This window comes from Shewanella abyssi (assembly GCF_023284025.1).
Classification (GTDB): Bacteria; Pseudomonadota; Gammaproteobacteria; order Enterobacterales; family Shewanellaceae; genus Shewanella; species Shewanella abyssi.
In genome coordinates this window covers 1-57671 of sequence record NZ_JAKIKR010000015.1, presented here as the reverse complement: position 1 = coordinate 57671, position 57671 = coordinate 1, and the positions used below count along the sequence as shown (strand labels likewise).

Annotated in this window: 52 protein-coding genes (1 of these 52 running past the window's edge); 25 read left to right on the top strand and 27 right to left on the bottom strand. The window is 44.6% G+C overall.

Annotation, left to right across the window (positions count from 1 at the left end):
* The 7 genes from L2755_RS08845 to L2755_RS08815 form a co-directional block, all read left to right on the top strand.
* Nucleotides 1-691, top strand: partial view of a heme lyase CcmF/NrfE family subunit gene (locus L2755_RS08845; RefSeq protein ID WP_248980324.1) — the 3' portion only. Its footprint begins 1304 nt before the window's first position; 691 of the gene's 1995 nt are visible here — the last part of the coding sequence; the start codon falls outside the window, past its left edge; its stop codon occupies nucleotides 689-691.
* Complete coding sequence (locus L2755_RS08840) at nucleotides 678-1166, top strand: cytochrome c-type biogenesis protein (protein ID WP_248980323.1); 489 nt, start codon at nucleotides 678-680, stop codon at nucleotides 1164-1166. The genes L2755_RS08845 and L2755_RS08840 overlap by 14 nt, the downstream gene beginning before the upstream one ends.
* Nucleotides 1159-1779, top strand: coding sequence for a TlpA family protein disulfide reductase (locus L2755_RS08835; protein ID WP_248980322.1), 621 nt, complete (start codon nucleotides 1159-1161; stop codon nucleotides 1777-1779). Before L2755_RS08840 ends, L2755_RS08835 begins: the two co-directional genes overlap by 8 nt.
* 176 nt (nucleotides 1780-1955) lie before the next feature.
* A complete protein-coding gene (locus L2755_RS08830) occupies nucleotides 1956-2228 on the top strand; it encodes a hypothetical protein (RefSeq protein WP_248980321.1) in 273 nt (90 codons plus the stop codon).
* Nucleotides 2229-2231: 3 nt separating this feature from the next.
* Complete coding sequence (locus L2755_RS08825) at nucleotides 2232-2495, top strand: hypothetical protein (RefSeq protein ID WP_248980320.1); 264 nt, start codon at nucleotides 2232-2234, stop codon at nucleotides 2493-2495.
* A gap of 132 nt (nucleotides 2496-2627) precedes the next feature.
* Complete coding sequence (locus L2755_RS08820; protein ID WP_248980319.1) at nucleotides 2628-3206, top strand: nucleoside triphosphate pyrophosphohydrolase family protein; 579 nt, start codon at nucleotides 2628-2630, stop codon at nucleotides 3204-3206.
* A 974-nt stretch (nucleotides 3207-4180) separates the two neighbouring features.
* The gene (locus L2755_RS08815) at nucleotides 4181-4669 is read left to right on the top strand and encodes a hypothetical protein (protein WP_248980318.1); all 489 of its coding nucleotides are present in this window, start codon (nucleotides 4181-4183) and stop codon (nucleotides 4667-4669) included.
* 142 nt (nucleotides 4670-4811) lie between these two features.
* Here L2755_RS08815 and L2755_RS08810 read toward each other — a convergent pair whose 3' ends face one another.
* On the bottom strand, nucleotides 4812-5879 hold the full coding sequence (locus L2755_RS08810; protein ID WP_248980317.1) for a hypothetical protein: 1068 nt from the start codon (nucleotides 5877-5879) through the stop codon (nucleotides 4812-4814).
* A 176-nt stretch (nucleotides 5880-6055) separates the two neighbouring features.
* Between L2755_RS08810 and L2755_RS08805 the strand changes: the two genes are divergently transcribed.
* Nucleotides 6056-7012 carry an alpha/beta hydrolase gene (locus L2755_RS08805; RefSeq protein ID WP_248980316.1) on the top strand — a complete coding sequence of 319 codons (957 nt, stop codon included), beginning with the start codon at nucleotides 6056-6058 and terminating at the stop codon, nucleotides 7010-7012.
* Here L2755_RS08805 and L2755_RS08800 read toward each other — a convergent pair.
* From L2755_RS08800 to L2755_RS08785, 4 genes are all read right to left on the bottom strand, one after another.
* Entirely contained in the window at nucleotides 7009-7545 is a 537-nt protein-coding gene (locus L2755_RS08800) for a hypothetical protein (protein WP_248980315.1), read from the bottom strand. The genes L2755_RS08805 and L2755_RS08800 overlap by 4 nt on opposite strands.
* A gap of 286 nt (nucleotides 7546-7831) precedes the next feature.
* Nucleotides 7832-8695: a 4-hydroxybenzoate octaprenyltransferase gene (gene ubiA / locus L2755_RS08795; protein WP_248980314.1), complete on the bottom strand. Its 864-nt coding sequence runs from the start codon at nucleotides 8693-8695 to the stop codon at nucleotides 7832-7834.
* Nucleotides 8696-8804: 109 nt separating this feature from the next.
* The gene (gene uvrD / locus L2755_RS08790; protein WP_248980313.1) at nucleotides 8805-10970 is read right to left on the bottom strand and encodes a DNA helicase II; all 2166 of its coding nucleotides are present in this window, start codon (nucleotides 10968-10970) and stop codon (nucleotides 8805-8807) included.
* A 169-nt stretch (nucleotides 10971-11139) separates the two neighbouring features.
* Complete coding sequence (locus L2755_RS08785; protein WP_248980312.1) at nucleotides 11140-11493, bottom strand: RidA family protein; 354 nt, start codon at nucleotides 11491-11493, stop codon at nucleotides 11140-11142.
* 509 nt (nucleotides 11494-12002) lie between these two features.
* On the opposite strand from L2755_RS08785, the gene L2755_RS08780 reads away from it, so the two are divergent.
* Nucleotides 12003-14138, top strand: coding sequence for a putative bifunctional diguanylate cyclase/phosphodiesterase (locus L2755_RS08780; protein WP_248980311.1), 2136 nt, complete (start codon nucleotides 12003-12005; stop codon nucleotides 14136-14138).
* On the opposite strand, the gene L2755_RS08775 is transcribed toward L2755_RS08780, so the two are convergent.
* The 4 genes from L2755_RS08775 to L2755_RS08760 form a co-directional block, all read right to left on the bottom strand.
* The gene (locus L2755_RS08775; RefSeq protein WP_248980310.1) at nucleotides 14122-14535 is read right to left on the bottom strand and encodes an NUDIX hydrolase; all 414 of its coding nucleotides are present in this window, start codon (nucleotides 14533-14535) and stop codon (nucleotides 14122-14124) included. The genes L2755_RS08780 and L2755_RS08775 overlap by 17 nt on opposite strands.
* 226 nt (nucleotides 14536-14761) lie before the next feature.
* Nucleotides 14762-15703, bottom strand: coding sequence for an SPFH domain-containing protein (locus L2755_RS08770; protein WP_248980309.1), 942 nt, complete (start codon nucleotides 15701-15703; stop codon nucleotides 14762-14764).
* Nucleotides 15703-16632, bottom strand: coding sequence for an SPFH domain-containing protein (locus tag L2755_RS08765; RefSeq protein ID WP_248980308.1), 930 nt, complete (start codon nucleotides 16630-16632; stop codon nucleotides 15703-15705). Before L2755_RS08765 ends, L2755_RS08770 begins: the two co-directional genes overlap by 1 nt.
* 41 nt (nucleotides 16633-16673) lie before the next feature.
* Nucleotides 16674-17150: an NfeD family protein gene (locus L2755_RS08760; protein ID WP_248980307.1), complete on the bottom strand. Its 477-nt coding sequence runs from the start codon at nucleotides 17148-17150 to the stop codon at nucleotides 16674-16676.
* A gap of 231 nt (nucleotides 17151-17381) precedes the next feature.
* On the opposite strand from L2755_RS08760, the gene L2755_RS22380 reads away from it, so the two are divergent.
* Nucleotides 17382-17441, top strand: a complete 60-nt coding sequence (locus L2755_RS22380) for a hypothetical protein (RefSeq protein WP_428847785.1) — start codon at nucleotides 17382-17384, stop codon at nucleotides 17439-17441.
* Nucleotides 17442-17863: 422 nt separating this feature from the next.
* Entirely contained in the window at nucleotides 17864-18616 is a 753-nt protein-coding gene (locus tag L2755_RS08755; RefSeq protein WP_248980306.1) for an outer membrane protein OmpK, read from the top strand.
* 96 nt (nucleotides 18617-18712) lie between these two features.
* Here L2755_RS08755 and udp read toward each other — a convergent pair whose 3' ends face one another.
* Nucleotides 18713-19471 (bottom strand): uridine phosphorylase, encoded by a 759-nt coding sequence (gene udp, locus L2755_RS08750; protein ID WP_248980305.1) that lies wholly within the window; start codon nucleotides 19469-19471, stop codon nucleotides 18713-18715.
* 375 nt (nucleotides 19472-19846) lie between these two features.
* Between udp and L2755_RS08745 the strand changes: the two genes are divergently transcribed.
* Nucleotides 19847-20062, top strand: coding sequence for an HP1242/YdcH family protein (locus L2755_RS08745; RefSeq protein WP_248980304.1), 216 nt, complete (start codon nucleotides 19847-19849; stop codon nucleotides 20060-20062).
* Nucleotides 20063-20108: 46 nt separating this feature from the next.
* On the opposite strand, the gene L2755_RS08740 is transcribed toward L2755_RS08745, so the two are convergent.
* Nucleotides 20109-20567, bottom strand: a complete 459-nt coding sequence (locus L2755_RS08740; protein ID WP_248980303.1) for a hypothetical protein — start codon at nucleotides 20565-20567, stop codon at nucleotides 20109-20111.
* A 211-nt stretch (nucleotides 20568-20778) separates the two neighbouring features.
* On the opposite strand from L2755_RS08740, the gene L2755_RS08735 reads away from it, so the two are divergent.
* A complete protein-coding gene (locus tag L2755_RS08735; protein ID WP_248980302.1) occupies nucleotides 20779-21615 on the top strand; it encodes a mechanosensitive ion channel family protein in 837 nt (278 codons plus the stop codon).
* 355 nt (nucleotides 21616-21970) lie between these two features.
* Here the strand turns inward: L2755_RS08735 and L2755_RS08730 are convergent, their stop codons facing one another.
* From L2755_RS08730 to L2755_RS08715, 4 genes are all read right to left on the bottom strand, one after another.
* Nucleotides 21971-22321, bottom strand: coding sequence for a cytochrome c3 family protein (locus L2755_RS08730; RefSeq protein WP_248980301.1), 351 nt, complete (start codon nucleotides 22319-22321; stop codon nucleotides 21971-21973).
* The gene (locus L2755_RS08725; protein WP_248980300.1) at nucleotides 22321-23826 is read right to left on the bottom strand and encodes a flavocytochrome c; all 1506 of its coding nucleotides are present in this window, start codon (nucleotides 23824-23826) and stop codon (nucleotides 22321-22323) included. Before L2755_RS08725 ends, L2755_RS08730 begins: the two co-directional genes overlap by 1 nt.
* A 1033-nt stretch (nucleotides 23827-24859) precedes the next feature.
* Nucleotides 24860-25969, bottom strand: a complete 1110-nt coding sequence (locus tag L2755_RS08720) for a hypothetical protein (RefSeq protein WP_428847784.1) — start codon at nucleotides 25967-25969, stop codon at nucleotides 24860-24862.
* A 76-nt stretch (nucleotides 25970-26045) separates the two neighbouring features.
* Nucleotides 26046-27740: an aromatic amino acid lyase gene (locus tag L2755_RS08715; RefSeq protein WP_248980298.1), complete on the bottom strand. Its 1695-nt coding sequence runs from the start codon at nucleotides 27738-27740 to the stop codon at nucleotides 26046-26048.
* 284 nt (nucleotides 27741-28024) lie between these two features.
* On the opposite strand from L2755_RS08715, the gene L2755_RS08710 reads away from it, so the two are divergent.
* Nucleotides 28025-28858 (top strand): LysR family transcriptional regulator, encoded by an 834-nt coding sequence (locus L2755_RS08710; RefSeq protein WP_248980297.1) that lies wholly within the window; start codon nucleotides 28025-28027, stop codon nucleotides 28856-28858.
* Nucleotides 28859-28886: 28 nt separating this feature from the next.
* Here L2755_RS08710 and L2755_RS08705 read toward each other — a convergent pair whose 3' ends face one another.
* The 3 genes from L2755_RS08705 to L2755_RS08695 form a co-directional block, all read right to left on the bottom strand.
* Nucleotides 28887-29342 carry a GNAT family N-acetyltransferase gene (locus L2755_RS08705; protein ID WP_248980296.1) on the bottom strand — a complete coding sequence of 152 codons (456 nt, stop codon included), beginning with the start codon at nucleotides 29340-29342 and terminating at the stop codon, nucleotides 28887-28889.
* 90 nt (nucleotides 29343-29432) lie between these two features.
* Nucleotides 29433-31019 carry a DHA2 family efflux MFS transporter permease subunit gene (locus L2755_RS08700; RefSeq protein WP_248980295.1) on the bottom strand — a complete coding sequence of 529 codons (1587 nt, stop codon included), beginning with the start codon at nucleotides 31017-31019 and terminating at the stop codon, nucleotides 29433-29435.
* Nucleotides 31019-32092 carry an HlyD family secretion protein gene (locus L2755_RS08695; RefSeq protein WP_248980294.1) on the bottom strand — a complete coding sequence of 358 codons (1074 nt, stop codon included), beginning with the start codon at nucleotides 32090-32092 and terminating at the stop codon, nucleotides 31019-31021. The genes L2755_RS08700 and L2755_RS08695 overlap by 1 nt, the downstream gene beginning before the upstream one ends.
* 126 nt (nucleotides 32093-32218) lie before the next feature.
* On the opposite strand from L2755_RS08695, the gene L2755_RS08690 reads away from it, so the two are divergent.
* From L2755_RS08690 to L2755_RS08680, 3 genes are all read left to right on the top strand, one after another.
* Nucleotides 32219-33160, top strand: a complete 942-nt coding sequence (locus L2755_RS08690) for a LysR family transcriptional regulator (RefSeq protein WP_248980293.1) — start codon at nucleotides 32219-32221, stop codon at nucleotides 33158-33160.
* 186 nt (nucleotides 33161-33346) lie between these two features.
* Nucleotides 33347-33874, top strand: coding sequence for a carboxymuconolactone decarboxylase family protein (locus tag L2755_RS08685; RefSeq protein WP_248980292.1), 528 nt, complete (start codon nucleotides 33347-33349; stop codon nucleotides 33872-33874).
* A 135-nt stretch (nucleotides 33875-34009) separates the two neighbouring features.
* The gene (locus L2755_RS08680) at nucleotides 34010-34744 is read left to right on the top strand and encodes a YebC/PmpR family DNA-binding transcriptional regulator (RefSeq protein WP_248980291.1); all 735 of its coding nucleotides are present in this window, start codon (nucleotides 34010-34012) and stop codon (nucleotides 34742-34744) included.
* 65 nt (nucleotides 34745-34809) lie between these two features.
* On the opposite strand, the gene L2755_RS08675 is transcribed toward L2755_RS08680, so the two are convergent.
* The 4 genes from L2755_RS08675 to zntR form a co-directional block, all read right to left on the bottom strand.
* Nucleotides 34810-35235 (bottom strand): thiol-disulfide oxidoreductase DCC family protein, encoded by a 426-nt coding sequence (locus L2755_RS08675; protein WP_248980290.1) that lies wholly within the window; start codon nucleotides 35233-35235, stop codon nucleotides 34810-34812.
* A gap of 12 nt (nucleotides 35236-35247) precedes the next feature.
* Nucleotides 35248-35904 (bottom strand): thiol:disulfide interchange protein DsbA/DsbL, encoded by a 657-nt coding sequence (locus L2755_RS08670; RefSeq protein WP_248980289.1) that lies wholly within the window; start codon nucleotides 35902-35904, stop codon nucleotides 35248-35250.
* Between the two features lie 201 nt (nucleotides 35905-36105).
* Nucleotides 36106-37452, bottom strand: a complete 1347-nt coding sequence (locus L2755_RS08665; protein WP_248980288.1) for an SO_0444 family Cu/Zn efflux transporter — start codon at nucleotides 37450-37452, stop codon at nucleotides 36106-36108.
* Between the two features lie 2 nt (nucleotides 37453-37454).
* Complete coding sequence (zntR, locus tag L2755_RS08660) at nucleotides 37455-37970, bottom strand: Zn(2+)-responsive transcriptional regulator (protein ID WP_248980287.1); 516 nt, start codon at nucleotides 37968-37970, stop codon at nucleotides 37455-37457.
* A 329-nt stretch (nucleotides 37971-38299) separates the two neighbouring features.
* Between zntR and purH the strand changes: the two genes are divergently transcribed.
* Together purH and purD are read left to right on the top strand one after the other, a co-directional pair.
* Nucleotides 38300-39889, top strand: a complete 1590-nt coding sequence (purH, locus tag L2755_RS08655) for a bifunctional phosphoribosylaminoimidazolecarboxamide formyltransferase/IMP cyclohydrolase (RefSeq protein ID WP_248980286.1) — start codon at nucleotides 38300-38302, stop codon at nucleotides 39887-39889.
* A gap of 256 nt (nucleotides 39890-40145) precedes the next feature.
* A complete protein-coding gene (purD, locus tag L2755_RS08650; RefSeq protein WP_248980285.1) occupies nucleotides 40146-41441 on the top strand; it encodes a phosphoribosylamine--glycine ligase in 1296 nt (431 codons plus the stop codon).
* Nucleotides 41442-41536: 95 nt separating this feature from the next.
* Here the strand turns inward: purD and L2755_RS08645 are convergent, their stop codons facing one another.
* Together L2755_RS08645 and L2755_RS08640 are read right to left on the bottom strand one after the other, a co-directional pair.
* A complete protein-coding gene (locus tag L2755_RS08645) occupies nucleotides 41537-42340 on the bottom strand; it encodes an SDR family oxidoreductase (RefSeq protein ID WP_248980284.1) in 804 nt (267 codons plus the stop codon).
* Nucleotides 42341-42404: 64 nt separating this feature from the next.
* On the bottom strand, nucleotides 42405-44969 hold the full coding sequence (locus L2755_RS08640; RefSeq protein ID WP_248980352.1) for a putative bifunctional diguanylate cyclase/phosphodiesterase: 2565 nt from the start codon (nucleotides 44967-44969) through the stop codon (nucleotides 42405-42407).
* Between the two features lie 306 nt (nucleotides 44970-45275).
* Here L2755_RS08640 and L2755_RS08635 point away from each other — a divergent pair, with 306 nt between their 5' ends.
* The 4 genes from L2755_RS08635 to L2755_RS08620 all read left to right on the top strand — a co-directional run bounded on the left by L2755_RS08635 (nucleotide 45276) and on the right by L2755_RS08620 (nucleotide 49070).
* Nucleotides 45276-45977 (top strand): spondin domain-containing protein, encoded by a 702-nt coding sequence (locus tag L2755_RS08635; protein WP_248980283.1) that lies wholly within the window; start codon nucleotides 45276-45278, stop codon nucleotides 45975-45977.
* Nucleotides 45978-45988: 11 nt separating this feature from the next.
* Nucleotides 45989-46714 carry a spondin domain-containing protein gene (locus L2755_RS08630; RefSeq protein WP_248980282.1) on the top strand — a complete coding sequence of 242 codons (726 nt, stop codon included), beginning with the start codon at nucleotides 45989-45991 and terminating at the stop codon, nucleotides 46712-46714.
* A gap of 90 nt (nucleotides 46715-46804) precedes the next feature.
* A complete protein-coding gene (locus L2755_RS08625; RefSeq protein ID WP_248980281.1) occupies nucleotides 46805-47542 on the top strand; it encodes a response regulator transcription factor in 738 nt (245 codons plus the stop codon).
* 61 nt (nucleotides 47543-47603) lie between these two features.
* Nucleotides 47604-49070 carry a sensor histidine kinase gene (locus tag L2755_RS08620; protein ID WP_248980280.1) on the top strand — a complete coding sequence of 489 codons (1467 nt, stop codon included), beginning with the start codon at nucleotides 47604-47606 and terminating at the stop codon, nucleotides 49068-49070.
* 25 nt (nucleotides 49071-49095) lie between these two features.
* Here the strand turns inward: L2755_RS08620 and L2755_RS08615 are convergent, their stop codons facing one another.
* Nucleotides 49096-49974, bottom strand: coding sequence for an alpha/beta hydrolase (locus tag L2755_RS08615; RefSeq protein ID WP_248980279.1), 879 nt, complete (start codon nucleotides 49972-49974; stop codon nucleotides 49096-49098).
* Between the two features lie 406 nt (nucleotides 49975-50380).
* Nucleotides 50381-51445: a uroporphyrinogen decarboxylase gene (gene hemE / locus L2755_RS08610; RefSeq protein ID WP_248980278.1), complete on the bottom strand. Its 1065-nt coding sequence runs from the start codon at nucleotides 51443-51445 to the stop codon at nucleotides 50381-50383.
* 526 nt (nucleotides 51446-51971) lie between these two features.
* On the opposite strand from hemE, the gene rsd reads away from it, so the two are divergent.
* Nucleotides 51972-52439 (top strand): sigma D regulator, encoded by a 468-nt coding sequence (gene rsd / locus L2755_RS08605; protein WP_248980277.1) that lies wholly within the window; start codon nucleotides 51972-51974, stop codon nucleotides 52437-52439.
* Between the two features lie 162 nt (nucleotides 52440-52601).
* On the opposite strand, the gene acnB is transcribed toward rsd, so the two are convergent.
* Nucleotides 52602-55199: a bifunctional aconitate hydratase 2/2-methylisocitrate dehydratase gene (gene acnB / locus L2755_RS08600; RefSeq protein ID WP_248980276.1), complete on the bottom strand. Its 2598-nt coding sequence runs from the start codon at nucleotides 55197-55199 to the stop codon at nucleotides 52602-52604.
* Nucleotides 55200-55589: 390 nt separating this feature from the next.
* Here acnB and hxpB point away from each other — a divergent pair, with 390 nt between their 5' ends.
* On the top strand, nucleotides 55590-56261 hold the full coding sequence (gene hxpB, locus L2755_RS08595) for a hexitol phosphatase HxpB (RefSeq protein WP_248980275.1): 672 nt from the start codon (nucleotides 55590-55592) through the stop codon (nucleotides 56259-56261).
* Nucleotides 56262-57671 lie beyond the last annotated feature (1410 nt).

Here is a 57671-nt window from a genome sequence, read left to right as displayed (position 1 = left end):
GACCACCACCTGGATGACAAAAGAGTCGTTTAGCGTTTGGCTACTACTGGGCTTGTTCTCTTCTCTATGGATCATCAGTGCAACCGGGCTTGCATTAGTGCAACGAGCCGCCATTAAAAACGATGAGAACAGCACAGATAATGGCTCGTCATCATTGCGTTTTTACGGGATGTGTTTCGCTCACATCGGCGTGGCAATATCCGTTTTAGGGGCTACGTTAGTGTCCAACTTTGAGACTGAAGAGCTACTGCGTATGGGGCCAGGTCAAGGTAAGACACTTAGCGGCTACAGCTTTATCTATGATGAGACACAAGCCGTTGAAACTGGCAGCTACAGCGCTATTCAAGCTCAAATAAGAGTAATGGATAGCCAAAACCAGTTTGTGACCTACCTCTATCCCCAAAGGCAAACCTTTAAAACCAATGGCATGGAGATGTCAGCTGCAGGTATCCATAGCGGCCTCCTAGGGGATTTATATGTTTCTATGGGACAAAAGCTAACGAATAATCCTGGCCTTAATGACAATGAATACCTTATCAGGATCAGCTACAAGCCGTTAGTCAACTGGATATGGTTAGGCGCACTTTTCATGATGATTAGCGGAGTTGTTATTGTCTTTGCTAGCAAAAAAAGTATCGCGCGGATCCATTCGCCAACAACACAGCGGGAGTACTGCAATGAATTGGCATAGCGGAAAAATGGCTGCTAGAACCCACTTTACTCAGGCGACACAAGGCGTACTATCCACAGTATTGATTCTGTTGTCAGCACTGTTTTGTATCACTGCCTTTGCCCAAGATAGCCTAGTAGCGACCCATTATACCGATACACAAAAGCGGGATATGGGCTTTGAAATTGCGCGCGAACTGCGCTGCCCAATGGCGGTAAATCAAAACCTATTTGATTCACAGAGCAAGATTGCCAGTGAACTTAAAGGGCAGATATTTTTAATGCTGGACGAAGGGCAATCTAAAGCTGCCATTATTGATTTTATGGTCGTCCGTTACGGCGAGAAGATCCGCTACATGCCAGCGCTCAGTAGTCATACCTTTATGCTGTGGTTAATCCCCATCATCTTGGTGCTACTCGCCATAGTCGGTCTGTTTTTCTTCGTGCAACCAACATTGAAAGCTCAAAAACTTGAGCAGGATACTCTCCATGAATAATTTAGTTCCTCGCCCACGCTCTTATGCTAAAGCGTTAGCGTCTTTGCTCGCCATCGCCGGAGTCAGTTTTACCTTGATGTTTCCAGTACAGGCAGCCGTTCCCACCCAAAAGGTTTACGACACCGGACAGCCGATAGAAAAGCCGATGATAATGTCACGCTTTATTGAGATGAGTTCCGCAAGAAAAGTGCCTGACGTCAGTTTCACCGACACTAACGGCGACTCAATTAATTTAAAACAGTTCGATGGTAAAGTGGTATTGATAAGTTTGTGGGCAACATGGTGTGCTCCGTGCATTAGTGAGATCCCACAGATGGAAGCGATCAGACAGGCAAACATCAACAACGATTTAGTGGTGCTGCCCGTCTCCATTGATGAAGAGAGCGATAAGGTCGCTGCTTTCTTAGCCCGTCATGATCTAGCCTACTATCAGACATGGTTAGACCCTGAAATGAATATAGATAACATCATGCCTGCCGATGTCGTACCAGCCACTTATGTATTTGACGGTTCAGGTAACCTTATTGGATTTCTGCGTGGTTACCTCGACTGGAGTGACAAGGATATCCAACCTTACCTAGAGAAACTCATTAGCAAATACGCAAAACGCTAAGCCAATATTCTCGCTTTGCTCTAGCGCAAAATAGTATTATCGCGCTGCCCTTTTGATTATTGTCAAAAGGGCTTTTTTTTGGCTGAAAATCAGTTCAGAACGGTAATGATCGATATTTAACGCTGTATTTAATGTAACGCGTTCAACGATGCTTTTATTAGCTCTGGTATTGTTTTATGGTGATGTTCCGCTTAGGTTCAAAGACGAGTCAACATATGGAAGTGTTTAACATTAGTCGTATTACCACAGCCGAAGGCATTTTTAAGATCTCTGGAGAGGCGTCGATAAGCAAGCCCAGCACCACAGACGACCAGTCAATTTCCATCACAGCTTTAGAGATAATGAGCACCGATGGCTGGCAAGCGTTGGATGTCAGCGCAGACTCCGTGCAAGCGCTCATCGTTAAGCTTAATTCTCCAATCCTTTGCCACCTAAAAGTCGAGGTCTAACTCATGCCTAAAGTGATGACAAACATTACACCTATAAGTCTGCTTATTACTCTTTTCTTGGTCATGTCACCATTAACCGCCTGCAGCGTGCAACAAACCCAATCAGTGGCTGAGCCCTTTATCACGGGTGCAGACCGCTCACGCGAAGCTAGAGAAGAGCAAGAGGCGCACAATATTAATGACCAGAAAACCACTAATAGAGATGTTGAAGTGGGTATTTTAAGTACCATCATGGCATTTTTATTTTCAGGCATAGCTGGGGATTAACCCGTAACTCCAAGCAGCTAACATAACAAAATGCTGTTGGGCCTATTCGGTCACATGAGCAACCTTTCATTTTAAAGCTCATTTCTTTATTATGACGGCAATTTTTGAATATTAGCGCCAAGGGTATTACTTATGAAACTATCAGCCTTAGATCAGCCACTCTACGACCATCTTTATCGAGATATTCACCAGTTTCGAGCGACATTTGATCTGCCGATTGAAGATGAAGCGTCACTGGATGATAAAGCCGATACTCTGCATACCTCACTGGCAATTGAGGAGCTAACTGAGCTTGCAGAAGCTGACAGCCGTGTTGAGCAAGCAGACGCAATCGTGGATTCGGTTTATGTATTGATGGGACGTTTAGTGCATTTAGGCGCGAAAAAACTGACTGACCGCCTTGAAATAAGCTACGTTATTGACCTGCTTTTACATGTCGCTAAAAACCGTGAAATTGACTTTGTTACTTGCTGGGATGAGGTGCATTCGAGCAACATGAGTAAAGTATGCCGCACAGAGCAAGAGCTGACCGAAACCATCGCTTTTTATGCTAAACAAGGCGTAGAAATTGTGGGTAGCACTAAAGGTGATTTCATCATAGCTAAGTGCGCTAAAGATGTAGACATGGCAGGTAAAATTGTTCGTCAAGGCAAGGTACTTAAGTCAGTTTACTATCGTCCAGCAGATCTAGAGAAGCTCGTTAAAGCTTAATCTTTTAATGGTTTGGTTGGGGTATGACGGGTTTAAGCCCCAAAGGGTTAGCGGCTAAATCAGCTATTTTTGTACAAAATCCAAATCAACGTCGTAGTGCTTCGTCCACACCTGAGGTTGAGATCATCAAACTCCGTTTGATAAAGGTCGTGGGATTCCATCCCACACCCGGCCAAAAGGGGATCAACAGCAATCCCCTCTTGGATCGCCCCTGCCGCCCCGACGAAGTTACATGCATTTGATACGGCCTCATACTCCAATAAAAATCGCCTAACGGCTCAGATGGGACATCCATGTCCCCCCGAGCCTGAACCATCGTCCAAGATGGTTCTACGACATTTTTATATGCGTACTTCGGCAACTTCGATGGGGAGTTGGTGTTTTCTGCTGCTCTGAATTTATAGTTGTGCTTTGTAGTCTTAAACTGAAAACTCAAATGCTAAACGATTGTGCTTTTATAACTCAGTGTAGATGCGGCTGAGGCCTTCGGAAACAGGCCAATTATGTTCCAGACATAATTTGGCATTCCCTCCGTCCATGGAGGTCAGACGTTTTCGTTGAGTTCACAGGGACCCTTTCTTTTATAAAGAGTTGCGGCGAGCCTCAGTTGCGTCTGCACATAAGGTCGTTCACTCACATCTGACCCATAGGGATATGGGAAATGTCATGATGATGTCGGGAACATCATCGACCATGTGATCACGACATTCGGACATCCTGTCCAGCACCTGCCGCAGGTAATTGGAACCACCTTTGCCGAAAGGTAACTCTCTTTTCCCAGAGATTATTAGCTATACATTCGATTCAAGAACCAAGTTAGGCTCTCTTTATTCTTCCAAAACAGTGCTTTTCATGAGCCCCTCCTTAGAAAGAATCCATTTACAGCAACTCGTTAGCAGTGATAGCGTGAAGCAAAATCACTTCGTCGCCAAGAACGTTATCAAGCGACTATTGCATGGGCTGTTAGTGTATATATGAAAATAATCACATTTATAATTACTCTCTTATTATCTAGCGCAGTAAATTCAGCTGCATTAGTGCATCCTACGATAATGAAAATCGAACATTCTGGCCTTATTGGCGAGAAAGGAACACTGAAATCTATCCCATACAACCTGGCTGTTGAGTATGTTAATAAGACTTCAGTTTGGCCATCAAACAAACAGCAGCTCAGTAAACTGTCTGTGGCGGTTGATGGTATTGACATGAAGATATCAAATAAGCTCTATAGTAATTTAACTGGTGTTTCTATTTCAGATATTCGGATTTCGTATATTCAGCGATGGGGAGAGATGAACAGCATTGATGTGTTTATACCTTACGGAAAGTCGCAACCGTGTAAAAATCATGACAACGGCAATACGAATTACTTAAAGTCTAAGAAGATACTGGTATTTTCAGTTTCAGGAGACTTTCGTAAGACAATAGAGATGCACGCATGCGAACACTCACAATCAAAGTAACATGACTAAATACTCGCTACTCGATCGCATTCAGCGTGTTCTTTAGGCATTAGGTGCATCAAATGATCGTATATCAGAGTTAACTGAAAAATGATTAACTGAAGGTTGTACACCAGAGAGTTTGATTTATTTCAACTCTAACTCACCCTGCTTTGGCGACTTCAATAGTTGTCATTTCAACATATTCTATACGCAATAGCTCAAGCTCATCAGCTAGCTTTTGAGGTTCGTTAACCACCAGCTTAAGCTCGCTGAGCTGCTCTGGTAATTGTCCAAGTGCGCCAAAGTAAGTTTGCGGCTGACTAAATTTGAGCTGTAGATTGGCTTGCTTACCTCGACCGAAACATAGCTGTTCAGCCTCTTTTTCACTCTCCTCAGTAGTACTTATTTTATCCCAACACCCCACCTCGACTCGCTCAATATCGGCAATATCTATCGCTAAAAAACCCCACATACTATTATTGATAACTAACTTATCTTGTTGAATATAGATTGAGTAATGCTTCGATACTCGATAGTTAGCCGTCACAAACACCACACCGTAAGCGATAATACTCGACAGGATAATAGCGACTAACTCGCTCCAGGAGCTAAGCAGTATATAAACGCCAACAGCAGCACTTAACGTCCCCAGCAACATTGCTAACCACGCCCAAGGCTTTCCCGACAGTAAGTCAATCGAGTAATCACTGCTGACATGCTGACGACTAAACCAAGGGATAGCGTAATACCAACTTGCAGGCTCCGACGCTAACACCAGTGCTAAAGAGCGCTTCTTATCATCTTCATCTTGATATTTATCGACGATATGGACCCTGGGATCGCCTTTCATGCTGCGAGCTTGCCATAAGCCCTTAATGATACTGTACATAAGGTAGAATTCTATCAGTAGCAATATCGCGATAATGGGATACCTTAACCACATGATAAATTCGAAGTAGCTGGCAATTTCTGCGGGAAAACTCAGCCGTGCCATTAAGCCGCTAAGGCTGAAAATCAGCAGTAACTTCCACGGTTTTTGCTTACCCGCTTTAATTATCCAAAACCAATATAGGATGGGGAGAAAGACAAAATAGAGACCTGCAACCACGACCAATTTTGACATATCGTCATCACTGGTCAGTGACTCTGGTAGAAAATTAAACCCAATCACATAACTGATGATAGCGAGTGCTAAAAAGCTGACTCTAAGTTTTACGCTGCGCCGCATACTGGCTCCCTGCAATTAAACAGCCTAACTTACGCAAAAAAGGCAAAGATAGATAGTGTTAGCAAAAGGTTAATTCTTGCCAGAGCGGCAACTAACTTTAACAACCAACAAGCTGTTCATTGCACTTAGTTGCAGGTATGTTTGTTGACCCATTTTTATCTTCAGGACGAAGTATTGTGTTTAAAGTCATACCGTTCACCTTGCCTAGACCACTACTAATCTCTCTATTGGGGTTATTCATCTGTAGTATGACGATAGCACCTGTGAAGGCCGCAGAGAGCACTACACCTTTTAATATTCCTCGCACGCAAACAATCCAGATCAACGATGCAGACAGAGCCTACGAGCTGTTTGTTAAACTGCCGAAGGGCTATGACACAGACACCAATAAGCACCATCGTTACCCGGTTATCTATATCACCGATGCCATGTACGCTTTTCAGATTGTCTCCGGTGCAACACGATTCCCGATGAATTCAAATGCGATGCAGCAGGCTATTTTGGTGGGTGTATCTTGGCAAAAAGGCCTTAGGGGTGACAAAAGCCGGGTGCGCAATTACACCCCTTCTGTAGATAAAAGCTGGAAAAAACAGACTGGAGACGCTGCTCGACACGTTGCCTTCTTGCAAGAAAAAGTGCTGCCCTATGTTCAACAACATTTTAGAACAGATCCGAGCCAACGCACTTATGTTGGTAACTCATTAGGGGGACTATTTGGTGCCTACATTCTGTTAGAACAGCCTGAAATGTTCCGTAACTACGTGTTGGGCAGTCCATCGTTTTGGTGGCATAAACAGATGATTTTTGATCTTTTACAGCAACGTAAAAGGTCACTTTCTAAGCTTAAGGTTAATGTCTTTATCGGCATTGGCGAGCTTGAACATAATGGCAGTAATGGTTATTCCAACTTTGACATGGTGGGCGATGCCCAAGCGTTTAAGGCTGCTCTCGACAAGGTGAATATCAGCCAAGAACCCTCCAAGCACATCGGTAGTCCCCTAAGTAAGACAATAACCACTAAGCTACTTGTCATCGATGATGCCAGCCATGAAACCGCCTTTCCCACCAGCGCAATACAAGGGCTGTACTGGCTTTTCAATGTCAAGGATGGTGTGAGTAACAATGGGGCTTAAACTGCCTCGTCACCACGCTGTTCAATACGTAAAATGCAGGGTGTTTTTAGTTTGATGACATCATTTTTATACACAAACTCATGTTCATACCAATGTATGTACAAACGTAATTTGGCGTTTTCAGTAAACTCATTAGTGTTATAAAAATTACGGTAGCAACGCGGGTGCTGAAGATAGCCAGAGTGGTAAAGTTTTAGTATGCGAGCACCGATGTGGATCTCTCGAAAGTCGACCCCATGAGCTGAATTATGCGGGAAGTGATAACGGCCATAACGGTAGCTGCCGTCGAGTACTTCTATATTTTGGCCCTTGCTCAATAATGTACTGAGTTGCAACGCGTCCACCCGGCTTGTCAGGCATAAGCCACTTATAATAACGCAGCTACATACTGCAATGATCCAACGCATCACCCCTTGGGGCTTAAGCAAACATAGCGGTAGCCAAATAACCAAAATGAGAATGGCCACCATCAGCAGTGCCAACTCATAATCAGCCCACTGGCTAGCATCGAATGTGGTTACCCAATATGACATAAGCTCTCCTCCATCCAAACAACTCCTTTTGTTTGTTACGATTAGGTCGAGCCACCTGTGTAATATGCCTTGTTCTTGAAAGCAGAGCTTATAGCGACCTTAAACTGTAGATAATTCATCGACTATCGGTAAGTATAGACAGGAATAGTGACCGTCTAATGGCATTTACCTAGAAACCTATCGCAATGAAGAATAAAAGCCGCATATAAAAAAACGCCTTCAGGAGAAGACGTTTTTTTGATGGTATTAACCTTGCCGAAGCAAGGTTAGATCGGGTTCAGCTAAGCTAAAGAACTAAGTAATCTAGCCCTAGCGCGACAAAAAGCACCATTCCTGCCCAGTTATTATTTAAGAAAGCCTTGAAGCAAGGTGCTCTCTCGCGGCCATAAATCAGTTTTTGCTGGTAAAGCGCAAAACCGATAAATGCCAAAATACCTAAGCCAAAAATTTCACCTCGTCCGGCGATAGCCCCGGCAATAATAAAACAGGTAAGCGCTGCCATCTGAAATCCAGCAATGATTTGTCGATCATATCGGCCAAATAAAATAGCCGTCGACTTGATACCCACCCTGAGATCATCATCACGATCAACCATGGCATACATGGTGTCGTAAGCGATCGTCCAGCACCAATTGGCTGCAAATAACCACCATGCTTCAACCGGAACAGAGCCTGTTTGTGCTGCATAAGCCATCGGGATAGACCAGCTCCAGACTGTGCCCAAAAACATCTGTGGCATATTGGTGTAACGCTTGGTAAAGGGGTAGATAATGGTAAGAATAATACCGACAACTGAAAGCTTGACCACCAGCGGGTTTAACAACAACACCAGACTGAATGCAAATAGCGCCATAACGACAAACAACAACAGTGCTTCTTTACTGCTAATTTCGCCACTGGCTAAGGGTCTAGATTGTGTGCGTTCAACGTGTGCATCGAGGTTTCTGTCAGCGTAGTCATTGATCACACAGCCACAAGCGCGCATCACAACGACACCAACGATAAAGATAATCAGCACTTTAATGTCTGGCATGCCTCCTGCTGCAAACATCAACGCCATCAAGCAGGGCCACAATAGTAGCAAGGTGCCAATGGGACGGTCTATGCGAGTAAGTCGCAGGTAGACATCCAATTTATCCCTTAAATTCATTTTATTAGGCTCTCCTAAAACGTGTCTTCGGCCTGTAATTTATACCCGCATTATGACTGAGCTGAAACAGTATTCAACCGCTATCGTCAATCCGGTGACAATAGCGTTATTACACCTTCTCTAAGCGTGCATAGGCAATGACTAACCACTTGCTGCCAACATCTAAGAAGTTAACCTGAATTCGAGCTTGAGCGCCGCTACCTTCGTAGTTAGTCACCGCGCCTTCGCCAAATTTAGGATGACTGACTTTTTGGCCAATCTTAAAGCCTGATTCATTAAACGAACTATCTTGCTTACTAAAGCGAGTACTGACCGCAGGCGCCGACACTTGGGTGCGCATACGGATCTCTTGTACATATTTTTCTGGGATCTCTTTTACAAATCGAGATGGCCGTGCAAAGCTTTCTCGACCATAAATACGCCGAGATTCAGCATAGGTGATGTAGAGTTTTTGCATTGCACGGGTCATGCCGACATAACAGAGGCGCCGCTCTTCATCGAGTCGGTCACCTTCATCAATTGCCATTTGACTAGGGAATAACCCCTCCTCTACGCCCGCCATAAACACCATTGGGAACTCAAGACCTTTGGCAGAGTGCAACGTCATTAACTGCACCGCATCGGTGAACTCATCAGCTTGTCCTTCGCCCGCTTCAAGTGCAGCGTGAGATAAAAAGGCACTAAGCTCACCCATATCTTCAAGCTCTTCAGGTACCATAAAGCTGCGCGCTGCAGTCACTAGCTCCTCTAAGTTCTCTACTCGAGCTCTCGCTTTTTCGCCTTTTTCAGTCTCATACATCAACTTAAGGCCAGACTCTTGGATCACATGATCTGTGCGTCGGTGCAGCGACAACTCTTCGGTGTCGACTCGCAAAGCAACAATCAAGTCCATAAAACCACGTACTGCATTAGCCGCGCGTCCGCTGAGGACTTTTTCTTCAAGTAAGCGCAGGCAAGTGTCCCACATGGTGAGCTCTTGTTGGCGAGCAGTGGTACGCATTATGTCTAACGTTCGGCCACCGATACCGCGTGCAGGTGTGTTAACCACTCGCTCGAAGGCGGCATCATCATTTTTGTTACTGATGAGGCGCAGGTAACCCATCGCATCTTTAATCTCTTGGCGATCGAAAAATCGTAGACCACCATAGATCCGGTAGGCGACGCCTTTATGCAATAACGCTTCCTCGAGTACACGGGATTGCGCGTTCGAGCGATATAAGATGGCGCAATCTTCTAACTTGCCGCCCTCGTCTTGCCAGTCGTTAATGCGACCCACAATAAACCGTGCTTCGTCCATCTCGTTAAATGCACAATAAAGCCCTATCGGCTCACCGTCTTTATCGTCGGTCCACAGTTTTTTACCCATACGATCTGGATTGTTAGCAATAAGCTCATTGGAAGCGTTTAGAATATTACCGCTAGAGCGATAGTTCTGCTCTAGACGGATAGTTTGCGCCGCAGGAAAATCGCCTAGAAATTTATGTAAGTTCTCTACTTGAGCGCCACGCCAACCGTAAATAGATTGGTCATCATCACCCACTATCATCACATTGGCGCTTGAGCCTGCGAGCACACGGATCCATGCATATTGAATGGCGTTAGTATCTTGAAACTCATCCACCAAAATATGTTTAAATCGGTCTTGATAATGGTCCAGAATATGCGGTTTGTTAAGCCAAAGTTCATGGGCTCGCAATAAGATTTCGGCAAAATCTACCAGACCGGCACGGTTGCAAGAATCTTGATAAACCTGATAAATCTTAAGCAGATTTTGCTCTATCGGAAAGCCGCCAGCGTCGATATGTGACGGGCGAAGACCTAAGTCTTTCTTGCCATTGATATAACCTTGAGCCTGTCTCGGAGGATACTGTTTTTCATCCAACTGAAGGCTTTTTAAAATACGTTTGATCAAGCGCAGTTGATCGTCAGAATCTAAGATCTGGAAACTCTGCGGCAGGTTGGCATCTTTATAATGGGTACGCAGTAATCGATGGGCTAACCCGTGGAATGTGCCAATCCACATGCGGCTCATATTGCCACCAGCCACTTTCTCTACCCGCTCACGCATCTCCTTGGCCGCTTTGTTGGTAAAGGTTACCGCCAAAATGGCATAGGGACTTTGCTGTTCGACCTGCATTAACCAAGCGATTCGGTGTGTTAACACCCGAGTTTTACCACTGCCCGCGCCGGCCAAGATCAACATACTCGATTGCGGAGCCCCTACGGCTTCACGCTGCTTGTCATTTAGGCCGTCTAGTAAAGTAGATACGTCCATTATTGCCTCCAAAAAAATCAAGCTGGCAGTATATACCCAAGCCACGTGAATGTGCAGGTTTCAGTGGGAATTTAATGGGCTTTAATCAAGGTCAGTTATTGCTCCTGCATAACTGACATTCACGAGTTAAAGGTCGAGATGACTCTTCACTCACCTCGATGCTGTAGCATTAGGCTTTTTCAGCAGCCACTATCGATATTTCAACCAACAACGCCTCCCGTGCCATTTTAGCGGCAACACAAGCCCGCGCAGGTGCATGACCTTCTGACACCCAAGCATCCCAAACGGCATTCATCTCGGCGAAATACTGCATATCTTTAACGTAGATTGTCGCTGACAGTATATGTTCCTTATCACTACCCGCTTGCGCTAACAAGGCATCGACTTTTTCCAGCATTGAGCTCGTTTGCTCGGTGATCCCTTGTTCAGCATCCTTACAGACCTGACCACACAAATAGATAGTACCGTTATGCTTAACGATTCGACTCATGCGACTCGTAGTTTCAATTCTTTCTATACTCATCTTTTACTCATACCCCTCAGTTAAATAGCTTATTTTTCAAATTATAAAGAAGATTCTAGTGTTAAAGCGTAAATTTACCAGTGAAAAACACTTACCATTCAAATAGATGTTCTATTGAATAATTGTGTGTTTCCTGTTTCATAAATTCGATCCTATACTTAATCGGCAAGGCAAGTAATCAAGGACTGATTTCTTCTATTTTAAAGGACTAAAATGGCCGCTAACTCTAACTCTAACTCTAACTCTAACTCTAACTCTAACCAAGCTTCCCACATGTGTATATTGACTCACCTAAATCGGTGTTTAGTCATGATGGGAGTTATTCTAAAGACTTTATTCCCCCTCCTCAAAAAGCCTCCCCTCCAAGGCGTTTTAGGGTGGTTTGGCGATCTCATTGATCTCCTCAACACTAAGCTGCTGTTAAAAAAGCGGCGCTAGAACCGCAGCATTTCCCTTGGGGATCTTTCAAAGGATATGCTGTTTTTACAACTCAACGTTAGGAAATGCGCATGCTAACAATGAAACGATACACACTAAAACGACATACACTAAAACCTTGGCAGGTTACTCTTTCAGTCATCAGTGTAATTTCACTCTGTTTGGCAATATATATTTTTGTTGTTAAACCTCCATTTGACTTTATTCTGATATTTGCAGTAACCCTATTTTGCCTAGCTAATGCCGCTGTATTAAGTGTTAGCCTCTACCAATTATTGGCGATCACCCCTCGAATACGCCATCTCACTCGCTGTGTGCGTCGTTGGTCAAATGGAGACCTTAATAGCCGCAATAAAATAGGTGAATATGGCGAGTTAAGTGAATTAGAGGTCGAACTTAACCACATGTTCAGTCGCTTACAAGATATCTCCGCCAAAGAAGATACCAATAAAAAAACGATCCTTAACAAAAACCACCTGCTGTCGGCCATTTTAAACTCTGCTGCTGCGGCTATATATGGTGTTGATGAAAATGGTCGTTGTATATTTGCCAATCCTCAATGCGTAAAACTATTGGGTTACCGCAGTGAAGAACAACTGATCGCCTGTAATATGCGTAGCCTAATCCATCAAAACCCTGATGATGAGCGAGCAATAGCTAGCTCAATTATTGATCCGCAAGAGAAACGCGACATCCACCTAAAAGAAGACCACTTTTGGCGCGCCGACGGTAGTAGCTTTCCTGTTGAATTCTGGTCTCACCCAATGACATTTAACAACAACAAAATAGGTGCTGTTATCTCCTTCCATGACAATAGTGAACGCCTAGAAGCCGAAGCCTTAATTCGTCACCAAGCACATTATGATGCCTTAACCGATCTGCCTAACCGTTTTCTTGCCCTTAGGCGCTTAGAGCAACTGGTAGAGTCAACTGAGCGTAGTGGAAAAATGCTAGCTGTTATCTTTCTTGATCTAGATGACTTCAAAAAAATTAATGATTCATTGGGCCATGAGGCCGGTGACCAACTGCTGATTACCGCCGCCGACCGATTGATGAAAGCAACACGTAAAGAGGATACCGTAGGTCGTTTAGGGGGAGACGAATTCATTATCTTGCTCGACGGGTTATCCTGTGCCGATGACGCTCAACCTTTAGCTGAAAATCTGATTGGCGGCTTCAGAAAGCCATTCTATATCGATAACCGCCAGCTAATATTGACTGCCAGTATTGGTATTGCCATTTACCCTAATGATGGCATGACGCCATCAGAGCTACTCAGAAATGCAGATTCCGCAATGTACCATACCAAGAGTATTGGTCGTAATACCTATTCTTACTTCACCCATGCGATGAACAAAGAGGTTTCTCGGCGATTAGCCATTGAGGAGCAGATCCACGGTGCGCTAGAGCGCGGTGAATTGCAGGTTCATTACCAAATTCAGCTCGACATCCGCGATGGCAGCATCATGGGCGCCGAAGCCCTGCTAAGGTGGGATAATCCAGTCCTTGGCAGCGTATCGCCCGCCGAGTTTATCCCTATTGCCGAGCAGACGGGTGTGATAGAACCTATGGGGGAATTTATTCTGCATCGTGCATTAGAGGCTGCACAAACGTGGCAGAAAACCTTCGATGACAATTTCAGAATAGCCATTAACCTGTCACCGAGACAGTTTAGAAATCCGAACTTAGTCAAGCTCATTATCGATAGCGTAAGCCAGTTAGGTATGCAGCCTAAAGACTTAGAGCTCGAGATCACTGAAGGCGTGCTGTTAAGTGGCCATGCCTACACCCTTGATGCCTTAATGGCACTCAGCAAAGCCGGTTTCTGTATCTCTATGGATGACTTTGGTACCGGGTACTCATCACTCAGCTACCTGCGTACTTATCCATTCCAAATCCTCAAAATTGATCGTAGTTTCATCAAAGATATGAACAGTGATGATACTAGCAAAGAGCTGATTATTGCCACCATTGAGATGGCTCACGCACTGGGGATCCGGGTGATTGCAGAGGGTGTCGAAACCCAAGAGCAACTCGACGAGTTGAGTTTTATGATGTGCGATTATGCTCAGGGATTTTTAATCAGTAAACCCGTGGTGTTTGATGACTTATTGGAGATAGGCGAACACTACAAGAGGAGTGCCCAAATTGAGTTTACCCCCCATATCGAAAGGGTAGAAGATAAACGGGTTAAAACTTACGGCTAATCACCGCTCCGTTAAATTCGATGCAATCAACCACTCTGGTTCTCTGTACTGCAGAAAGCAAGGAGATGGGCATGAATAGATATTGTGAGTGTTCATCACTTAATTTAATTTTATCAAATTCATCCATTTCACATTTAAACAGAAATGCTTGCGAGTCATAGGCACTGTGATAATAAACCCCGGTCAAATAGTTAATCTTGATGGTGAGTCCTAGCTCCTCACGACATTCTCGAATAAGTGCCTGATGAATTGTCTCTGCGGGCTCTAGCGCCCCACCAGGTAAGCCCCATGACAGCGATCCATATGTGGCTTTAAGTAATAAAACCTCGGCCTCATTAGCACCTTCTCGCAATATCACCGCGTGGCAACTCAGTCTAAATTTATCATCAAAAGCCATACAATCTGCCTCATCCCGTTAAAATTGTTCATCGCCATTATCTTCAGAGCAACAAAGACTGATATTGAACTGATTTCACTTACGGCCTTACGTGCACTTGTTTGCCCTGTAGGTGAGAGTTCCCATTAAGCGCAATATTGGCTAAAAAAAATGCTAGCTCCATTAGAAACTAGCATTATTGTCGGATTGCTCAAACCTTAATCAACTGTTGATTAAGCGAAAAGTATTAGTTTTTCGGCTGCGATTCTTCTAGGCCGATACTATTCATCCAGTGGTCAAAATCCATCATATTACCCGGCAAAACAACCTTGCTCTTGCTAGAGCTAAGTCCATCCATCTGCTTGAGATATTGTGCTCCTAACTGCATACGCACAACATTCTTACCGCCAGGAGCTGCAATAACAGATGCCATACGCTCGATTGATTCAGCCGTTGCACGAGCGATAGTTAAGATCTCTTCGCCCTTACCTTCGGCTTCATTGATGCGGCGCTGCATCTCACCTTCTGAATGGTTAATGGTCTCGGTCTTTACACCTTCAGAGCGGTTAATCTTACTTTGCTTATCACCTTCACTTTTGGCGAGTAGTGCGCGCTTTTCACGCTCGGCATTAACCTGCATCTCCATCGCATTCTTGACCGTTTCTGGTGGGGTGATATTTTTAATTTCATAACGATGAACACGGATCCCCCAAAGAGCACCAGCCTGATCTAGTACTTCAACAACCTTAGCACTAATCACATCACGCTCTTCGAATGTACGGTCAAGATCAAGGGTTCCAATCACTGAGCGAGTCGTTGTTTGCGCCAACTGAATTGCTGCAAAGCGATAATCGACCACGCCATAACTCGCCTTTACTGGATCGGTCACTGAGATATAGATAACCCCATCGACTTCAACATTGACCTCGTCACATGAAAAACACTCTTGTGGCGGCACATCAATAGTTTCTTCTTTGAGATCATGAATGTAGGAAACTTTATCAACAAATGGGATCAGCGCATGGAATCCAGCATCTAGTGTCGAATGATATTTACCTAGACGTTCAACAATGTAGGCAGATTTAGTCGGTACCAATCGAATTGATTGAAACAACTTAACAACGAAGATGGCAAAGATAAGTCCCCAAATTGCCAGTACGATCAAATCAGTATTAATTGCAGCAATCATTAGCGTGTTCCTTTCACTGAATTGGCAGACACGGCATGAGTCACTTGCTCCATACCTTCGAAAAAGCCTTCTAACTTAGCCAGCTCTGCAGGCACGATCGAGACGTCCGCTTCATGCAAAATCTTGCCTATTTGATTGATGAACTGCTCTTTTAGCTGCATATTCATCGCTTCATTGCCGCCATCTAGGGCTAATGCAGCGGAGACGAGCTCCATCCCCTCTGTTTTAGCTTTAGCAATAATGGTGATCTCTTGCCCCATACCTTTCGCTTCGTTAATGCGGCGCTGCTTTTCACCTTCAGATAGGTTAATGGCTTCCTGACGTTCACCTTGAGATAGGTTTATCATCGCGGCCTTTTCTGCATTGGCTAAAGTGATTTCGGCACGCTTGCGACGCTCTGCCTCCATCTGCTTCTCTAGTGTATGAATCACTTTTCTAGATGGGGTAATATTCTTAATTTCGTAACGAAGCACTTTGATCCCCCAAGGATCAGAGGCTTTATCAATCTCGCGCACAATAGATTCGTTAAGACTATCTCGTTCCGAGAACGTCTGACTCAAATTCAATTTACCGATCTCAGAACGCATTGTGGTTTGTGCTAGATTGACCGCAGCACGGCGATAGTCCTCAATACCGTAACTAGCAAGCTTACCGTCCATCACTTTGAGATAGACCAGCCCATCCACTTCCAGTTGGGTATTGTCTTTTGAAATACAGCTTTGCGGCGGAACATCGAGTACCTGCTCACGGATCTCATGTTTATAAGCAACCCGATCAAAAAATGGGATTAGAAAATGAAAGCCCGGCTGTAGTACATTACGGAATTTACCTAAGCGCTCAATAACATTGACTTCGCGCATAGGGACGATGAGTAACAACTTATAAAGAATGAAAAAAACAAATAGAACAAACAGTGTAAATATAAACATGTATAGATCCCTTCCCTAATATCGACAGTGTAATAGTTGAATTATTTAGCTAAATCTTCAACTCTCTCTACTAACGGTTCGACGACTAACGCTATGTTGTCTCGACAGATCACCCTAACTTGAGAACCCTCAGCAATTTCACTGCCGTCTCCCAATGCGGGCCATTCACTTCCTTGAAACTCAATACGGCCGGTTTTTTGTGCTGGCCCAATGGTTTGTTTGACTAAAGCAATTTGATTATAGAGTTCGAGCTCTTCATCTGTATTACCAACGTGTGCATCTCCACCAATAAGCTTTTGCGTGACTTGTCTAAACAGCAGCATTAACACCATAGAAGTGATGAACCAAAGTGTGAGACTTTGTACGATCCCCTCAACCAAGCCCGTCGCTAACCCTCCAGCAACAACTAAACAAGCAGCACCAAGGAGAATAACAATACCCCCAGGTAAAATAATCTCCGCTAACATTAAAAATAAACCTATACAGGCCCAGATCATGATTGGATTTGATAACTCCATATTTCCCCCTGAAATGAAAGAGTGCTGCTACCGACTATATCAGTTGTCTGTTTTTATAGCGACATAATATGTCAATATTGTTAACAATTTGATTCAACATCGGCGATTACAAAGTGTGCCCTTGGCGCTGAGTGTAACAGTAAACACTTGAATAAAAGCATGTTACTAATGGTCGCTAGGGTGGTAGTGAAACGCCATCGCCCCACAGAACACTAAGCACCATGATGTTTCATAATAAAATATTTAAAATCTAGCGCAAGAAAGCGCAACAAACTCTTTGAATATTACTAACTTTCAGCCTATATTCATCGCCATTGAAACGACTAAATAACGCGCGTTTCAACTTATACCAATTCAATTAAGTAGTTGCTCATTCAGCAGGAATTAAAATCACTTTAGGCAAGCAAGTGGGTTGTAGCTAATAGTGATTCTATATCGAGAACCACATGCGCAGTATAAAGTGATTTTAAACCCGCACAACGTGAGCTTCTCAGGACTTTCACTGCTGCGTTGCATTGTCTTAAAAGGGAATAACCATTTCTTCCACAATGCGCCTGAAATAGAAAGCCCTGAGAGAGCTCTGAATTAATCACATCTTTAATGGAATTGGTATTCACTTTACCCTTAATTAATAAAGCAATGATTGAATACACCATAGAGTGTAAAATCCCATACAGATAAGCAGCGTTAGCTGCACTAAAAAAGGTTTTGAGATGAATAAGAATTGGCTATGCCTAGCGCTATTAGTGAGTCCAACAGCTATGGCTGACAACATGATTAACTGGTGGGATGCGAGTGTGACCGCACTTTACGGTGATAATTATGATTTAGCACCGTCCGAGTCACAAACAACATTTACCTTTGAGACCGCCGGCGACTGGAAATATGGTGACTGGTTTGCTTTCCAAGATGTGATCTACTTTAACGGCTCAAATGCCGGCAAAGATAGCACCACCTATGGTGAGATATCGACGCGCTTGAGTGCGAGCAAGATCCTAGGTGAAAAAGTGGCTATGGGGCCGATTACCGATCTGTCGTTAGCATTAGCTTTTGAAGAGGGTGAAGGCCCAGTAAAGAGCTTTTTATATGGTGTAGGTATGGATATTAATGTACCTGGCTTCAGTTATTTTCAGCTCAATACCTACCGCAGACATGCCACTGGTAGCGACAATATTAGTGATGGTTGGCAGCTAACTCCAGCATTTAGAATGGACTTCCCAGTCGGTGACTCTAACATCGTATTTGATGGTTTCTTTGATTGGGTATTTGCCACTGATGAAGATGCATATGAGAGCAACTTCCACTTCAACCCACAGCTAAAGTATGACTTGGGTGCCATTGTTTTCGGTGAGCATAAGAAGAATAAGCTGTTTGTGGGTATCGAATATGATTACTGGAAAAACAAATATGGCGTCGATGGTATCGATCAAAACACCTACTCTGTGATTGCTAAATATCACTTCTAAGTAGCGCTTTAACTCCAGTTTATAACAATAAAAAAGGCGCATAATGCGCCTTTTTTTATTCGCTAATAGACCCTCTTATAGCGAATCTGCTACGGCCTAAGCCAACAGCTTTTTCGCTGCTGCCACGACGATAGAAACAGCACTTACTTCTGTTTTCTTCATCGTAGCCTCATCTGGGATCTCTTGTTGTGTGCGGTTTACAATGACACCCGCAACACAGGCTGCGCGCCAACCTTGTGAAGCACACATAGTGAACAGAGTCGAAGACTCCATTTCATAGTTGAGCACACCAAGATCTTGCCACTCTTGCATCGACCCTTTGAACTGACGAGTAATGCGGCCTGAAACCGTATCGTAACGCTCTTGTCCTGGGTAGAAGGTATCTGATGAAGCTGTGATACCGATATGAGGCTCTAGACCTGCATCGCGGCAAGCCGCAACCATAGCCGTTGTACATTCAAAGTCTGCCACAGCAGGGTATTCCATTGGGGCAAAATGCAAGCTTGCACCATCCAAACGGACAGACGCTTGCGTGACAATAACATCACCAACATTGACCTGTGGCTGAATTGCACCTGTAGTTCCAACGCGTAAGAAGGTACGCACACCTAGTTGTGCTAGCTCTTCAACTGCAATAGAGGTTGACGGACCACCAATCCCTGTAGAACAAATAACAACAGGCTTGCCATCTATATATGCTAGATAACTAGTGTACTCGCGGTGGCTGGCTAGAAATGTTGCATTGTCCATTAACTCTGCAATGCGTTTAACGCGCTCTGGATCACCGGGCACAATCGCCAAGCTAGCACCGTCCAACATCTCTTTGGTTAAGCCTAAATGAAATACATCAGACATTGTGAAAACCCCTTTCAATTTTGATTATAAAATTCTTAATAAATCGACTTTAACCTAGTATCGACCGCGATAAGGTTAACTGGATCACATTTTTCCTGCCAAGAGTAAATGAATTGTCGTAATCTAGTTACCAAAACAATAACTATAGAGTGGTAAAAATATAGCAGCTGCACTGCAGAGTGCCAGTTGATATCAATGAACAAATTCCTACAGTGAACATCCGTTAATAAACACATTAAAAACAGTAGATTATAAATTTTCAGTTCAAACCCTAAAAGCAAAGCCGCAGAACACGATCCACCTCACACTTTAGTTGAAGTAAACGCGCTAATTTAAAATTGAACCGACGAAAATATCAGTAAAAGGACAGCCTGCATGTTTCCAGAATATAGAGATTTGATCAGTACACTTAAGACTTCAGATGCTCATTTTCAGAAAAAGTTTAACAAGCACAATCTACTCGATGAGGAGATTAAAAGCCTGGAACAACACAGCGCTAGCGATTACACCCCAGAAGTGCACGAGCTAAAACTACAGAAGTTGCATTTGAAAGAGGAGCTTTACGATATTTTGAAGGGGCATTCTGCTTAATCATTAACCCACTAAAAAAGGCGCTTATCGCGCCTTTTTAATGCGCTTATTTCAACGCCTCTAACAATGACTCTGCTGAGTAAAAATAGCTGATTCGGGTAATTTTGTTGTCGCTAATTTGAATTAGCGTGGCTTGATCTTCTTGAGTGGGGAGCGCTTTGGTGATCTCACCATCTCGATCGAGTGCCACACGATAGCTAAATTTCTTAAACTGTGGGATCGCCACAAAACGCGCAATTAGTGAAGGCATACCACTGACATCAGCAACATAAGCCAAATCACCCTCGTTATACAACTCAGGTTGCTCGTCTAACGCAGTTTGAATGATAGTGCCACCATCCATGCTGCGACTAAATAGCACCTGCTGGATGCTACTATCAATCGCATAATCGGCTTCATATTGATCTTGAAGTTTCAACGTTTCCATCTGGTCGCCAACAACATACGTATTGGCCCACGCTGGGGTGATAAGCAAACTGCATAGAATCAGAATAATCGCTTTCATTGTTGATCTCGTTAATTAGCATTAGCTTTGAGAATAACCCATTATTATTAATATCACATGAAGTTAGCTTTAAATTATGATCGTCTTCACGGTTAGTTAAATAGCCGTGTAAAAGTTGAAAACGTAATATCGGCTACGTAAATAGCAAGTTACAAAGCGGTGTAACTTCAGTAAGCTGCAAAGTGAAAATGTTGTCTTAAAGGACCAAAGAATGAACGAACAAGGTTTAGATCAAGAGATTGCTCAACTACAAAATGCCTATAACATGATCACTGAGTTTATCGTGCAGTATAGTTTTAGTATTTTAGGCGCCACACTGATTTTTCTCATCGGTTTATGGGTTGCCGCTAAAGCGTCTAACCTTGTCACCCGCCTTTTCGAAAAGCATGAGTTGGATATTACCCTCAGTAATTTCACCAGTAATTTTGTGCGTATTCTAGTGATCATATTAGTCGGTGTAATCGCACTAGGAAAACTAGGTATTAGCGTCACCCCAATGGTCGCAGCAATAGGTGCCGCATCCTTGGGTGCAGGTCTAGCGATGCAAGGCATGTTAGCCAACTATGCAGCGGGTATCACCATTATAGTGACACGCCCCTTCATTGTCGGTAACACCATAGAAGTGCAAGGGGTAAGCGGCTTAGTCAAAGACATCCACTTAGGCATGACCGTATTAACCAATGAAGATGGCGAACAGATAAATGTGCCTAATAAGCATATTGTTGGCGAAGTATTGCATAATTCATTTGCCAATAAACTGGTCGAAACTGAACTTAATATTAGTTATAAATCCGATCCCGACGCCGTGGTCGCAATACTATCGAAAGTGTTGGCGGACAGTCCCCATGTCAGTAATGCAGAGCATGCCCAAGTCGGCATAAATGACTTTAATAGCATCGGTATTGAAATTGGCATCCGTTATTGGGTCGCAACCGAAAGTTACTTCCAAGATAAATACCAGACAAACTCCCGCATAATGAAGGCCCTAAAACTGGCAGAAATAGAGTTCCCCTGCCCAGTGAAAGAGATCCATATCCAAGAGCCTTAATCCGTTCAATTAGGGCCTGTAATTTTTCGGGCTCAGCCTATCTTCCTCCTATAAACTAGAGTCCTCTCTGCCACGTCGAACTAACCATTGCAGTGAGAAAATCAAAATCTACCGCTATTTAAATATGCAAAGCTCTAAATCGATGAGAACTATTCTTCGAATACAATGCTTGTAGTATCTGGCTTGAATGTTTCGCAGCAGGATAAGCGAAAATTCATAGCGTAGTAATAGAAGCATTGCAACGAAGCTAATGGGTTGTTTTCTTGATTACTTCTACATTAAAGACAGTGCGAAAAATCACAGCCTATGAACAGCAGAAAACAATCGAGAGAGTTCAACAACCCAATTAACACACTTATTTTAGGTTAGGAAACTCCACTACATGACAATCTACACAAAGAGGTTTAGAGGCTTTGTGCTCAGAATGACACACTGTACACTCAAGTAAGTCTTCATAATGGTGTGAATTATGTGGATTTTTATCCCAACGATTAGGCTGCGTCGGAATGTCAGCCATCCCTCCATGGCAGTCAATACAAGTTTGAGCATCAGGGCGTTGAAACTTACCTTTGGTTGTGTGGCAGGTGCGACAATTCATGTCACTACCTAACGCTTCTACGTGATGGGGCTTAATAACGTTGGGAGCGGCCCAAACACTGCAAGACAATAACACTGCGATAGCTGCAATGGCAAAAGAGGTTTTCATTATGCATTCGCCTTATAATTTGCTGCAGTTCTACCTGCAATTTGACCAAAAACTAAGCCGTCAACGGACGAACAACCACCGAGACGATCCATACCGTGAACGCCTCCAGAGATTTCTCCCGCGGCAAATAGGCCTTTTATCGGCTCACAAGTCGTTGCATCAATGACTTCTGCATTAGGCGTTATCGCGACACCACCCATACAATAATGCAATACCGGTGAGAGTCTAAATGAGTAGAATGGCGCTTTTAACTCGGTTCTTACATCCAATGGTTTGTTGTATGGGTCTACTGCACCTTTGACGATCTTATTCCAATCAGCAATAGACTGGGTTAATGCTGTTACGTTCTTAACCCCATGGAATTCAGCTAACTCCGCAATTGAGTTAGTCTTGAACACCGCACCATCACGGTAAGCGGCATGGAATCCTTCTGCACGGGTTGTTGTTTCTTCACTACAGAAAGTGAATGGGTAGTTCGGCTTATCTTTAGTGCCTTGCTCCATAACAACCATCTGAGCTTCTGAACGATCACGACGAGATGCTAGTTCATTTGAGAAACGCTTACCCGTCATAGGATCAACAGCAATACCCTCGGCGAAGGCATAATCAGCAAAGAATGCACCAGGACCTGCAGGACGTTCATCTGGTGACCCCCAAGGGCCTAACTGGTACATGTCCAACATTACAGGTAGAGAACCTATAGACAGCAATGATTTAATCATCCCAGCCGTAGCGCCAGACTGAGCTGTTGATCTTAGGTCAGCATAAGAGGGCATAGTCGTCTTAATGAACTGCTTATCACTGCCCCAACCGCCTGTGGCAATCACTACGCCATGACGTGATTTATAGGAAAACTCGTTCCTGAACTCTCCAGATGTATGCTCAAAATCAGTCTGAACTTCAACACCACTAATGCCGTTATCTTTATCGCGAAGGATTGAAGATACATTAGTGCGGTTTTGGAACTGGACCCCTTTTTTGAGTAAATATTTGTGCATAGGTACTACGATTGCTCCCCCTGACGCACCCACTGGGATATGACCTCGTGGCGCGCTGTGGCTACCGAGACGAAGTAGTTTGTCTTTAAACTCAACACCGCACTCTATCATCATGTCATATGCTGTATAGGCTTGTGTTGCCATAGTCTCTGCAAGCGCAAGATGGTTGAACTTATGACCCACTTTGAGCATGTCCTTCACCAAAAGCTCTGGTGAGTCTTCGATACCGTGTTTTTTCTGTAATGGGGTATTTGGCATACAAGCAATACCGCCACAGATAGCTGACGCACCACCCCATGCCATCATTTTTTCAATAACTAAAATGTTCTTTAAGCCGGCTTTATTCGCTGAATATGCAGCAGACAATCCTGCGAAACCACTACCGACGATAACGAGATCATATTCGCGATCCCAATGTTTTACTGATGTATCAGCCTTAGCCGAAAAAGGTAAGGTCATAGCCGCTGTAACGCCTATACTTCTAGTTATAAATTCTCGTCTTTTCATTATATTCCTCATCAACTTATATCTACTTGTGCTGGATAATATGGATTTAGTTGTTTTTGGTTTGTGATACCTACCTGATATACCGTGGTATAAGGAGAGGGAATACCTACTGTAAGTGACTAGATTATTAATTCAGGTTTCAGATTCTTAATTTAAATAACGGTGCATTTAACGTTTTTGAACTGTCTCTACTTGAGCGTGCTATTTTATTTGTTACTAAAAAATCAAGGCGTAACAGACAAAAAACGGCCATTAACCAACCTCTAATTGGCTATTGTTAGATGTTGTATTTAATATCAATCGGTCAATTTTATTATCGTCAGACCATGAATGGAGGCCAAATAAAGTTAGATTCCTGAGCTCAATTTTGAAAATAGTAAGGCATGACACATTGTTTTAGTCTCACAGCTAGCGGGATTCGAATTATCAAATTTGTGAGGTAAACGGTTTTTCAAGATTATTGTCACTGTGCTCTATCAGTGCAGCTTGTTTTTCTCACGCTGTCAGGACGGTTGTCATCACTTAAATTGGAATAGTTAATTGTCAGTGTGAAACACAACAAAATAGTGCCTGCTGCCAAGTTCGGCTCGGAGCATCACATCCAATATAAGAACCACGATTATCCAATACTACCCATGAGCATTCTCCTTAAGCGGGTCAAGGCATTTGGTTGCACTGCTAGGGCTAGGCAATGAATAGCTCCAGCCTCTCGTGAAGTAGTCATACAACATCACCTTCTAATGTAAATAATGCGAATTGATAGCATATTCCAATCGCTTAGGAGAAAAGTCGACGAGAGATATTGTTTGGGTGATAGGATTAAACAAGAATGAGAATTCGTAATAACCGCAATTAACTAAAGCCAAGAGAAAGCTTAAAGCCTTGCGATTACAAACCAAAAGGGAGTTCATCAGTTGACCAGAACTGTTTGGTAAATGCCTCAACTTTAGCAGTAGGGATTAAAGTTGAGACCGTTTAAAGTTGCCCTTAGCTGTGATGATTCAAATAAAGGCTAACTGACTATTGATGCGACTTAAAAATAGTAACCTAAGTTGATGTTAACGCGAAAATCCCAGTCATCACCTATTTCTGGTAGGCCAACATGATCGTTATTCGCAGTAGAGAAGGTCATATTTTTACCCGCAATAAGATCCACCATAGTGTAAGTTGGGCCAGCGGCTATTGCCACGCCAGTTACGTTTTGGAAACTGTTGTCATAAGACTCATCTTCGACATCCGGTGTCAGCAAACCAAAGTCATTGTAGAACTTAAGGCTTCCCCAGTCGGTAGCCACGGTCTTAGCAACGTTAAAGTTATAAATCTGGCCCTTAGCCGCAACTTCGTATTGCCATCCCACAACAGACATCCCAATCTTGTTTTCGTCTTGAGCATCAGCCGCATCAAACTCATAATGCATGGCCTGCATCTGCACATTCCAAGAGCCGAAATTGCCGTTTAGATGAGCAGCAACAGCAAAGCGGTCACCTGTATTGCCAGTGCCACTGTTATATATTTGACCAAACTGCCCTGAGGCGCCAACGGTAACGGCCCCAAAAGTCTGGGTATGGCGAATGTTGAACTGATTCGTTTCTTCATTATTATATTCAGTGCCATTGATTGTGCCTGTAAATAGATCAGCAGCATATCTTTCGTTGTTGCTGGCGCCGTATTCTGGGCTCTTAAAAAAAGCGACATCGGTTTGGCCGCCACCAACTTGATACGTAGCCTTCACACCTACATCACGATCATCTTCAAAACCAAGGTAGTAAGGTAGGCCCATCCACCAAGAGTTAGAGATATAGCCTGGGTTGCCGAATGGAACATGCGTAACACCACCTTGGATCTGCAGTTCAGGAGACACATCGTAAGACGCGTAGCCTAAGATAAGGTAGTCAGTACTATTATTAAGGCGGTATTCTGACGCAAAACCCCACTTACCACTTTGACCACTAGCTGTTAGAGACAACGTGTCAAAGGCAATATCTCCATATTTATCTTTTGATGACTCGCTGTAATCGATGTAATTATAATTAACACGTACAGAGCCACCAATCGAAATATTTTCGTTGATCTCTACAGCCCCTGAAGGAGCTGCGAAAGCTGCTAGTAGGGATGCTGCTATCACAGTAAGTTTGTTCATTATTGTTCCCATTTAAAAGAATCGTCCTTAAAAAACCCTCAAACCAGGATGAAGATGGGTTTGAGGGCTAGAGCTTTACTTACAGCTTGTATAAAGACTCAAGATCAACAGTCTTAATGAACTCAACACCATTGTTGATATCTTTGGTGTAGATTCTGTCCATAGTTACAAATGGAACAACTTCGCGGTAGGCGTTAAGTAGACGCTCAGTACCGTCACCTAACTGGTAGCCTTGCTCGTCACGGCGCATTTGAGCACCCTGAGTCATGTGAAACATTTCATATGACATAAGTTCAGCAGCGATGTGAGAGATTTGACGTAAACGGTCAGCCGTTAAGTGAACGTTAGTGAACTGCTCTTCCCATGAACCAGAAGTCGGGATGCCGTATAGAGTTACGTTGTTAGTCAAAGAAAGACCACGAGCCAGAACACCTGATACAGGCTGAACGATATTAGCGAAACCATCACCAGCAACACCACCGGTGACATTTGACTCAGCAACCAGGTACTTAGTCATCTTGGTGCGGCGATAGTCGTTTACTTGGTTGATGCGCCATGCTGAACCGTTCAACAGGTGAGCAATAGCCTTAGTCATCGCTTCTGTTTGTAGTGCAATGTGCGTGAAGTCGAACGATGACTGTGAGTTGATGTAGTCATTGCTCTTGCCTGGGTTAACTAGCATCTGTTTAACTTCAGATGAGTTCGAATACCACATGTCGCTACGGCCATCGATAGTCGTCAATGGGTTGTCTGAGGTGTGGTTTATCTGCAGAGTTAGCAGCTCTTCAAGCTCTTGCATCTCCTCAAGCGCTACAGCCAATGTCCAGTGAGCGCCACGGAATGTCAGTGGATCTTGTAGGGCACGTTTCTTGTTCTTCTCCCAAAGGTATGAACCACGTAGAGACTCAAGAACCGCCTCTGCTGCTTCGTGACCCATTGGGCTACCTTTACCTTCAATGCTGTGCCATAGATACGGGCTAACGTTGCCGTTCAGCGTTTCAAGACCTGCTGCAACTAGGTATGGGTTGATTTCAAGGATCTTCTTAGCATCGGCCATCGCATCAAGCAAGATAGCCATAGATACGTTACCGTTAGACAGAATTGAGATACCGTCAAGGCCAAATGGCTCGTAGACTTCAAGACCTAACTCGTCCAGAACTTCTTTAGAATCACGACGCTTGCCTTTATACATCACGTCCCATTCGCCCATAAGCGATAGGCCAATGTGTGTTGGCCATGAAAGGTCGTTGATGCCCATTGAACCGCGGCTTGGGATGAGCGGGTTAACATCATTATTCACAAATGATAGGAATGCCTCGGCGCCATCTGTTGTCATACCCGTCAGGCCTGCAGCCATTTGGTTTAGACGAATGATCATAGACATCTTTGTAATGCTGTTCTCAAGGAACGGCTCAAGGCCTGCCGCTTGAATTCGCATCTGCTTCTTGTTGAAAGCAATAGAAGCACTGCGGTTAGGCTCTTTAGTGACGTCCTTACCCGCAATTTTTTGCCCCTTCAACTCACCGAAGTTAGTGTTTAGACCGTAGATTGGAATACCAGACTTAGAGCCTTCGATTGTAATGTCGTAAGAGTGCTTGATGCGACCCCAACCAGCTTCAGTGATTTTTACATCATTTCCAGGCTGAGAAGCTTTATGTAATTGCTCTACGGTTAGTGTATTACCGTCAAGTATAATCGTCTCTGCATTTACGCTTGGCGCCATTAGGATCGCGCTAATTAGCAACGGCAGTGTTTTAGCTATTAGTTTCATCATTCCCATCCAATTGAGTAGTTTTATTTTTCAACCGAGATCATATTGATCTGTAGGACGGTATTTTGTGACAGCCAACTCATATATCTAGGTATAAGTAAAACGAATAGCTATTTATGAGATATTGGTATCATTATAAATCATTATAAAATAAGAGAATTCTATTATCGGAAGCGGATATTAAAACACGGTGTTATTAATAAAATGCATGATTGACATCACCGTTTATCAAGCATATTGACCATAATCACGTAAACTCGAAAATATTGATGCAAGGCGACAAAGCGATGACAAGTAAAACAATTATTCACCACTTTTATTATGCCGCTAAGTTTTCTTCTTTCTCAAAAGCGGCTAGTTTTTTGAAAGTTTCGCAGCCAAGCGTGAGTAAAGAGATAGAGCAACTTGAAAAAGAGATTGGAGCTAAGCTTTTCGTGAGAGGGAATAGAGGTGTTAAGTTGACAGAGCTAGGAAGTAGCCTATATCAAAACGCTGAAGCGGTAGTTATGGCCACGAACACTTTTTATTCAGCTCTAACAAGAGTCAACAACAAAGAGGTCATCAAAATAGCGACCCAACCAAGACTCTATGAGAAATATCTGGCCCCAAAGCTCACACACGAATTTATCGAAGAACACTTCATCCAGATCCACACTGGTGAGTTAGCAACGGTGAAGGGATGGATGGATACCGGCGCTGTAGATTTGGTCATTACAGAAGGTATCTTCGATAACCACCCCATATTCGATTACATCGTCGAGATTGATAACCTCAAGTTCTTCTGGGCTAAGAAGGCAGGAATAGAAATGGCCAAGCCAGTGCCCACTTTTGCCCATTCTGCAGTATGGGATCATTGGCACGACCTAAGTAAATGCCTCTACAACAACCCTGACTACAAAAAGATAATGGTGATAGATACACCAGACTTTTCAAGCCGCTTGATAGAAAGAGGAATGGGGATAGGGCTGTTACCTGAGCAGATGATACTGAACAACCCGAATATTGAAAAATGCCAAGGGCCATCTACGGGAAATATTGATGGACCTATTGCTATCTACATAAAATCTGAGCGTAAGGCTGATTTATTATCTGCCGGGATAACTGAAAGAATACTAGAGTAATCCATTGAAGCTTACATTATCGCAAACGCTATTTCAGGGTTAACAACATATCAAGATGCGGAATGCCATCTTCCAAATACATTTCAGATACCGGCTCAAAACCCAATTTCTGATAAAAACCTTTTAGATGTTCCTGCCCGCCTAACTGAATATTATGCTTGGGCCATTTTCTTACTGAAATTGAGATCGCTTTTTGCATCAAGGTATGGGCAACTCCGCCACCTCTTGCAGCCTCAGAGACAATGACTCTGCCAATACTCACGTCGGGATAACTGACGCCAGGCGCAAGTACGCGCGCGTAAGCTTGAATTGTACCCTGCTCGTCAACCCCAAGTAAGTGCTGGGTTTGGCTTTGTCGGTCCTTATTATCAAGCTCTGGATAGGGACAGTTTTGTTCCACCACAAACACATCTACTCTTAACTTGAGTAGCTCATATAACTCATCCAGTGTGAGTTCCGAAAAAGCTAGCGATTTCCACAACAAAAGTCTCTCTCCATAACAACGAGTCAGAGCAGCAGTCTAGCACTTCAAATAGACAAATACAGGCGAATCTTATCCTACAAATTATATCGCTTAGTTTGCTGCCATTGTCACCGGTTTACGAATTGAAAGCACCGCTACAACAGCGACCATGAGCAATCCTGACATGATAAAAAACACATCGTTGTAAGCTTGAATCGACGCTTGCTTGGCCATTGTTTGCCCCAGTAGCGCCGATGCTTGTAGACTTGCGGTTACAGGGTCAGAACCTGCTGCTTGCAACATATTTGCCGATGCCGCCAAATAATCATTCGCCATGGAACTTACCGCGGGTAACGTCTCTTTAATATGGGCTAAATGACCACGGCTCAAGTTATCAGTTAGGGTCGCCACTAACGCGATGCCGACAGCGCCACCCAGATTACGCATGACATTAAGCACCGTTGAGGCTGACGCATTCTCCTCTTTGCGTATATGTGCAGTGGCCAGCATACCGATTGGTACCATAATAAACGGCTGACCAATCGCCCTGACCACCATAGACGCTATCATCTGTGGGCCGGCAAAATCGGCTGTCATGTGGCAGTTCATGTAATAGCTAACGCCAAACATGAAGAAGCCAAATCCAGCAAGGTAACGGTTATCAAAGCGCTGCATTAATTTAGGCATGAAAGGTAAAATAAGCAGCTGTGGGAATCCCATCCACATGAGTACCTCGCCAATCTCCATCGAGTTATAATCTTGCACTTGTGACAGGTACAAGGGCACCATGTAAATCGATGAAAACAGCGCCAATCCCAGCAGAAAATAAGCCAGCGTCGACAGGGCGAAATCACGCTGTGCCAGCAACCTTAGGTTTACCAAAGGATTAGTCTTTTTAAGCTGAAGATAGACAAAAATAACGATATTAACCGCGGATATGAGCGCCAGATTACGAATAAGATCAGAACCAAACCAGTCTTTACGGTTACCCTCTTCTAGCACGACTTCTAAACACCCCATACCAAGTGCCATAGTGATAATGCTGCTCACATCAACGTTTTTGAGTTCAGGCCAGTTAATGGGCTTTTTGACTAAGCCGTAAGCCAGCATTGACATCACAACCAACCCTGGCGGCACATTGATGTAGAAAAGATAATGCCAGCTAAACTCCGCCGTTAACCAACCTCCGAGTGTCGGGCCAATTGAAGGCGCAAATGTGGCGGTCACACCGAACAACGCCATGCCCACAGCACGCTTATCATCGGGGAGATATTCAAGAATCAACCTGAACGCCATAGGGATCAGTGCACCGCCAAAGAACCCCTGCATCGCTCTAAAAGCGATCATCGATTCTAAATTCCATGCGATTGAACATAGTAGGGAAGCAACAATAAATATGGCGCTATTCCACAGCATATAGCGTCTAATATCGAGGCCTTTACTGAGCCAGCCAGAAAGTGGGATAGCGATCATCTCTGCGACTAGATAAGCCGTCGCAATCCATGAGCCCTCCTCCAATGTTGCCCCTAAACCACCCAGGATCTCTTTCATCGACGCATTGGTAATTTGGATATCCAAAATGGCCATGAACGCACCAATGAGTCCGCCAAATACCGCGATCCAAGCACGGCGGCTGCCACGTTCCACCTGCTCAACGTTGGCGTTTACGCTCAATGGTGTAGCGTCCATGGTGGACATTATGGATTAGCCTTGTTTAAGGCTACAGCAGTACTGAGGCTTGCACCTGATATGTCGACTTTAACGAATGCACTCAATCCTGGGACAATTCTGATCTGCTGTATATCTACAGAACTTGCGCCTTCAAGGCGAATTCTCACCGGAATACGCTGCACAATCTTGGTGAAATTACCGGTCGCATTTTCAGCGGGTAACAGACTAAATTTAGCCCCAGACGCGGGCGCGAGACTATCGATAACACCAATGAATGACTCACCAGAAAATGCATCTAATTCAACCAACACACTTTGCCCTGGCACCATATGCGCTATCTGTGTTTCCTTAAAGTTTGCCGTGATCCACACCGCGTTGTCGGGCACCAAGCTATAAATAGCTTGCCCTGGTTGTACATATTGACCTTGCAACGCGCCACGCTTGCCAATAACACCGCTAAAAGGCGCCGTTATTTGGGTGTCCGCCAGCTGAATTTTTGCCAATGCCAGCCCAGCTTTTGCCTGCTCAACACTGGAATCGGCCTCAATCAGCTGTGAGTTAAACACCGCAAGCTCACGTTGCTTGGCGACCAAGGCGGCAGCGGCTTCATCTAAATGCGCCTCTGCTGACTGGTAACCCGCTTGTGCTTCATCAACGGTGTCTTGTGAGCTGTAATTTTTGACTTTTAACTGAGTGGCTCGATTAAGCTGCTGCGATGAACGCAGTCTTTCCGCCTCGGCAGCGGCAACGCCCGCTGTCGCCTGAGTGATAAGTGCTCGCTGTAGATCAACTTGCGCCGCTAAGGTTTGTAGATCGGCTCTCGCACTGGCAAGCATGGCGTCATTTTGCGCCACTTTAGCCTGATACTGATTATCTTCCAGCTGTGCTAACAACTGTCCCTTATTTACATGCTGATTATCAGTGACAAAAGTCGCGGTGACATAGCCTGGAACCTTAACGCTAATATTGGAGATATCAGCTTCAACGTAGGCGTTATCTGTTGATTCAAAATTGCGCACATGATTCCACCAGTAGTCGCCACCAGCAAATACGCTCAGGAGCAGCAGTGGAATGACAATAAACATTCTATTTTTGGACATAGTTGGCTCCCCAATCATTGGATCCTTGATTAATGAGACACATTTTACTACTGTCACAACATATTTATTAGATAGTTAAAATATTACCCACTGTTTCACAGGTGTAACAATCATGAGTTTAAACAAATGGATCTAAATAGAGTGCAAATGTTTGCTCAGGTCGTTGAGCAAGGGAGTTTTACTAAGGCAGCTAAAGTCTTGGGCATCACTAAAGCAACGGTGAGCCGAAAAATTGCCGAGCTGGAGGCTGACGCAGGTGTACAACTATTATTTAGAACCACAAGAGCACTAAAGCTCACTGAGGCGGGGGCAAACTACTATCACAGAGTGCACCGTATTCTCGCCGATCTGCAAAATGCAGAAGATCAACTCAGTGCCAGTCAGGAGACTATTACTGGTCATCTAAAAATCATCTGTCCTATCGAATTGGGGCAACTTTACTTTGGCCGAGTACTGGCTAAATTCCTCAGCGCTTACCCGCAGATCACAATTGAAGCCGAACTGACAAATCGTAAAGTGGATGTGATCGCCGAAGGCATCGATATCTTATTTCAGGTCACTGAGAAACCGAATGAGACACTGCAGACTTATGCCCTGCTAAGCACGCAAAAAGTGCTGATGGCAAGTCCTGATTATCTTAAGCAAAATGGTACACCGCAGATCCCAGAAGACCTCAGCCAACACCAGTGCATACTGCTATCAACGCCATATGTTGATAACAGCTGGTCCCTTTTTAATGGTGAAAAATGGTTAACTGTCGAACCACAATCAAGACTCGAGACCAACAACATCACCTTGGTGCGTGAAGCCGCTATTGAGGGCTTAGGTATTGCCACAGTTCCCATAATGATAGGAAGTGAAGCAATAAAGAACGGTTCATTAGTCGCTGTTCTCCAAGACTACCCCATGAAGCAAAGCGTCATCACAATGAGCATGCCACTGCGTGTTTATCTACCGAGAAAGTACCGTGTATTTACTGAATTTCTTTATCAAAACTTGTTTGAAGAATGGCGAGACTTAATCATTGAGGTGCCTGATTATATTCAACGACCTGGTGAACCAGAGTAACTGGTAGCCTTCAGGGTCTTTAATCACACAAAACTGGCAAGCCGACATTTCACTTGGACCTTCAATCACTTCTCTATATTTCGCTAGATTAAAGATAGCATGCAACAGCGCATAATCCGCACATGCAACATATTTGCTAATGCACTAAAATCAATCAACGACTTACCTCACTATTGGAAGCTCGCTATGTCTACTTTTGTTCAATTCCCCGATGAGTCGGAAGATCAGCGTCTACTGCTTAAATCGGTATTAATCAGTGAAAACCATCTCGCCTCTTCAGCGATAAAAACCGTCGCATGGGCCGCAGCGCTAGCGTGTAGAGACAAGGATGTCGTTAAACAAGTGCAATTCATCGTGGGTGACCTTAGCCCCGAAGCCAAGCGTGAAATACAATACGCCGTTAGCCGTATGTCAGTAACCAACCCCTACTTCTTTAGTAGGCAGTTTGTTGATGTCCATGCCGGAGGCAATTTAGAATCTCTTAAATTTAGGCCTTTTGCGGATATTGCCATCGACAATGAAGTCGATTACCACTATGCCTGCATAGCGGTGTCGATGATTAATGGCGGCTACGCCTGCTTTAAAAGTCATACCATGAGCTTAAAGACCCTAGGACAAAGTGACGCCGCAATTGATCAAGCCATGAGAATAACCGCCGCGGTTTTGGCTGCTCGTCAGGTACATTTCAACAACCAAGTACTGTTTCAAGGCTAAAGCAAGCCTAAGCTGACGACGAATCACGCTGATTTATGGGGCCTGTTTAGTATTTTTAAAGACCTACGACTGATTTGTGTAAATAAAGCTGCTAACATTGCTGGCAATTTTTAAAGCTTAGTGAGAAGAATCAAGATGGGCAGAGCATACCAAAACAAGAAAGAATCCATGGCGAAAACCGCTGGGCAGAAAACAAAAATCTATTCTAGATACGGAAAAGAGCTCTACGTTTGTGCTAAAAATGGTGGTTTCGATCCTGAAGGTAACTTAGCGTTACGCCAAATGATCTCCAAGGCTAAGAAAGATCAAGTTCCAGCTCACGTTATTGAGCGTGCGATTGAGAAAGCGCGTGGCGGTGGCGGTGAAGATTATGAATCTGCACGTTACGAAGGTTTTGGTCCTGGTGGCTGTATGGTCATTGCAGATTGCCTAACCGATAACGGTAAGCGTACGTTTACTCAAGTGCGTCAAGCATTCGTTAAGAACCACGCCAAACTAGGTGGTCCAGGTACTGCTGGCCACATGTTTGATCATCAAGCTGTATTCGTGTTTGCTGGCGACGATGAAGATGCCATTCTTGAAATGCTTATTATGGCTGACGTTGATGTTACTGACGTTGAGCTTGATGACGGCATGATCAGCGTTTACGCACCCCATACTGAATTCTTTAAAGTTAAAACCGCATTAATGGCTGAACTGCCTGCTGATACCGATTATGTTATGGAAGAGATTACTTTCGTACCGCAGACCATGACAAAAATCACCGATGCAGAAGAGATTGAGCAGTTTGAGCAGTTCTATGCAGCGCTTGAAGATTGTGATGATGTGCAAAACATCTACCACAATGCCGAACTACCTGAAGAAGCATAATTGAGTCGCTTCAGGCTGTAGATTTAAAAGGCACTCAATGAGTGCCTTTTTTGTTTTTACAAACTTCAGTCGACCAAGAAACGACTCTTTAACGCTTCATTGGGCATTAAACACAATTCTCTTTTACCAAACATTCGATAACGCCGTTTAGCCAGCTGATTGTAGAGTCCATCTCGAAGGGCCTTGGGTAAATATCTAATAAAACGCAGCCACGACCAAGCACCATCCAGTGATGTTGCTATTTCAATCGCGGCGTCACTTCTTAAATAACATTGATCAGCCTTTATTAATATCACACTATTTTGCGCCTGGTCATTAACGCCATGTTCGCTCAAATAAGCTTGCGCTATTTTTGATTGAAAAGGTGCAAATACAAAGTAGCCGCGGCGATCATGCTTAATGATAAAATTGACCGTACCGTGGCACAGATTACAGACTCCATCAAAGATGACTAAAGCATGATGCTGCGATTTTTGTTGCTGTTGTGCCAATTCAAATAACCACTACTGCGCAGCTAGCCGCGCTTTCTCTAAACTGACAAGATAATTAGCAATATCCATCACCTGCTCAGCAGATTTTGCCGACTTATTAAGCACTAAATAGCGGCCATTAACGACGATACTTGGAGTGCCTTCAATTTTAGCTTGAGACATCAACTCCATGGCATTCTGCAGTTTACGCTCCACCTCGGGAGATGATATTTTCTGAGAGAACTCAGCGCGACTCAAGCCATATAGACTCAAAAATTCGCCCAGTTTGGCTTGTTGCTGCTCCAAGCTTGGTACTTTACGCAGAGCCATTATTTCCGGGAAGAGTCCGGCATGAACCTTGTCTTTCTGCTGCATACCTTGGCCAATATAAAATACTTTAGCGTAGAGTTTCATCGGCTCGTTCCAGACGGCAGGGATCTGCACTAGTTCAACGCCTTCAGGTATATTTTGCTGCCAGTGATGCAGAGGCTTTTCAAACAACTCGCAATGGGGGCAGCTGTATGCAAAAAATTCCATTACCGAGACCTTCTGGCTCTGATTCGAAACAGGCGTAGCTAGCGCCTTATAATGTACCCCTTCAACATAATTTCCATCGGCCTCAATAGAGCTGTTATCACTGCAACCACTCATTACTAAAGCAAAAAGCAGTAGGGCTAGTCGTTTTTTCATATATGTCCTTCCATTGGCGAAGCAGCAAATTAAGTGATGCTGAGATAAGGTTAAAAGCAAAATGCCTTATAGTGTTATAGAGCATTAACCATTCGAATAAAAATAAAAAGGCACTCAATGAGTACCTTTATCTATTCTTTTAGTTGTGCTTTGGCTATATATATATATACCCATCCTACTTGAAGATGGGTATATATCGACTTACGAGCAGCAATCTCTACGCCACCAGTTCTTAGGCAGCATGTCTAAGAATACCTTAGACATCAATATTGCCAGCACGATACCTGAAGTATACACAATGGCCGACGGCAACAAGTTATGCTGCTCGCCAATCTGCGGCATAACCACAAAGCCAAAGGTTTCCACCAAATAATTGACGATAACACCTGAGACCAAAGCCACGCCCAATACACCGCCCAAGTAACCAAATAACGCGCGTTTACCAAGCTCTTTTGTGACCACGCCTAAGGTGGCAATGTTGGTGGCTGGGCCAGCTAACATAAAGACCAATACTGCACCGGGTGAAACACCAGCCAGTAGTAAACCCGCTGCGATAGGTGTTGATGCTGTGGCGCAGATATACATTGGCACAGAGATAAGCACCATCACTAGCATAGCTAGAATGCCATCACCCCACTTTGCCATAAAGTCACCAGGTACATAAGTTTGTACCAAGGCAGCAAAGAACAAGCCGACTAATAGCCACACGGTAGTATCACGCACTAAATCGGTTGCCGCGAAATGTAAGCCTTTACCGATACGGCTAATAACTGAAGTACCTTTTAATTCGGTTGCAATATCCTTTGTCGACTCGCAGCAGCTTTCAGCTTCAGCAGCAGAGTCAGGCGACTTTGAGCTGCAACATGATGCCGCTGCAGTTGTAATTGCCGCTGCTTTTTTACTACTACAGCAGCTCGATTGCTTAGGTTCTGCCGCTTGCTCTAGATCCAAAGGTGCAGCATTCAGCGGCGCTGTATTCGCTGTCATTGGCATCGCCATAACGCTGCTATCAGCAATTGGTTTCATCGTTACCGTGGCTTTCTTCTCACTTGCACAGCATGAGCTAACAGTCGCTTTAGGCTCTGCAGTCTTGCTACTGCAACATGATGAGCTCTCTGCAGGCTTAGCTTGCGCCGCCACAGGCTGGCCATCATCGTCATCACGTCCGACTAATAAGCCTGCCACTATCGCGCTAGTCACCGCCGCAATTGGTCTCACGATTGCCATGAACGGGCCAAGCAACACATAAGAGACGGTTACTGAGTCAACACCCGTTTCTGGCGTCGAGACTAAAAAGGATGTGGTCGCCGCCTTTGATGCACCGCTACGACGCAAACCAACAGCCGCAGGAATAACCCCGCATGAACATAAAGGCAAAGGCGCACCGAGTACGGCCGCTTTAACAACGGTTTTAAAACCATGGCCACCCAGCTGTTTTTGCATCCAAACCATAGGCACGAACATCTTCAGCATGCCAGCTAATAATAAACCCAGTAACAGCCAGGGAGCCGAGTCTAGAAAAAGGTCGATAAAATTGCTTAATAACATAACTACTTCTCTTGTGAATTCTTAGTTGCTGACTTGTCTTGGCACGTTTTAGTAAACTGCACATCGTCATGAGTGTGGCCGTGCTCATGTGAATCACCTTCACAGCGAATGTTTTCAGTGCTCGACTCTAACGCTTCTAAAATGGAGCAATGTTCTGCACTTTCAGGCCCGCCGCAACAAGCTTGAGAAAGCCGCTGTAAAGAGAGTTGAAAGTGGTTGAGCTCGGCTATCTTTGCCTCTACATTAGCCAGCTTATCGTCAACCAAGCCTTTAACGTCAGCGCAAGCCCAGTTGGACTTGTCTAACTCAATCGAAAGCAGTTCTACAATTTCTGCGAGGGTAAAACCCACCGCTTTAGCACGTAAAATAAAGCGTAAGCGCTCGGCATCGACTTCGGTATAGATACGATAGCCCGAATCTGTTCTTGATGAAGGCGATAGCAATCCATGTTTCTCGTAGAACCTTAACGTATCCGTTTTGACCTCACACAATTGTGCCAGTTCACCAATTCGATACATCACTTTCTCCTTTATCTAAACCCAATGCATTGCCAAATATCATCAGTACAATATTGCTCAATAGCCAAAGTATAAACCTTGGAGTTGTATCCAAGGTCAAGGCTTATTCTGAACAAAAAAATCGATCCATGCTTGTTCTGTTTACCGTATTGTGAAATCGCGCAGAAAAAAACACCGTCAAGGATAAAACTGCGTTAAAATACGCGCGCCGTGGCGGGAGAGTATAAAAATTGAGGGACTTTTGGAAAGCAGTGTAAACGTTAATAAACTTAATACTGTTCTGTTTTCCGAAAGATCCTTAAAAATAACTACTGGACCCTATACCTACAATGAATAATGCCAGACCTATTCGTCGCGCGCTGTTAAGCGTTTCAGATAAAACCGGAATCTTAGAGTTTGCACAAGCGCTGCATGCTCAAGGTGTTGAGCTACTCTCTACGGGTGGCACTGCCCGCCTGTTGGCAGATAATGGTGTGCCAGTCATTGAAGTATCGGATTATACTGGTCACCCAGAGATCATGGATGGCCGTGTCAAAACTTTGCACCCTAAAGTGCATGGTGGCATTTTGGCACGCCGCGGTATAGATGAGCTTGTAATGGAGCAAAACAACATCAACCCTATCGACTTGGTTGCGGTTAACTTATATCCATTTGCAGAAACCGTCGCAAAAGAGGGTTGCACCTTAGCTGACGCTGTCGAGAATATCGATATTGGCGGCCCAACAATGGTTCGCTCAACCGCTAAAAACCACAAAGATACTACCATCGTTGTTAATGCGAGCGACTACGGCCGTGTTATTGCTGAAATGAACGCAAATAATGGCAGTACCACACTGGAAACTCGTTTCGACCTCGCGATTGCTGCTTTTGAGCATACAGCGGCATACGACGGCATGATCGCCAACTACTTCGGCACCAAAGTTCCTGCCCATAGCAAAGACGAGTGTCATGCAGACTCTAAGTTCCCACGCACTTACAATACTCAATTAGTGAAAAAGCAAGATCTGCGTTATGGCGAAAACAGCCATCAAACAGCGGCTTTTTACGTTGATACCAATATAGATGAAGCGTCGGTTGCAACAGCGGTTCAGTTGCAAGGCAAAGCATTGTCTTATAACAACATCGCCGATACTGACTCAGCACTTGAGTGTGTTAAAGAATTCAGTGAGCCAGCTTGCGTAATAGTGAAGCATGCTAACCCTTGTGGTGTAGCGATTGGCGAAAACCTGCTTGAAGCTTATAACCGCGCATTCCAAACCGATCCTACCTCAGCGTTTGGTGGCATCATCGCCTTTAACGGCGAGCTAGATGCGGCGACAGCAGCGGCGATTGTTGAGCGCCAATTTGTTGAAGTGATCATAGCGCCTTCAGTTAGCCAAGCTGCACGCGACATTGTTGCAGCAAAAGTTAACGTGCGCGTACTTGAATGCGGACAATGGGCTAGCAAGACTAAGAGCCTTGATTACAAACGCGTTAACGGTGGCTTATTGCTACAAGATCGCGACCAAGGCATGGTTGAAATGGATGACGTTAAAGTGGTTTCAAAACGTCAACCGACAGCTAGCGAGATGAAAGATCTTATGTTCTGCTGGAAAGTGGCGAAGTTTGTTAAATCAAACGCGATTGTTTACGCCAAGAACAGCATGACGATTGGTGTTGGAGCAGGCCAGATGAGCCGAGTTTATAGCGCTAAAGTCGCTGGCATAAAAGCGGCTGACGAAGGCTTAGAGGTGCAAGATTCAGTGATGGCATCTGATGCCTTCTTCCCCTTCCGTGACGGTATTGATGCAGCTGCAGCAGCTGGCATTAGCTGTATCATCCAGCCAGGTGGCTCTATTCGTGACCAAGAGATCATCAATGCGGCAGATGAGCACGGCATGGCAATGGTATTTACCGGCATGCGTCACTTCCGTCATTAATTTATAAGAAGGTTCTAGGTCCTAGGCTCAATGTTAGAGGTTCTAGGTTTTAGGATCTAGGTCCTAGGTCCTAGGTCCTAGGATCTAGGATCTAGGCGCTAGAGTTTCCAACAAAATTAATTTTTAACGTTTAGAGCAAGCACCTTTTTTCTAGGTCAAAGAAAGCACGCGCACTTTTGTTGGTAAGAATATGCCAATACACGAGCATGCTTGACACAGAGATAGGGGGAATGGCGCAGCTATAAAAGGTAAAAAAATGAAAGTATTAGTTATAGGCGGCGGCGGTCGTGAACATGCATTGGCATGGAAGGCGGCGCAATCTGCACAAGTTGACACCGTGTTTGTCGCTCCTGGCAATGCCGGCACAACATTAGAGCCAAAATTAGAGAACGTGGCGATCAATGTTGAAGATATCTCTGCACTGGTGGCTTTTGCTGCCGAGCAAAAAGTGGCGATTACCATTGTAGGCCCTGAAGTGCCGCTGGCATTGGGCCTTGTGGATGCGTTCAATGAAGCTGGCTTACCGATTTTTGGTCCGACTCAAGGTGCGGCGCAACTGGAATCTTCTAAAGCGTTCACTAAAGACTTTTTAGCCCGTCATAATATTCCAACGGCGGCTTACTCAAACTTTACCGATATTGCTCCAGCTAAGGCTTATGTAACAGAGTTAACGGCGACGACGGGTTACCCTGTCGTGATTAAAGCTGATGGCTTAGCGGCAGGTAAAGGCGTCATTATTGCGCAAGACCAAGCACAAGCAAATGCTGCCATTGAAGATATGCTTGCTGGAAACCTATTTGGTGAAGCGGGTTCTCGCGTCGTGGTTGAAGAGTTCTTAACAGGCGAAGAGGCTAGCTTCATCGTGATGGTTGATGGCAAGAACATTCTTGCTATGGCTACCAGCCAAGACCATAAAGCCCGTGATAATGGCGATCATGGCCCGAATACTGGCGGTATGGGTGCATATTCACCTGCGCCTGTAGTGACTCAAGCTGTTCACGATTGGACTATTGCTAACGTTATCCGTCCAACGGTCGATGGCATGGCTGCAGAGGGCAATGTTTATACTGGCTTCCTTTATGCTGGTTTGATGATCTCTCCCGATGGCAGCGCAAAGGTACTTGAGTACAACTGTCGTTTTGGCGACCCTGAAACTCAACCTATCATGATGCGTCTGCAATCAGATTTGGTAGAGCTTTGCTTAGCATCGACTCGCGGCGAACTCGATCAAGTGACTGCCGAGTTTGATTCTCGTGCCGCTGTCGGCGTTGTCTTAGCCGCAGGCGGATATCCAGAAGCTTACCGCAAGCATGATGTGATTGACGGCCTAAGCTTAGGCGATAATGATGCCAAAGTATTCCATGCCGGCACTAGCATGAAAGATGGCAAGGTAGTGACCAATGGCGGCCGTGTGTTATGCGCCACAGCACTGGGTAATACCGTGACGGAAGCGCAGGCATCTGCATACCAACTGGTTGACGCTATCCATTGGGATGATGTGTATTTCCGCACCGATATTGCTTACCGCGCCATTGCCAGAGAAAACAGCTAACGCTAAAGACCTCGAAATAGTAAAGCCCAGTTTTCACTGGGCTTTTTAATGCCTAATTAACACTGAACAGCAGTAGAGATACATTGCTGGATAAGCTAGCGGCCTGAGGCAATTGCTTTACGAGCAATGTAGTCGATAAGGCCAGGGGCTATTATCTTAAAGAAACGCCCAATCCGACCTCTAAAGGAGGTGATCAACAGTCGTTTCCGTTGTGCTATAGCGGGTAACATTAACTGTGCACATCGGTCAGCCGTCATGATTTTAGACTCTTGCATTGGCGTGTCGCCTAACGGCTTGCCTTGAGCATCTAAAGCGCGTTTATGGGTTTGGGTAACGACAAAATCTGGGCATATCACCGTCACTGCCACATTATCATCACTAAGCTCAATACGTAGAGAATCAAAGAAACCTATCACCGCATGTTTAGAGGCGGCATAACCGCTGCGCGTAGGTACGCCTGTCATCCCAGTAATGGAAGCTACCGCAACAATCTGCCCCTGCGTCTTTTTTAAATGGGGGATGGCGGCATGGCTAAGGTAGGCTGGAGCAAGGTAATTTAGCTGCATTATCTTTGATAGTACGCTTAAGTCACTGAGCTCATCGAAGCGCGACCACATCGTCATTCCAGCATTATTGATTAAAATGTCTAAACGACCAAAGCGTGCTATGCATACCTCAATTAAACCTTGGCATTGTGGCTGCTGCGCTAAGTCTGCAGCAAAGACTAAAGGAGGCTGGCCTAAGGCCGTTATTTCCGACGCTAAAGAAGTTAGTCGTTGCTGATTACGGGCACTAATCACTAGCTGACAACCTAAGGGCGCCAGCGCGATAGCTAACGCTCGACCAATGCCTTCTGAAGCGCCAGTAACAATAATGACCTTATCTTTGAAGCTAACCATATTTGACCTACATTTATTGAGATAATGCCAAACTCACATATATCCTGTTAAACCGCAAATATCTTTAAGCCGAGCGTTGTTGCAACGTTGCAATGGGCTGGTAATCTTCAAGTGCCTGCGGCCTACCGATAGCATAGCCCTGAGCATAGTTGATGCCGATATGTTTGAGTTGCTCCATAATATCTTGGGTTTCAACAAACTCAGCCACAGTCTCAATCCCCATCACTCGGCATACATCGTGAATTGATTTTACGATGGCATAGTCTTTGGCGTTGGTCGTTAAAGATTTAACAAAGCAGCCGTCGATTTTGACGTAATCAACTGGCATCTCCTTTAGGTAACCGTAAGAAGCAAAGCCACTGCCAAAATCATCCAGTGCGAATGAGAACCCCTGCTTGCGCAGTTGCAGTAACATATCCATCGCACGGCTGTGATTTTGAATCGCACTGGTCTCAGTTATTTCAAAACAGATACAACAACTCGGGATATTAAACCGCGCTTGTTGCTGCAAAATATAACTCACCATGCCTTCAGCCCCCAAGCTATTGCCAGAAAGGTTGATCGATAAACTATGGTCTTGCCAAAGTTCTTCGCGCAGCGACAACCACAAAAATGTTTTTCTTATGACCTCTTTATCAACCTCTGTCATCAGCTTAAAACGCTCTGCTGCGGCGATAAACTGTGCCGGCGGTAATATGCGTCCACAGGGTTCTTGGATCCGTAATAATACTTCCAATCGCTTGCGATGGTGCTGCGCACTGAGCCGTTCAATCTTTTGATAGTACAACACAAGCTCGTTATGCTCGATAGCTTGAGCAATGCGTACCGCCCATTTAGGAGCGTTACGTTGATAGCATAGCTCTTGATCGCGATCATCATAGAAATGAATTTGATTACAGCCCTTACGCTTTGCTGCTAAGCAGGCAATATCGGCATCTTTGAGCATTTCCAGTACGTCTTTCTGCTGATGACGACTATAAGAAACCCCCACACTCACCCCAACTCGATAATGCTCTTGTTGATGATGCATAACCTGCATTGAGACATTATTGATAATGTTTTTGAGTAACTTGGCGACATTCAATGCCGACGTGTCTTTAATGGCTAAGCCGAACTCATCGCCGCCCAGTCGCGCCAGCAGATGTTCGCTAGATATACTGGACTCAATGGCTTGGGCAACCATGCAAAGCATTTTGTCGCCGGCGTTATGCCCGCAGGAATCGTTGATCAATTTAAACTGCTCTAAGTCTAAATACACCACCGCGACAGAGCTAGCATCAGCTGCCAATGTTTTCAGTTGCTCTTCAAAGGCACTGCGATTGAGTAAGCCGGTCACTTGATCAAAATTGGCTCGCCGTTGCAGTTGTTGTTTAAGTTTGGCCTCTTGGGTTATATCTCGCAGCACTATCACCACCCCGACCACTTGGCCGTTATGGTTTCTCAAGTTATTAACGCTGCGCTCCATTATTTTTTGCACATCGAGAGTCAGCACAATCTGAGTAAGCTCAGGCAACGATGCACCACTTTGCATAAACTCATTCAGTTCACTGTTAAAGCTGTCACCCGCTCGCAGCAAAATCTGAGGACTTTCGCCCAATGCTTTAGCACTTTTAACCTTGAGTAACCGCTCGGCGCATGGATTGATATAGATAACTTTAGCGTTGATATCAGTCAAGATCACGGCTTCAGCAATGGACTCCAAGGTGATTTTAGAACGCATCTCTTGCCGGTAAATTCGTGCCAGCAAGCCATTTATTCGCCGAGTTAAAATACTCAGTTCAACGCTACCTTCAGCGGTAATAGGTCGGTAGCTTTTTGCCATTGGGTTAATGCTGATTAACTGCTCAGTCAAGCTATGAAAAGGTTTCACGAAGCCGAGCTTTAACCATAAATAGGTCACCAGTTGCAGTAGTATGACCAAACAAAGCATCCCTCCCGCCATCCAGGTATATTGCGACGTTAATCTAGCAAAGAAGCCGTTGGAAAATACCAAATTAATATATACCGGTAGCTCTGCATTAAATGCGGGGAGATCTAGAGTGGCTTGTATCGTTTGACCACTAACCAAAACATCACCATTGGCATTGCCTGGCTCCATTCGAACCTGATCCACAAAGCCTGGTAATCCTAACTGTGCAAGGCCATTATCTTGAATCACTCTAACGGCAATCGACGCTTTATCGGTTGATAATGGCTTTGCACTGATAAAATAGGCTGTGTCATGCTGCACATCAAAATAAGCACCAGAGATCAGCTCACGGTTATGCAGCAGATGTTTGGGTAACTCAGGAAGTCTCTGTGCGAGTTGCTTATCTTGCGCTAACTGCGGGGTGATCACACCCTTGTCCCAGAAAAACACACTCACGCCATTAAGAAGCGCACTGGTTTGGTTGACGTCATCGAGGGCTGTAGGCGATATAGGTGCAGCATAAATAGTGGCGACCGCTTCCAGCAGCTGCAACTCTCTATTCACCATCTCCTCAATATTCTCAAGTTCTTTGCTTACTGCATAGCCACGCAACGACACAATCTCACTATCAAACCAAAGGTTCGCACAAATACTTGCAGCGATAATAATAGGAGTACAAATCCCAACAATAAAAACGATTATTTTGTTGCCAATATACATCTTCACTCGGCTTATATAGGTTACAAACCATCAGCCATGCTGACTATGGTCCTGATTTTGCACGCAAAATAACGTATTTACCTGCTAGATAATAGCGAGTCTCAATTCACTCGCTGATAAAACCAACAAAAGTATGCCTTTTTTAAAATTTTTCATATTGATTTATCTTACATTATGAATATAAACCGCTGAAAACATGGTCGTAACGTGACCCAACAACCGTTGTTATACTTTTGTGATATTTTGGAGATATTCAGGTGATATCCGTTTGTCATGCTTTAACTATTCAGACAACGGAGATATATCATGAATGTTAACCAAGTAACGAAAGCCCTTTTACTCGGAAGTTTAGCGAGCCTACCTGCAGCAGCTGCAGAGCTTGAGATCAGTGTTACAAACCTTACTCACGGTAATTACTTCACCCCGATCCTCATTGCCGCCCATGATATGGACAGTCATCTATTTCAAGCCGGTGAAATGGCAACTCCTGCGCTACAAAAAATGGCCGAAGGTGGCGACATTGCCGATCTAGATGCTGCAGTAACAGGCGCAGGCGGTGTAACGGCGGCGAACCCTGCGATGGGACTATTGGCACCGAGCGCCAGAGTTGAAAGCATTATGCTCGACAGTGGCGATATGACTCATTTATCCATCACTGCAATGGTACTGCCGACTAACGATGCATTTGTTGGCTTAGATGCTTGGAAGATCCCAACCGAAGCGGGGCGCTACACTTTCACTCTTAACGCCTATGACGCTGGTACCGAAGCCAATGACGAGATCATTAATGGTGGTGGAATGGTGGGTACCCCAGGGATCCCAGCAGCACCGGGTGGCGATGGCGGCATGAACGCCACGGGCATCATGGATAGTAGTAGCAATGATAAAGTGCATATTCATCCTGGGGTGTTAGGTGATACAGACCTAAGTGCGGGCGCAAGTGATTTAGACAGCCGTATTCATCGCTGGTTAAATCCTGTTGCTCGAGTGACTGTGGTCGTGAAATAGGAGATCAAACCATGAACTATCTAACAGATATTTTTAAACGTAGTGCGATGGCTTTAGTTGCCATTGCGACTATTGGGTTAGCGGGTTGCTCAGATAATGATTCCCCAGCGCCAGTTGTGCCACCAGTGGTCTCGCCGGTGATGCAAGATTACAGCGTCACCGTCACTAACCTTACCGCTAATCAGCCTATGTCTCCTATCGCGGTTGTAGCCCATACATCAGATAGCAAACTTTGGAGCACGGGGATGGCAGCTAGTGTCGCCTTAGAAGTACTCGCTGAATCTGGAGACAATAGTGATTTGGCTGACGAAAATGGAGTGAATGAGCTCGTTATCGGTGCAGGGATACTGGTGCCTGGCGGAGCAGAAACTATCTCTCTGAGCCTTGCACCAGCCGATGTTGCCGATTTGTCAGTGGTAACCATGTTAGTCAACACCAATGATGCTTTTACCGGTACTACAGGCTTTGATCTTGCTGCACTGGCTGTTGATGATACCACCACATTGCGGGTTATAGCATACGATGCCGGCACCGAAGCTAACTCTGAAGCAAAAGGGACTATCCCAGGACCGGCTGATGGCGGTGAAGGCTTTAATACTGACCGAGATGATAACGATAAAGTCCATGGTCATCCTGGCGTCATAAGCGCTGACGATGGACTGGCTGATTCGGTACTGTCCGCTGCTCATCGCTTCGATAATCCCGTGATGACAATTAAGATCACTCGTACTCAATAATCATCAGCACTTAATTGATTAAAAATTTATCGAAAGAAAAGCTCTTAAAGGTAGGTCTTGTTGAAAAGGGACCGCCTTTGGGAGCTAGTCATGAACGGATCAAATACCACCTTCACCTCTGTTTCAAGCAAGAAAATATTGTTGGTTGAAGATGAGCAAGACTTAGCAAAACTGGTCATGCTGAACCTAAAGAGCATGAACCATACTGTCACCCACTGCACCACTTTGCAGCAAGCTAGCCAAGTGATAGCGGCAAAACAGATAGATCTGATTTTAATGGACAGAATGTTACCAGACGGCGATGGCATTACCCTGTGCCAACAGATCCGTGAAGCCGGTAATGAGTTGCCCTGTATGTTATTGACCGCAAAAGATTCAGAGGCAGATGTTGTCTTGGGCTTGGAGTCTGGCGCCGACGACTATCTGGTAAAACCCTTTAGCGTATTAGAGCTAAGGGCCCGCGTCAAAGCACTGCTCAGGCGCGGCAAACAAAGAGAACATCAAGATGAATCATTAGAGTTCAACGGCATCTCTATCAACTGTACTACTCGTGAAGTTATCGCCTTTAATGAGAGCTTAAACTTAACGGTAAGAGAGTTCGATCTATTACTTTATCTTGCTCAACACCCAAAACAAGTTTTCAGTCGCATGCAACTTTTAGAGGCGGTTTGGGGCTATTCCTACTCAGGATACGAGCACACGGTTAACAGCCATATTAATCGCTTGCGCAACAAATTGGCTCGCAGTTCTTGCTCAACTGACTTGGTCAAAACCGTCTGGGGAGTCGGCTACAAATTTACGCCTCCCGCTAATCAAGTCTCTTCTTAAGCAGAATTGGCACCATGAGTAGATAACACTAAAGCTAGCGACGGACGCAGGAGATAGCCTAATGAAAAGTTTGTTTAGTCGTATTTTACTCGCGGCAACCTTGGTAATGTTTATCCTCTTGATTGTGCTATGGCAATGGCTACAATTCAGTCAGGACTTTAGCCGCAACCAGATCCAGCAATCATTGCACCGTGAACTTGCTGAACATATGGCACATATTAACCCGCTGCTCTCAAAAGGCATCACCTCTGATGCCGCCCTCAAAGAAGCTTTCCATGATTTTATGCTGTTAGGTCCAAGCTTTGAAATCTACACTCTAGACAGGCAAGGTACGCTCATCGCTTACGATGCAAACGAGGAGAAGATAAAACAAGACAGCGTCGACACCGACATTATCGAGCGCTTTATTCAGGGGGATAATTTGCCGATATTGGGCACAGATCCCCGCTCCATCAGCAAAGATAAAATATTCTCGGCGGCAAAACTACTCGACACTAATGGACTGCAAACGGGTTATCTCTACGTCATCATTGGTGGGGAGGATTTTGATACTTGGCAGTCCATTGTCAGTCAACATCAAGCACCACAGTTTTGGACTGCCGCCATTCTCATCGCTGTTAGCTTCGCATTTATTCTATTCGTCTTGCTACTCAAGCTATTTACCGCCCCCTTGAGCCGACTCGAAAATGACCTAGGTTTAGTCGCCGCTCAACAATTAAACGCTGGTGTTATGTTACCAGGCCAGTATAGCGGTAGCAGTGAGATCAACCAGCTCAGCGGGCATATCAACACCTTGCTGCAAGCCTTAAGTCAGCAACATCAAGCGATTAACCGCCAACAAGAGGAGCGGCATGAGTTTATGTTGCATCTATCACACGACTTAAAGACCCCGCTAACCTCACTGCAGGGTTATATCGATACTTGGCTATTGCTGCCACCCAGTGAACGCAGTAGTGACTTAATTGAAGTTGCTGCTAACGCTAGCCAACATCTGCAGCAACTGTTAGGTCAAATGCTTGAGTTGGAGGCGCTTGAAAACGGCCAAGTCACCCCAAATTGGAATGAGCTCTATCTGGCTGATTTACTAGAAGAGCTGCAGTTAACCTTTGCGCCACGAGCCAACAGCAAAAAAGTCATGTTGAACTTTGCAGACAGCCATAAGTTAACCGTTCGCACCGATCGACAACTACTGCTACGAGTCCTCAATAACTTGGTTGATAACGCCATACGCTACACCCCAGAACGTGGCACGATTACCATCGACACCATCTGGGATGGGTCAGCCAACAAAATGTGGCTGCAAGTCAGTGATAATGGCTCAGGCATGCACCAGCATGAATTGGCAGCGCTGAAACAGATGACTCATAAGCCGCTAACAATGGTAGCGAGCCAAACTGCGCTGCCACAACTTGGAGTAGGGCTGGCGATTGTGAGGCAACTACTATCAATTCTAAAGTGTGATATCGAAATTGAAAGCCAACCAGGAAAAGGCAGTGACTTTAGGATTGAGTTGGTGTTAGTAGATTAGGAAGGAGATGTGAAGCCCATCCTTATCAATTATACTTACCTGCTCTAAACTCATAATATGCATTGAGTGCTTTCGGTACTGAAATATAGGGATTGTCCTCGTGCCCTGCACCCTCGCTATAACTATAGTCAGATTTAAAATTTTCAGGTGCATCCAAATTGATTGCAGATAACAACCCCTTGAATGACGCCGTAATTATTCCATTTTCCGCCCTCCCCAAACTCAAATATAAAAATAATGGCTTACCACTAGTATTTTTCAAACCACTAGAAAATTCTTTAACCACTACGGAATCGTCATACCAAGCCGCAGGGCTAAAAGCAAAATATCCAGAGAATAACTCTGGCTTCGTTGTTATAGTATACAAAACAAAACTTCCACCTGCAGAGAAGCCACTAAGCACGCGATTATTGTTTATGGAATATTTCCTTTCAATAAAGGGAAGGACTTCGCTCTCGATAAATTCTAGAAACCGATCCGCTTTACCAAAAATCTCAGGAGAGTTTACATTAGAAGTTCGAGCTTCAAACTGCACATTCCGTCTTGCATAAGGAGGAACTAGATCTCTATTTCGAGAGTCTAGCCAAAATAAATTAGGAATAGCCACAACGATAGAGTCTTTGATAGTACCTTGCTTTGCAAGGTTATAAATAGACTCATCCCAACGCAACAAATTAAAGTTGCCATCCAATTTTATAATAAGAGGGTAACTCTTATTGCTATCGTAATATTCTGGCAAGCGAACAAATATTTTTCGGTTTTCTTCAAGTACAGAAGAATAAATCGTATGGTCAATAAAACCTGATGTATATTCATCAAAATACGATTTAGATATTACTCCAGCGCAAACAAATAATATGAAACAAACAACTGCGACAGCATTTTTATTATTTAATAATTTCACGCCAACCATCCTTGAAAATATAACCTGTTAGTCTTTACTCGCTACCCGCAAGGCATAAATAGCTTTAACATAAAGTAATAACAGTTCATCTAGCCAGAAATAATCAATAACATAACTAGCTTTGGACTAGATATCAACGTGTAACAGTCTTCAATTAATAAGCTGAAGATTTTCAATATTATAGTTGAAGTAACATCATTGACCATGCCATCCAACATTTGTAAACCCATTTACAGCAGATTTCCCATCGGAGGCGTTAGGCTATTTGGAATAAGTACGAGGCCCGTATCTAACGCGTGTAACTTCGTCGGGGCGTTATGGTGGATGCTTGATATTCTCAAATAGCAGCCACAAAAAAGGCCCAGTAAAAACTGAGCCTTTTAAAGCAAACTACGAAAGTAGCAGCTTACTTATGATATTTACCTGATAACTCATTTACTGAGTTGATAAATGATCCTGCATGCTCTGGATCAACATGCTGATGGATACCGTGGCCCAAGTTAAATACGTGGCCAGTACCTTCACCGTAAGAAGATAGAATCTGCTCTACTTCTTGATGAATACGCTCAGGAGAGGCGTAAAGTACAGATGGGTCCATGTTGCCTTGTAGCGCAACTTTATGCCCTACGCGGCGACGTGCATCACCAATATCAACAGTCCAATCTAGCCCTAATGCATCACAGCCGGTTTCAGCCATAGACTCAAGCCATAGTCCGCCACCTTTAGTGAACAAGGTAACAGGAACCTGACGACCGTCTGCATGACGTGTTAGGCCATCAACGATTTTCTGCATATAACGCAGTGAAAATTCACGGTATGCGTGGTGAGAAAGCGCGCCACCCCATGAATCGAAAATCATTAACGACTGTGCGCCGTTAGCGACTTGAGCGTTCAGATATAAGATAACTGAATCAGCTAACTTATCTAACAGCAGGTGCAAAGTGGCTGGCTCTTCGTAAGCCATCTTTTTAATCTTTTCAAATGTCTTGCTTGAACCGCCTTCAACCATATAAGTGGCTAGTGTCCAAGGTGAACCAGAGAAACCGATTAATGGCACTTCGCCTTTAAGCTCACGACGAATAGTGCTAACTGCACGCATCACGTAGCCTAGCTCGTCTTCTGGATCTGGGATACATAGCTTTTTGATTGAATCGATAGTGTCTGTAGGGCGCTGGAAACGTGGGCCTTCGCCAGTTTCAAAGTACAGACCGAGTCCCATAGCATCTGGAACCGTAAGAATATCAGAGAATAAAATAGCAGCATCTAGGTCATAACGACGTAGTGGTTGTAAAGTCACTTCACAAGCCAAGTCTTGGTCTTTACAAAGCGACATGAAATCACCGGCTTGAGCGCGGGTTGCTTTGTACTCTGGAAGATAACGACCAGCTTGACGCATCATCCAGACAGGAGTTCTGTCGACAGGCTGTCTTAATAAAGCACGTAAATAACGATCATTCTTTAATTCTGCCATTTGGCTTGATTCCTAAACTTATATTGATATCCGCTTGGGTCAGTAGTTTAGCATTTACGTTAATAAAGTAACCTCCATCGGTGAAAATTTGTGACCAGTAACCCGACAAATAGCCGCAACTAGGACGTAGTTAACATTATTATATGCCTAACTGCATTATTTCTAAGCCGTTAATGCGAGTTCTCATATCAAGTAAAAGTGCGATATAGACCCACAACTGGGCTTAACACAAGCTGTACAACTCTCAATACGACAGAAAAAAGTTGCACCTAGTGGTCAGCTTTGGTATAAAAAGTCTGCGCTAGCAAGAACAATCAAGAAGCTCGTCGCATCGAGCCTGCAAAAACATTACTCGCCCAGCGATAGGTTTCTATCGCTGGGCTTTTTTCTTTTTAGCTCTCCCTCCTTACCTGCTAACTGGTATGTCCATTTAATAATTCCGCCTAAATCGTCGAAAAGTGGTTGATCAAAACAGTACTTCTCCCCTACATTAGATGTTAAGGAAAGATTCTTAACGGGGAAGATCATGCTAAGAAAGTTAGAAAAAGCCGAACAAAAATGGGGCGGGGCAAATACTCTTATAGATCAATGGCTAAACAATCGGCGTAAACTACTGATTAACTACTGCCAAATCGCTGGTATACCTCCCTATGACGTTTCAGAGAATTCCTTGCCTGCATTCGATTCAGTTAAAGCGTTTTGCGATCAATTAATGGATTACGTATCTGAAGGCCATTTCGAAATTTACGACCAAGTGGTCACGGCCTGTGAGAAGAATGGCAGTTCTAGCCAAGAGCTTGCTCAGCAACTGGTGCCACAGATTAGCAAGACAACAGACACTGCGCTCGACTTTAACGACAAGTACACTGAAGCCGAAGACGAAAAAGTGCTGTTCCACCTAGATAAAGATCTGTCATCACTAGGCCATGCGATGGAAACACGCTTTGCACTTGAAGATAAGCTACTAGAAGTGCTGCATACCAAGCACTCTTAATTAGCCAATAGCATTTAGAATTTGCGGAATTGAGCAATAAAGCCTATATCCCCGAGGCTTTTACCCTAGTGTGAGTTATTATCTATAATCCGCAGAGAAGACATAAAAAAGGCCAGCTAATGAGCTGGCCTTTTTCGTACATCAATTTGAACCTATTACATATTAGACAGCAGACTGGAAGATAACTTCGCCTGCTTTCTCGGTGTACGATGCAATTTGATCGAAGTTAAGATAACGATAAGTGTCAGCTGCCGTTGCATCTAACTCTTTAGCGTATGTCTGGTACTCATCGGGTGATGGCAGACGACCGAGTAACGCTGCAACTGCCGCGAGCTCAGCTGACGCCAAGTATACGTTCGCCCCCGTACCAAGACGGTTAGGGAAGTTACGGGTAGAGGTAGACACTACCGTAGCACCTTCAGCAACACGGGCTTGGTTACCCATACACAATGAACAACCAGGGATCTCTATCCGCGCACCGACACGGCCGAAGATGGCGTAATAACCCTCTTCAGTTAACTGATCGCGATCCATCTTAGTGGGAGGCGCAATCCACAAGCGTGTAGGCAAAGTGGTGGCAAACTTATCCAGCATCTTACCCGTTGCACGGAAGTGGCCGATGTTAGTCATACAAGAACCAACAAAGACTTCGTCAATCTTAGTATCAACCACTGATGAAAGTAACACCGCATCATCTGGATCGTTTGGTGCACAAAGAATAGGTTCTTTGATGTCATTCAAATCGATTTCGATAATTTCAGCATACTCAGCATCGCTGTCAGCTTGCATCAGCTCAGGATTAGCTAGCCACTCTTGCATCGCAGTAACGCGACGCTCGATAGTACGACGGTCACCATAACCCTCAGCTATCATCCACTTCAACATGACGATGTTAGAGTTTAGATATTCAATGATTGGCTCTTTATCCAGCTTAATAGTACAACCCGCGGCACTACGCTCAGCTGATGCATCAGAAAGCTCAAACGCTTGCTCAACTTTAAGCTGCTCAAGACCTTCGATCTCCAATACTCGACCAGAGAAGGCATTAATCTTACCTTTCTTCTCAACAGTCAGCAGACCCATCTCAATGGCTTTAAGCGGAATAGCATGGACCAAGTCACGTAACGTCATACCCGGTTGCATTTCGCCTTTAAAGCGAACCAAAATAGATTCAGGCATATCCAGTGGCATAACGCCCGTTGCTGCAGCAAATGCTACCAGACCAGAACCGGCTGGAAATGAGATACCAATGGGGAAACGCGTATGTGAATCACCACCAGTACCGACAGTATCTGGCAACAACATACGGTTCAACCATGAGTGAATTACACCGTCACCTGGACGCAATGCAACGCCACCACGATTCATGATGAAATCGGGCAATGTATGGTGTGTGTTCACATCAATAGGCTTTGGATAAGCCGCTGTGTGGCAGAAAGACTGCATCGTCAAATCAGCGCTAAAGCCAAGACAGGCGAGATCTTTAAGTTCATCACGCGTCATAGGGCCGGTGGTATCTTGCGAACCAACAGATGACATCTTAGGTTCACAGTATTGTCCAGGGCGAATACCAGTAACACCGCACGCCTTACCGACCATCTTCTGTGCCAGAGTAAAGCCCTTACCTGTATCAGCGACATCTTTTGGACGCACAAATACAGTTGATGCTTCAACGCCGAGCGTTTCACGAGCACGGTCAGTAAGACCACGGCCAATGATGAGTGGAATACGGCCACCAGCACGAACTTCATCCATCAACACTTCGGTCTTCAGAGAAAATTCAGAGATAACTTCATCGCTATCGTGACGCTTAACAACACCTAGGTATGGGTAGACATCAATAACATCACCCATCTCCATCTTGCTCACGTCTAGCTCAATTGGCAACGCGCCAGCATCTTCCATGGTGTTGAAGAAGATAGGGGCAATGTTACCGCCAAAACAGAAACCGCCAGCACGCTTGTTAGGCACATTAGGGATATCATCACCCATAAACCAAAGCACTGAGTTAGTCGCTGACTTACGCGAAGAACCGGTACCAACAACATCACCGACATAAACCAATGGGAAACCCTTGGTTTTGAGTGACTCGATCTCTTTGATTGGGCCAACAGCGCCAGCTTCATCAGGAACAATACCTTCACGGGCATTCTTTAGCATCGCTAAAGCGTGTAAAGGAATATCAGGACGTGACCATGCATCGGGTGCGGGGGACAAATCATCAGTATTAGTTTCGCCTGACACTTTAAATACGGTCAGTGAAATCTTTTCGGCAAGCTTAGGACGAGATAGGAACCATTTAGCGTCTGCCCATGCATGCACAACTTGCTTAGCGTAGTCGTTACCCGCTTGCATCTTTTCCACTACATCATGGAAAGAGTCGAACATCAGCAGCGTATGCGACAGCGCTTTTACCGCCAGTGGCGCTTGCGCTTCGTTATCTAGCTGAGCAATGAGTGGTTCAATGTTATAACCACCCATCATAGTGCCAAGCAGCTCTACAGCACGCTCTGACGACAGAATGCTTGATGATACTTCGCCTTTGGCGACGGCATCTAAAAAGCCTGCTTTTACGTATGCAGCTTCATCAACACCGGGTGGGATGCGGTTTTCAATCAGATCAAGAATAAACGCTTCTTCACCTGCTGGTGGATTCTTTACCAATTCGACAAGCAGTGCCACTTGTTGGGCATCTAACGGCTTAGGGACTACGCCCTCTGAAGCACGTTCTGCGACGTGTTTACGATATGCTTCTAGCACGGCAACATTCCTCTTTGTTTGGCGTTCTAACAGCGAAACTGCTCGTCTTCAATTGAAACTGACAGCTCGGCAGGCTCGACCCTTATTTCGAGGCGTATTATACTACAGCTTTGCAAAAGTATGAATCAGATCACACTTGGACAACTGAGAAATCACGCTCAAGTGACAGGATGAACATACTTTAGGCGGTTAATTCAAAAAAGAAAACTAGACCATAGTGTTAGCGTAATTAATAAATCATGCTTTTCAATAGGTTAAGTCAACATTCTTATTCAGAAGCACTCACATTTAATACGCTTAAATGGCCTATTCGCCCTAGTGTTATTTGAGTAATCGCTACAATTAAGCACTACTATTCACCAAAGTTATATTGAACATAATTGGAGACTTATGATTAAGCCGAAACTAAAAGCCGTTATTTTCGACATGGATGGAGTCTTAATTGACTCTGAACCGCTATGGCAGATTGCCGAACATAAGGTGCTGACGGACTTAGGTTTAAACATATCCATTGAAGATATGGTGGAAACAACCGGACTAAGAATCGACCAGGTTGTGGCATTTTGGTATGCCCGCTTTCCTTGGCCTAATTATGATAATGCACCAACAGCCCAAGCTATTGTGGATCAGGTCGTCAGCCAAATTGTTGTCGATGGCACGCCAATGGTCGGCGTTATAGCAGCGCTCAAAGCATGCCAACAACGCGGTGTGAAAATCGGTCTTGCGACCTCATCTTCTAGCGATATTATTCATGCTGTTTTAAACAAACTAGCGATCGCTTCATACTTTGATGCGATTAAATCAGCCGAAAACTTAAGCTATGGTAAGCCCCACCCTGAGGTCTATTTAAATTGCGCAGCTGCGCTCAATATTGATCCTGTTAATTGCTTAGCGATTGAGGACTCCTTTAATGGATTGGTCGCCGCCCGCGCTGCCAATATGCAAACCATCGCGATCCCGGAAAAGCGTTTATCCCAACAACCGCAATGGATAATCGCTCACCAGCAACTTGAAGATCTTACTTTTTTGCCTAGCATATTGGCGCAAAAATTTAGCTTTTAGCAGTGTATCAGGCTCGGCCAGAACGAAATCAAAGTCGTGGTGCTTCGCCCACACCCGAGTAAAGGGGGAATGGGTGTTATTCGATAGTTTAGGGTTTAGAGCAGGTTTTAGTGTCTTTAAATTAAAAACTCAAATGGTGAACTGTTGTGCTTTTCAAACCCAGTGTAGATGCGACTGAGGCCTTTGATGGCATGGATGCCATCGTAGAGCTTACAGGGAGGTACTTGCAGCGAGTCTCAGTTGCATCTGCACATACGCCTGCCGCAGGCAATTGGAACCAATTTTGCTAGAAGCTAACTCTTTCTTATAAAGATTTTTAGCTAATGCTTTCAAAATTCAAATTTAAAAAAGTCAACGTCGTGGTGCTTCGCCCACACCCGAGCCAAGGGGTAAAGCGCTTGTACCGGCTGTTGATTTCATAAGAGTCAATCCCTCAGCGCCCCGGCGAAATTTCTGAGAAACGAAACTTCCAACGGGGGAGATTGCTGCCTGCAAATTTGGCTACTTAAATGTAAATTCTGATGTTAGCTGATTTGGAGGTTTATCTAATTTAAAAAGCTTTTATTAATAACTCTAATGCTGAGAGTTTGCGCTTTTATAACCCAGTGTAGATGCGGCTGAGGCCTTCGGTTTCAGGGATGAAACCGCAGAGCGGCCATGGATGGCGTAAAGCGTGTCTCAGTTGCGTCTGCACATACGCCTGCCGCAGGCAATTGGAACCACTAGTGCCTGAAAGTAACTCTCTTCTGCCCCAAAACGGTTTAGCTCTATCAGCTATTGTTTTTCCAAGTCCAAATCAAAGTCAAAGTCGTGGTGCTTCGCCCACACCTGAGCCAAGGGGTAAAGCGCTTGTACCCCTTAGCAAACCCTCAGCGCCCCGGCGAAATTTAAACAGCAAAATTTCCAACGGGGGAGATTAGATTCTGCAAGTTAGTTTAAATGTCTTTATGTTCTGGCGTTTACTGGAAGGCTACAATTCCCTGTATTAAAAATGAAAACGCAGATGCCGAGAGTTTGCGCTTTTCGAAACCAGTGTAGATGCGGTTGAGGCCTTCGGAAACAGGACGTTTTCGTTGAGCCCACAAGGACGTGCTTGCGGCGAGCCTCAGCAGTGTCTGCACATACGCCTGCCGCAGGCAATTGGAACCACTAGTGCCTGAAAGTAACTATCTTCTGCCCCAAACTGTGCTGGCTGCAATATCAGTTATTGTTTTTCCAAATCTAAATCCAAATCAAAGTCGTGGCGCTTCGCCCACCCCCGACCAAAAAGGGGAAAGCGCTTGCCCCCCTTTTGGATATCCCTCAGCGCCCCGGCGAAATTTAAACAGCAAAATTTCCAACGGGGGAGATTAGATTCTGCAAGTTAGTTTAAATGTCTTTATGTTCTGGCGTTTACTGGAAGGCTACAAT

Coding starts and splice junctions, on each gene's coding strand:
- L2755_RS08840 (WP_248980323.1), top strand. CDS start 678: ATGAATTGGCATAGCGGAAAAATGGCTGCTAGAACCCACTTTACTCAG.
- L2755_RS08835 (WP_248980322.1), top strand. CDS start 1,159: ATGAATAATTTAGTTCCTCGCCCACGCTCTTATGCTAAAGCGTTAGCG.
- L2755_RS08830 (WP_248980321.1), top strand. CDS start 1,956: ATGGTGATGTTCCGCTTAGGTTCAAAGACGAGTCAACATATGGAAGTG.
- L2755_RS08825 (WP_248980320.1), top strand. CDS start 2,232: ATGCCTAAAGTGATGACAAACATTACACCTATAAGTCTGCTTATTACT.
- L2755_RS08820 (WP_248980319.1), top strand. CDS start 2,628: ATGAAACTATCAGCCTTAGATCAGCCACTCTACGACCATCTTTATCGA.
- L2755_RS08815 (WP_248980318.1), top strand. CDS start 4,181: ATGAAAATAATCACATTTATAATTACTCTCTTATTATCTAGCGCAGTA.
- L2755_RS08810 (WP_248980317.1), bottom strand. CDS start 5,879: ATGCGGCGCAGCGTAAAACTTAGAGTCAGCTTTTTAGCACTCGCTATC.
- L2755_RS08800 (WP_248980315.1), bottom strand. CDS start 7,545: ATGTCATATTGGGTAACCACATTCGATGCTAGCCAGTGGGCTGATTAT.
- ubiA (WP_248980314.1), bottom strand. CDS start 8,695: ATGAATTTAAGGGATAAATTGGATGTCTACCTGCGACTTACTCGCATA.
- uvrD (WP_248980313.1), bottom strand. CDS start 10,970: ATGGACGTATCTACTTTACTAGACGGCCTAAATGACAAGCAGCGTGAA.
- L2755_RS08785 (WP_248980312.1), bottom strand. CDS start 11,493: ATGAGTATAGAAAGAATTGAAACTACGAGTCGCATGAGTCGAATCGTT.
- L2755_RS08780 (WP_248980311.1), top strand. CDS start 12,003: ATGCTAACAATGAAACGATACACACTAAAACGACATACACTAAAACCT.
- L2755_RS08775 (WP_248980310.1), bottom strand. CDS start 14,535: ATGGCTTTTGATGATAAATTTAGACTGAGTTGCCACGCGGTGATATTG.
- L2755_RS08770 (WP_248980309.1), bottom strand. CDS start 15,703: ATGATTGCTGCAATTAATACTGATTTGATCGTACTGGCAATTTGGGGA.
- L2755_RS08765 (WP_248980308.1), bottom strand. CDS start 16,632: ATGTTTATATTTACACTGTTTGTTCTATTTGTTTTTTTCATTCTTTAT.
- L2755_RS08760 (WP_248980307.1), bottom strand. CDS start 17,150: ATGGAGTTATCAAATCCAATCATGATCTGGGCCTGTATAGGTTTATTT.
- L2755_RS08755 (WP_248980306.1), top strand. CDS start 17,864: ATGAATAAGAATTGGCTATGCCTAGCGCTATTAGTGAGTCCAACAGCT.
- udp (WP_248980305.1), bottom strand. CDS start 19,471: ATGTCTGATGTATTTCATTTAGGCTTAACCAAAGAGATGTTGGACGGT.
- L2755_RS08745 (WP_248980304.1), top strand. CDS start 19,847: ATGTTTCCAGAATATAGAGATTTGATCAGTACACTTAAGACTTCAGAT.
- L2755_RS08740 (WP_248980303.1), bottom strand. CDS start 20,567: ATGAAAGCGATTATTCTGATTCTATGCAGTTTGCTTATCACCCCAGCG.
- L2755_RS08735 (WP_248980302.1), top strand. CDS start 20,779: ATGAACGAACAAGGTTTAGATCAAGAGATTGCTCAACTACAAAATGCC.
- L2755_RS08730 (WP_248980301.1), bottom strand. CDS start 22,321: ATGAAAACCTCTTTTGCCATTGCAGCTATCGCAGTGTTATTGTCTTGC.
- L2755_RS08725 (WP_248980300.1), bottom strand. CDS start 23,826: ATGAAAAGACGAGAATTTATAACTAGAAGTATAGGCGTTACAGCGGCT.
- L2755_RS08715 (WP_248980298.1), bottom strand. CDS start 27,740: ATGATGAAACTAATAGCTAAAACACTGCCGTTGCTAATTAGCGCGATC.
- L2755_RS08710 (WP_248980297.1), top strand. CDS start 28,025: ATGACAAGTAAAACAATTATTCACCACTTTTATTATGCCGCTAAGTTT.
- L2755_RS08700 (WP_248980295.1), bottom strand. CDS start 31,019: ATGTCCACCATGGACGCTACACCATTGAGCGTAAACGCCAACGTTGAG.
- L2755_RS08695 (WP_248980294.1), bottom strand. CDS start 32,092: ATGTCCAAAAATAGAATGTTTATTGTCATTCCACTGCTGCTCCTGAGC.
- L2755_RS08690 (WP_248980293.1), top strand. CDS start 32,219: ATGGATCTAAATAGAGTGCAAATGTTTGCTCAGGTCGTTGAGCAAGGG.
- L2755_RS08685 (WP_248980292.1), top strand. CDS start 33,347: ATGTCTACTTTTGTTCAATTCCCCGATGAGTCGGAAGATCAGCGTCTA.
- L2755_RS08680 (WP_248980291.1), top strand. CDS start 34,010: ATGGGCAGAGCATACCAAAACAAGAAAGAATCCATGGCGAAAACCGCT.
- L2755_RS08670 (WP_248980289.1), bottom strand. CDS start 35,904: ATGAAAAAACGACTAGCCCTACTGCTTTTTGCTTTAGTAATGAGTGGT.
- L2755_RS08665 (WP_248980288.1), bottom strand. CDS start 37,452: ATGTTATTAAGCAATTTTATCGACCTTTTTCTAGACTCGGCTCCCTGG.
- zntR (WP_248980287.1), bottom strand. CDS start 37,970: ATGTATCGAATTGGTGAACTGGCACAATTGTGTGAGGTCAAAACGGAT.
- purH (WP_248980286.1), top strand. CDS start 38,300: ATGAATAATGCCAGACCTATTCGTCGCGCGCTGTTAAGCGTTTCAGAT.
- purD (WP_248980285.1), top strand. CDS start 40,146: ATGAAAGTATTAGTTATAGGCGGCGGCGGTCGTGAACATGCATTGGCA.
- L2755_RS08645 (WP_248980284.1), bottom strand. CDS start 42,340: ATGGTTAGCTTCAAAGATAAGGTCATTATTGTTACTGGCGCTTCAGAA.
- L2755_RS08640 (WP_248980352.1), bottom strand. CDS start 44,969: ATGTATATTGGCAACAAAATAATCGTTTTTATTGTTGGGATTTGTACT.
- L2755_RS08635 (WP_248980283.1), top strand. CDS start 45,276: ATGAATGTTAACCAAGTAACGAAAGCCCTTTTACTCGGAAGTTTAGCG.
- L2755_RS08630 (WP_248980282.1), top strand. CDS start 45,989: ATGAACTATCTAACAGATATTTTTAAACGTAGTGCGATGGCTTTAGTT.
- L2755_RS08625 (WP_248980281.1), top strand. CDS start 46,805: ATGAACGGATCAAATACCACCTTCACCTCTGTTTCAAGCAAGAAAATA.
- L2755_RS08620 (WP_248980280.1), top strand. CDS start 47,604: ATGAAAAGTTTGTTTAGTCGTATTTTACTCGCGGCAACCTTGGTAATG.
- hemE (WP_248980278.1), bottom strand. CDS start 51,445: ATGGCAGAATTAAAGAATGATCGTTATTTACGTGCTTTATTAAGACAG.
- rsd (WP_248980277.1), top strand. CDS start 51,972: ATGCTAAGAAAGTTAGAAAAAGCCGAACAAAAATGGGGCGGGGCAAAT.
- hxpB (WP_248980275.1), top strand. CDS start 55,590: ATGATTAAGCCGAAACTAAAAGCCGTTATTTTCGACATGGATGGAGTC.